Consider the following 50005-nt stretch of genomic DNA (forward strand, 5'->3'; position numbering starts at 1 on the left):
CGAGCCGCAGTCAGGGCAGGAATGTGCGCCAAGTCATGGAGAAAGTGAAGATATACATTCGGGGATGGATGGGCTACTACTATGTGGCGGACATGAAACGGATACTGCAAGGTTGGAGCGAATGGCTGCGAAGACGCCTGCGAATGTACATCTGGAAGCAATGGAAGAAGCCCAAAACAAAGGTGCAAAACCTACACAAGCTAGGGATACCGGAGTGGCAGGCCCACCAGTGGGGAAATTCCCGACTTGGCTATTGGCGTATCGCCGGAAGCCCTGTACTGTCTCGTTCCATAACAAACGAAAAGCTCGCACTGGCGGAATATTATGACTTCCCAGCACAGTACGAGCAATTACGTAAATTGCACTAATGCGATTGAACCGCCGTATACCGAACGGTACGTACGGTGGTGTGAGAGGTCGGCTACTCAGTCAATGGGTAGCCTCCTACTCGATAAGTAGCCGTGCTTCCGGACTGCAATCTAAATGGAGTAGTCAATAAGCCCCCTGCCATGACATAAAACCACGCCTTGTTGGCGTAGCCTCTTATCTTTTTCTTGCAAATATACAATTACCTCCTTTCCTGCATCCCACGAATAACTTTAACGGCATTGATTTCCCAATTCCATTTGTCACGATTGAGTAAAAATAATAATTCACCAGAATACACATGTGCAAGCTCATTATTGGAATTATAAATCATTATTTCAAAGCCCGTTAAAATTTCTACCTTATTTAGAGAACGGTTAATGACTTTTTGCTTAACTAAGGGAGCGGGTAAACCATTTTGCTCTTCAAAATTTAGAAACTCAGCTATGTTATCAGGATACATTTTCAAATTACTTTTCTTTGATTGAAATTCGGTTATGTAGCGATTGATTTCATTTTTTGGCAGGCTGTATACTGTTATTCCTCCGATTATAACTACCCCTATAACTAAAATAATTACTGCTTTAATGATATTTTTATTCATGTTACTGATCCTCCTGACTTTAACTCAACTATAACTGGAATAAGGGCTGCTAATGTAACTCAATCATGAACACTGCTTGAACGGCCAGTTGGATATGTTAGATAGAGCCATGGATTTCCGCCCAACCCCCTTATTTTATGTCTCCATTTAGCTTATACAGCAGCAGGATAATTTTAACTTCAGCCGCACATCCTTAGAGGAAGGGAATCCTTCCATAGGTCTGATATATCATTTTAAAAATAAATGATGACACAGTGAAGGTTATGCCTTATTATTTAAAGAGATTTTTAATAAAACAGTTTTAAAATAGTTGTAGTACACTTTACGGGGGAACAAGCTTTATTATCAGCAGGTCCGGAGAGGGGCGGAATACGATTTTAGCGCTGAGCGGAGTAAGTAAGAGCTTCGAACTGAAGGAAGGCAGTCACCACGCGGTCAGGGATGTATCGCTTACAGTAAAACCGGCTTCGATCCACGGCATTATCGGGGCCAGCGGAGCCGGCAAATCGACGCTGCTGCGCCTGATGAATCTGCTGGAGCGACCTGATAAGGGCACTGTAACAGCAGGCGGCAAGGAGCTGACAGCATTAACAGAGACAGAGCTGCGCCGGGAGCGGCAGAAGATCGGGATGATCTTTCAGCATTTTAACCTTGTCGCCAATGCTACTGTCAGCCGCAATGTGGAGATTCCGCTCGAGCTGGCCCGTGTGCCGAAGGGAGAACGCCGGAAGCGGGTCGCCGAGGTGCTCGATTTTGTCGGCCTGACTGACAAAGCAGAACAGTATCCGGCCCGGCTCAGCGGGGGGCAACGCCAGCGGGTGGCGATTGCCCGCGCCCTTGCGAACAGCCCGCAGCTGCTGCTGTGCGACGAGCCGACCTCTGCACTGGACCCGGTCACGACGGCGGATATCCTCGGGGTGCTGAAGCATATTAACGCCGTGCTCGGTGTAACGATCGTGATTGTCACCCATGAGCTGGATGTGGTGCGCAGCATCTGCACTGAGGTATCCGTCATGCAGGACGGAAGAATCGTGGATGCCTTCTCCCGCGAGGAGAACGGGTTCCTTCCGCCTTCGGGGCATTCCGGCTCCTACCGCGAGCAGATTACCGGCAAGGCAGGTGGGCGATAATGTGGGAAAGCATGCTGAAATACCAGGATCTGATGTGGCAGTCGATCGGCGAAACCTTTGTCATGGTCGGGATATCGATTCTGGCAGCCTTGCTGGTCGGGCTTCCGCTGGGTACGGTGCTGTATTTTTGCCGCAAGGGCCAGCTTTATGAGAACCGGAGCCTGTCGCTGACGCTGAACAGCATCGTTAACGTGGTCCGCTCCTTTCCGTTCCTGCTGCTGGTGGTGGCGCTCATTCCGGTGACACGCTTCCTGGTCGGAACCTCTATCGGAACATTGGCCTCGACGGTGCCTCTGTCCGTGGTCGCCATTGCCTACTATGCGCGTCTGGTGGAGCAGTCCCTGCTTGAGGTTCCCAGAGGAACGATTGAGGCTGCCTTGTCCATGGGGGCATCGAAGCTGGAGCTGATTTTCAAGTTCCTGTATGTAGAAGCGCGGTCGGGACTGGTGCTCGGCCTTACGGCCTCGACGATCAGCTTTATTTCGTTTTCAACGGTGATGGGTGTGGTTGGCGGCGGAGGCGTCGGCGATTTTGCCATCCGTTACGGGTACCAGCGGTTTGAGACAGAAGTGATGGTCTACGCCATCGTCGTTATGATTGTGCTCGTGCAGCTGATCCAGTTCACTGGAAGCACTGTGGCAAGACTGCTGGATAAGCGCTGATTTAAGGAAAGACTGAAGTCGGAATGTGCAGGCTGTACTATTTTGAAATCCAAAATATAAACACCGGGGGTTATTGAAAAACAATGAAAAAGTCCATGATTGCGATGCTGATGCTGTTCGTCCTGATTGCCGCAGGCTGCGGTAACAACACTAACAATGCTCAAAATGCCGCAAAAGCTACGGAAGCGCCTGCCGCAACAGCAGCAGCTACAGAACCCGTAAAAATCAAGGTAGCGACACTGATTCCCCCGATGACAGATATTCTTGACATTGTAAAACCGCTGCTGCTGGAGGACGGGGTGGACATGGAGATCGTTGTATTGTCCGACAATGTACAGCCGAACGAGGCGCTGGCGAACAAGGAAGTGGACGCAAACTTCTTCCAGCATGTGCCTTACATGACGCAGTTCAATGACAGCAAGGGCTCGAACCTCGTTCCGGTACAGCCTGTGTATGATGCAATCTACGGCGGCTATTCCAAAAAGTACAAATCCATTGAAGAGCTGCCGGAAGGCGCGAAGCTGGTAATGGCCAATGACCCGTCGAATATCGGACGTTCGCTGCAGATGTTTGCCGACGCCGGTCTGATCAAGCTGAAGGATGGAGTAGGCATCACAGCAACCCAGGCGGATATTACGGAGAATCCGAAGAACTTCAAGTTCGAGGAAGTCGATCTGCTGATGCTGGCCCGGATGATGGATGACGGCGACCTGGTGGCAATGACTCCGGCTTATGCCAGTCCGCTTGGCCTGACCCCGAAGAAGGATGCGCTGATTACCGAGCGTGAGGATTCCGAATTTACAATCACTCTCGTAGCCCGTGAAGACAATCAGGATTCCGATGCCATCCAGAAGCTGGCGAAACGGATCAGCGGTCCGGAAGTGAAGAAGTTCCTGGAAGATAATTATGCAGAGATCGCTCTGCCGGCTTTTAAATAACATGTAATGAAAGAGGTTGTCCCTGTGCACGATCACCGGGGCGCCTCTTTTTTTATATTCAGGGTCCCCGCAAAGGCACTTAATCAGCGGATTATTTAAGTGATACTATGCAGGTGAGAGACTCCCCCGATAATGAACGGGCTTACACGCTTGGCCAGCTCCGCGGGCGCTTCAGTCCGTCCATCCTGATTCCAGCGGTAGGTTACACCATAGATAGACCAGCTCAGCAGGGTTGCGGCGGAGGCTAATGCTTTTGGCTGGGCAGGTGTGCTTGTCGTTTTGCTGAGCAGACTGAGGATGAGCTGTTCGAGCTGGAGCTTAATATTTTCTTCAATCAGCAGTGCTACGGAATCATACTTCTTGACGCAATGCTGGCTTGATTCGTGGTAAGCACACAGGGCTCCGATAAGCTCCAGAAGAGTCTGGTCCGTTAACGTGGCTTCGGTATCAAGCTTTTGAACGACCAGAGTTGTGAAAGCACTGGACAGCATGGCTTCAAGCAGCGCGTATTTATCGGCAAAATGGGCATAAAACGTAGCCCTGTTAATAGTTGCGTTACCGGTAATATCACTGATCGTAATCTGGTTGAAGTCCTTGGTATTCAGCAGCCGGAGGAAGGCGTCCAGAATCAGCTGCCGTGTCCGGATCACACGCGGATCGTTCGGGTTAGGGGATAGCATATTAGCCATTGCTGATCACTCCTTTCTGGTGTAAAAAGATTCTTCTTATTATAGTCATGCGCCCGTGTGACAACAAATGTTTCTTTTTCTCCGACAATTGTCCGGGGGCTTCGCTTAAGCAACAATCCGGCGTGATTGTTGGTTGTAGGGGGAGCGTCTGCTTGATAAGCTAGCCTACATATCCCGCCGTGAACGGCTGGGACAACAGTCCGGGTGAATACCCGGAATATCAGGGAGGCGTTACAATTGAGTAATGAGCAGCAGACACAATCACTGGAAGCCTTGTTTGAGCCCTATAAGGTTCAGCAATTAACCATACCTAACCGGATTGTCATGTCACCGATGGCGCGGGCCTTTTCCCCGCAGGGTGTGCCGGGAGAGGATGTAGCTGCATACTATAGCCGCCGCGCCGAGAATGAAGTCGGACTTGTGATTACAGAGGGGGCGGTCATCGGCCATCCGGCAGCGGCGAGTGAATCCAGATTGCCGGATATGTCCGGTGAGGCGGCTTTGGCAGGCTGGAGCAGCGTGGTGCGGCAGGTGCACGAAGCGGGGGGCACTATCTTCCCGCAGCTGGTGCATATGGGCATGATCCGCCCCGAAGGCACCGGGCCTAATCCGCAGGCGAAATCACTGGGGCCCTCAGGACTGGATCTTGAAGGCAATCAGGCTGGCGAGCCGATGACTGAACAGGATATTGCCGAGGTCATTCAGGCTTATGCGGACGCAGCGGCGAATGCGCAGCGGATCGGCTTTGACGGAATCGAGCTTCACGGGGCACACGGTTTTCTGATTGATCAGTTCTTCTGGGCAAAAACAAACCGGCGCACGGACCGTTACGGCGGTGATTATCTGCAGCGTACCACATTTGCGGCGGAAGTTGTGCGGGCCGTACGCGCTGCGGTCGGGCCGGATTATCCGGTTTCGATGCGGCTGTCCCAGTGGAAAATGGCGGACTACACTGCGAAGCTGTGGGATACACCGGAACAGTTGGAGCAGTTCCTGAACGTATTGGTTGAAGCGGGAGTGGACATTTTCCACGTCTCAACCCGCCGCTTCAACGAGCCGGGGTTTGCCGGATCAGAGCTCAGCCTCGCCGGCTGGGTGAAGAAGCTCAGCGGCAAGACGACGATTGCTGTCGGCTCCGTCGGTATGGCAGATGACGGGGAGGCCGGCGTACCCGGTTATCAGGAGCTAATGAACCGGCTGGAGCAGCAGGAATTTGATCTGGTGGCCGTAGGCCGTGCGCTGCTCGGTGATCCGGCATGGGCGAGGAAGGTGCATGAAGGCAGGCTGAACGAGATTAAGCCGTTTACTCCGGAAGCTGCGGCTGTTCTATATTAAGCCGGGTGTTACAAGATAAAACGCTAAGCAGCGGTTCCTCCATCAAGGAGTGACCGCTGCTTTTTTGAAATTCTCTAGTCATGTCGTTGTAAGCGGCTGACATTAGCCCCTAGTTTTCAGCAGCACAGGAACCTCGAAGCATGCTGATTCAATCCACGTTCCAGTGGTAAAATCGCGCCCGCGCACCAGCACCTTATCGCTGTACACTTCAATATAATACCCCTGGCTGCCGTCCAGGTGGACATCCTCATTGTTCCACAGATACGCAACCGAGGCTGCATTAAACATCGCGGCCGTCTCCCCGTTACCCGGGAACATCGTATGCTCCGATTCCAGTTCCCAGTGGGTATGACCGGTAAACAGCAGAGTCTGCGGGAATCTGTCGAGAATAGCCCGCAGCTCTTTGTCTTGCGTAACGCCGTACCATTCCTGTTCTTCAAGAGAGCCGGCTACAGTATTCATCAGCGGCTGATGCAGGAATAGAAAGACGGGCTGATCCGCTGCAGCCGATCCGCCGTCAGGCCGCTCGCCAAGCTTCCGCTCCAGCCACTGGAGCTGTTCTTCCGACAGGCTGCAGAAGATCGGCAATCCTTTCTCGGTTCCCAGGAAAATAAAATGATACCCGCCGATCCAGTGATCGTGATAGGGCCCCGGGGAACCCATGCGGGAGGTGTACATTCCGAGACGTGACTCCCAGTCGCCCAGACAGGCCTCCGCCAATTGCGGCTGCCAGTGGCCGATGCCGACATCGTGATTGCCCAGCGTATAACGGATTTCCGGCAGGACCGTCCGGTACTGGCCGAGAATCCGCTGTACCTCGGTATATTCCTCCGGGAAGCCGTGGTCGGTAATATCGCCGATATGCATGATCCCGCTGCTGCCCCGGGCATGGACGGCCAGATCCTGCAGGGCACGCTCAAAGTTCCGGTTATACTCATGGGCAGGGTCAGCGGTGACATGGGTATCGGTAATAATCTGAAAGGTGAGCAGCGGCGTTTCTCCGCCCGTTAACTTGGTCTCCGTCTGCAAAAACTCGCCTCCTTGAGTATGATTTCTTACTTATTGAAAAGCCAGCTCCTCATAAGACTGCACAACGGCATCAGCATCTGGCAGCAAATGATCAAGCAGTGCTTTAGCTGAAGAATCCCCCGGCACAGCAGCTCCGGCGTCCGGTGCAATGGATACCGCAACAGCTGCGCCCGCCGCCTTGGCCATGCGCATATCGCCGTTCGTGTCCCCGATTACGGCGGCAGCGGAAGGCTGCACCCCAAGCTGCCTGCAGGCCAGCAGGGACATGTCCGGGAACGGCTTGCCGCGCTCCACCTGATCGGTGCCGATTACGGCCGAGAAATAATGGCGTATGCCGAGCCAGCGGAGATGCCTCTCCGCGGCTTCGGTATCATCTGCCGTCACTACGGCCAGTGCTATGCCCTGTGCATAGCACTCTTCCAGGAAGCGGAGCAGGCCGGGCAGCGGAAGGACGGGGCGGCTATGCTCCAGCATGGCGTCCGCTTCCCGGCGGCAGGCTTCCACCAGCTCCATCGACTCCGCCCAGGAGAGGCCGAGCAGATAGCCCTGCCAGCCAAGGATCGCGTACAGGTCATTCATCGTGCCCATGGCGAGCGGGCCATTGCGGTCGTAGCCTGTGATCCGGCCCTCGCTGTTGTGGACTGTGCCCAGCAGGTTGTTCAGGTACGTCTCAGGAAAGGTAAGGCCGCGCAGCTTCAGCTGCCGGATAAAATGCGTAAGCAGGCATTCACTCCAGCTTCCCCATAGGGAGACGAAGTCGAGCAGGGTGCCGTCCTTATCAAACAGGATTGCGGATATGTCGTAATTCCCCTGCGGGGTAACCAGCTCAGGCATGGCTGCGGCCTCCTTTATTGTAATTTCACGTCATTTATGATTCATATCGTAGTATATTTACGGGATTAATCACCGGATGAAGCTAGTCCGTTCTGCCCGGCAATTACTTCACCTTATCCAGCGCCGCTTGTGCAGTCGCCTGAGCTTCTTTGAGTGCTTCGGCAGCAGGGATGTTCTCGATCTGCACCTTGTCCGCAGCGATTTTCAGTGCATCATTGATTTTGCCGCCCGTAGGGTCCTGGAAAGGAGCGGAGGCATGGGAGGCCTGCTGCAGCGGGATTTTGATCTGCGGGTTGGTCTCGCTGAACGAGAGGAACGCCGGATCTTCCAGTGCAGACTGGCGGACCGCAATGTATCCGGTGTTGATCGACCAGAATGCGGTATTCTCGGAGTTGGTGAAATAAGCCAGCCATTTCAGTGCGGCCTGCTTCTCTTCATCGCTTGCCTTGGCGGGGATACCGGCTTGAATAGCTTCAGCTACCGGCTTGCCTTCGCCGACTCCGGCCCAGCCCGGCTGTTCCATTGCCGCTACAATGCTGAAGTCCAGATCGCCCTGGTCACCGCTGGAGCCGGTATAGCCGGCCGCCTGGCCTTTCATTACGTCATCAATCGTTTTGTACCAGTACTCCCAGCCCTGTCCGCCGGAATGAATGCGCATGATCTGGTCTTCATGAATCCATTTGCGGAACAGATCCCACGTTTCGATCCACTCTTGGGAGTCGATGGTAACGGTTTTGCCGTCTTCGCTCAAAATGCTGCCACCCTTGCTCAGCACCGCATCGATCATATTGCCTGAGCCCCACATCGGCTCCCAGCCGTAGACGCTTGTTTTACCGCCTTCTTTAACCGTCATTTTCTCGGCTGCTGCAGCGAGATCCTCCCAGGTTTTGATCTGGCTGGCATCAATGCCGCTCTTCTCAAAAGCATCCTGACGGTAGTACATCACCTGCGTTGTGCCGTACATCGGCAGGAAATATTGCTTGCCGTCCACCTTGCCCTGGTTCAGGAAGGTCTGGATGAAATCCTCCGGCTTGAAATCAGGCTGTGCCGCAATCAGCTCGTCCAGCTCAGCGAAATAGCCCTTGCGCGCCCAGTCCACATTGGAGGACAGCACGGCTGCCGGAACCGTTCCGGTAGCAATCGCAGCCTGGAGCTTCTGCTGGGTTTCGGTATAGTCTGCCTGCACGATGCCTTTAACGATAACCTCCTGCTGGGAGGCGTTGAATTTCTGAATGAGTGCTTCCATATTTTCGCCGAGCTTGCCGCCAAGGCCATACCAGAACTCAATTGTGACCGGTTCGCTTTGGGCAGCAGGAGCTGCTGCGGATGGAGCTGACGATGCGCCGCTTGCCTCTGTAACCTGATCGGCGGCGCCGTTTGCGCCACAAGCGGTAAGGACAGTCATTCCGGCAATCACGGACAGTGCCGACAATCTTTTCAACGATACGTTCATCATCATTCTCCTCTTTAATAAAAGTAGTATTTTAGCCTTTACTGGAGCCTGCCGTCATGTTGACACTTTGCATAATGGTTTTTTGTGCCAGCACAAAGACAAGCAGCAGGGGGGCGATGGTGAAGGCGCTGGCGGCCATGATTAGCGGCCATTTCAATCCGTAAGCACCTCCTTCCACGAAGAAGCTGCGCAGTCCGGCTGAGACCAGCTGCAGGGCAGGGTCCTTGGTGATCAGCATCGGCCAGAAATAATTGTTGTAATGATCAATGAAGGTGATCAGTGCCATTACGGCAAAAGAGGACCGGGTCACCGGCACCAGCACTGTCCACAGAATCCGCATATGCGATGCCCCGTCCACCTCGCCGGCCTCGACCAGCTCGTGGGATACCTGCAGGAAGGCCTGCCGGATCAGAAAGATCGCAAAGACGCTGACGCAGTTGGAGAGAATCAGGCCCCCATAGGTGTTGAGCAAATTCAGCTCGGACAGCACAAGATAGCTGGGCAGGTAGACTGCCGTAGCAGGCACCATGTAACCGAACAGGATGACTCCGGAAAAAACACCCTTCAGGCGGAATTTCATATGGGTCAGCGCATAAGCCATCATGCCGGAATTAAAAATCTGCAGGACGACGATGCTTCCGGCGACCAGAATGCTGTTGCCCATATATCTGGCGAACGGCGCTTCATTCCAGGCCGCGGCAAAGTTACCCCAGAGCGGAGCCGCAGGCCAGAGCGTCGGCGGGGAGGCCCAGATTTCATCATTGGTTTTCAGGGCGCTGGTGACCATCCAGTAAAAGGGGAAGGCCATCACCAGCGCCAGTACGGCGAAAAAAGCATGGCGGGCCGGTCCGCCCAGCCGTGAGAGCATACTCGTGCGCAAGTGGAAAGACCTCCTTATATAACGGTTTATTGATAGTGCGTCGTCCGTCTGCTGATGCTGAGCGACAGCACCGACAGCAGCATACAGATGAACACCAGTACTACAGCCACACTGGAAGCCTCGCCGATCTGGAAGGACTCAAAGGCAGACTGATAATACAGGTACAGCAGCGTACGGGTTGAACCGGACGGACCGCCTTGTGTCAGTACGTTAATCTGATCGTAGGCCTGCAGCGCCTGAACCATCTGCACCACGAACAGAAACAGCGTGGTCGGTGAGATCATCGGCAGCGTAATCCGGATGAACTTTTGCACAGCCCCGGCCCCGTCAAGCTCGCCTGCCTCCAGCAGATCAGAGGGAACATTCCGCAGGGCTACGAGGTAGAAGATCATCGCCCAGCCCGCTGATTTCCAGACCGTTACGAGCAGGACTCCGGCCAATGCCCACTTCGGGTCCTGAAGCCAGCCGAGCGGCTCAAGTCCGAGAAAATCCAGCACCGTATTGGCCAGCCCGACTTCAGGCTCGTAGATCCAGGACCAGACGATGGAGACAGCGACAGTCGGCGTAACCCATGGCGAGAAGAGCAGTGCCTGATAGAAGCCGGAGCCTTTCAGCTTACGGTTCATGAGAAGGGCCAGTCCCAGGCCGATCGCGATAACCGGCAGCACACTGCCGATGCAGAACAGTACGGTGACCCGCAGCGCTTTGTAAAAGGCCGGATTGGCAAAGAGGTCGGTATAATTCTGCAGCCCGACAAAGGTTTTGGTTGGACTCATGAAATCCCATTCTGTAAAGCTGAGATACAGCACATAGATCAGCGGTGCCAGCCAGAACAGCACAAAGGGTATCATCGCCGGCAGCGTAAAGAGTACGGGCTTTAAACCGCTTATTAACTTATTTCGTGTCATTTTCGTTCCGATACCCCATTCCGTCAGCTTTGTTTTGCGGTATAATGCAGGTGAATACTATCTCTGTTCAAAAAAAATTGTACACTGGACAAGTAAGCGCGTGGTCAACCGGAAGTAAAGCAGACTCGGAAATTGTGTAAAATTTGTTGCAATAATGCGGGCTTGTTCCTGCTTTATGTAATGCGGAGTTAACAAGACTACGAAGAGTGAGGGTGCAGCAAATGAAGCAGGCCGCATTTGGCGAAGACAACGGGCAGCTATCTCCACGGGAGCAGCTGTTGCGCAGAGTGATAGATGCGATTGCGCAGACGATGGATTTGTACGGGGCGAATTATTCCTTCGGGCAGCTGTACGGGATTATGTTCTTTGAGGACAAGCCGATGACGCTGGAGGAAATGAAGCAGGTAATGAATATGAGTAAAAGCAATATGAGCTACGGTGTGCGTTCCCTGATGTCCTCACAGATGGTAACCAAGCTTGAAGAGAAGCGGGAGCGGAAGGACTTGTATGTGGCGGAGACGGATTTTTTTCAGGCGTTCCGGAACTTCTTCACCCTGAAGCTGCAGCGGGAGATTGATGTGATGCAGGAGGCGATGGGGGCGGTGATTCCGCAGCTTGAGGATTTGATGCAGGCGGGAGATACGCCTGAAGAGGAGAAGCTGTCCTGCAGCCGGGACCTGGAGAAGCTGCGTCATGCAGCGGAGTATTACCGCTGGCTGCAGCAGTTTGTCGACGGCCTGAAGAACGGGGAGATGTTCGGCGGACCGGGTGCGGAGCGGTACTGAGTCACGGCATCCTGATACCGTCAATAAGAGCGCATTGCAGATGATGGCCGAATGACCAAACCGTCTAACCTTGGCGGCTGAATATGCCGGAAAATCACCAAATAACAGCAGGCAGACCCGTAATCATACGGATCTGCCTGTTCCATTGTTTCCGCTATTCCCCCTGCCGCAGCCGTTCAATCAGCGTATCTTTACTCAGCATCCTATAAGAGCTCAAGGTTACCGTGTAAGCAATGACAGCCAGCACCGGGATGACCAGCACAAAGGGCAGCCAGCTCATGCGGAATACGGTAAAAGCCGTGTTGCCCGCAATGCTCTTGGCAATGTTATAAGTGAGAAAGACACCAAGGGTTGAGGTAATAGCTGTGGTCAGAAGGACATTGTACATCCCCTCATAGATCAGCATTTTTTTGAGCTGGCGTTTGGTCATGCCGATGCTCTCCAGCAGGGCGAATTCATTCCTCCGCATAATAACGCCCGTAACGACTGTATTGATATAATTAAGGACACCAATCAGCGCAATAACGAAGCTCAGGCCGTAGCCGATAATCTGAAAAACCCGGATAAATCCGTCCAGCTCCTGCCGGTAATCCTCTCGCGATTTAACCACCAGCTCATCACTGGAAGCGGCCAGAGATTTGGCAGCCTCAGTTGCACTGTCCAGCTTGTCGGGGTCAATGTGAAGGGTTGCAGACAGCGCCCATGGCCGTTTGGTCTCCGGAGGCAGCTCTCTGGTCAATTCGGATGACGGGAAGAATGCATTAAACCCGTACGTTGAGAAAGACTGGGTCGTCGCAGCATAGAGCGCGTCGTAATTCATCACAGCCATAACCTCATAGCTTCTGCCCAGATTTTTGAACTCCATAATGTCACCAGGATGATAGTAAGAGGTATAAGTATCTTCCTCCCACATGAGCGATTGAGCCACCAGCACATAGTCCCCGGAAGCGAATTTCTGCGGGTCGAAATGACCATCAATCACATCCTTCTGCACCAGGTCATACCACCCGGGATCGATGCCGTACAATCCCAGATAAACGGAGTTTCTCTCCAGCAGGCTTGTAAGATAAGGCTCCGGCGGCTCTGTCTCTGACAAAGGCTGCAATACAGCACGTATTTTCTCATCCATATCATGAATGTCATAATAGTAGTAAACCTTCTCCACACTCTCCACGCCGTCAATCTGCGCCAATTCACTGCTGAATGCTTCCGACAGCTTATAAGGATCACCCGGGCGCTCACCTTCATAGGTTTCAATCTTCTCATTGCGGATCACCACATCCCCGGAAAGAAACGTGCTAAGATACTTATTCACATCAAGCGAACCTATCACCGTGAAAATAATACTGAATAGCACAATGCTCAAGGAAAGGGAGGTCAGCATGAGGGTGAGCTTCTTTTTGCTGCGGAACAGGTTCGTGAAGGCCATGACATGCAGCCGGCCTCCGCGCTTCGAGCGTTTGTTCATCCGCCGTTTTTCCTGTACTCCCGTATACCTGACCGCTTCGACAGGCGCAATCCGCGCAGCCATCCGGCCAGGCTTCCCGGCGGCAACCCATACCGTCAGATAGGCGAACAGGGCGGCTCCGATGAAAATCCACGGGCTGGCGGAATAAGCGGCTTCCATAGGCTCACTGGAAAAGGTGTTCAGCATCGGCGTAAGCAGCCGTCCGATTACATAGCCTGCAGCGAGGCCGAAGGGCAGCCCGATCAGATACAAAACCTGTGATTGTATTCTGATCATCCGTTTGAGCTGCCTTGGTGTCGACCCGATCGCTTTTAGCAGACCGTAAAACCTCACATCACGCACAACCGATATGTAAAAAATATTATAAATCAGCAGATACCCGCTCAGCATAATAATGAAGATGACAGCTACATAAGGCACAAATTCAATAAGGTTGTCGGATAGGGAAGAGGTCGTATAAGCCCAGTTGACTCCAGTGGGCCTATCTATACCTGTATCAGCGAGCACTTTATCCAGCTTTTTTTCAATATCGACTGCGTTTTTGAACATTACGCTCATCTCTGCGGTGTTTACGTAAGAGCCGCTGGCTTCGGACTCTGCCGGATCGATCCCTGATAGGTTTTGCTGCACCCATGCGTCGGAAACGAAGGCTAGCCCTGCGATCGCCAGATTCTTATCCGCTTCATAATAGCCTGACACGATAAAATCCTGCTTAAGAACACGCTCAGTAATATCAATGTCCAGCTGTACCCGCTCACCAACTGCATGTTTTATACCGAGCTTATCCAGCACCCAGGTGCTCAGCACAACCTCATTTTCAGCTTCCGGCAATCTGCCTTCAATAAAATGAATAAAACCATGTCTGGCGGAAGCCTCATCAACCCGTTTAACCTCTACCGGACTGTCCCGGAACACCTCGTTTCGCAAAAGCCCGGCGTGCAGCGTAACACCGTATTCCTTAACGCTTGGGTGCTGCTTTAATATCTCTATCTGCTCAGGGCTCACCCGTTTGAAGCTGCCGTGAAAATCTGTCCCGACCGTCTTCATCATCGTTAATTCCATCGACTTGTTAAGGTTCAGCGCCATCGTGAAAATCGACGTAATCAGCAGTGTCGTCAGCACGACAGCGCAGATGACAGCCAGGTTGCGCAGCGGACTTACCCGCAGGCTTTTGATGGAGAGACGGCTAACAATCTTGCGGTTATTGTTGGCAATCATAGTGTCTTAGCTCCGGCCGGTGCTGCGTTTCCGGATACAATGTGCCCGTCCTCGATGCGGATAATCCGGTCAGCCGTCTGGGCGATGGATTCGTTGTGCGTAATCATAACGATGGTCTGGTTGAACTTTTCGCTCATCTGCTTTAGCAGGATCAGTACTTCCTGGCTTGTTTTGCTGTCGAGATTGCCTGTCGGCTCGTCCGCCAGAATAATCGACGGCTTGGTAGCGAGTGCTCTGGCTATAGCGACCCGTTGCTGCTGTCCGCCAGAGAGATTAGAAGGGAGGGAATGAATTTTGGACTGCAGGCCCAGCGCCTGAATGACCTCATCCAGATACGTCCGGTCGATTCTGCCGCCGTCGAGCTCGATGGGAAGCGTAATATTTTCGAGTACATTCAGGATCGGCACCAGGTTATAGCTCTGGAAGACAAATCCGACCGAACGGCGCCGGAAGATCGTCAGCTTCTCATCGCTCATCGCAAAAAGCTCGTTCCCGTCCACAGTCACCTTGCCTTCCGTAGGCCGGTCCAGACCGCCCAGCATATGCAGCAGAGTGCTTTTTCCGCTGCCGCTGGTGCCGACAATGGCGACAAATTCACCTTTTTCTACCGTCAGTGATATATCATCCAGTGCTTTTACCGTAGTCTGCGGATCTTTGCCGTAATATTTCTTCAGATTTAAGGTGCTTAAAATAGGCATTTGCGTATCTCCTCCATCTTTCGTGGTTGTCCTCTAAGATAGCAGACCTTTCTAACCGGACAGTGTCTGAAATCTGACGGAATTGACACATTCAGAGCTGGGGGAGGTACATGGTAAGCCTGCTTCCTTGACCTGGCTGCGATGCTGCTGTGATGTAGCCGCCCTGGATACTGATGATTTTTTGCGCCAAAAAAAGTCCGATCCCGATCCCCTCATACTCCCCGGCATTATGCCCTCTATAGAAGCGTTTGAAAATATGCTCCAGCTCACCCTCAGGAATTCCGATTCCTGTATCAGCAACCTCAATCCTGGTGAACATTTCATTGCCCTCCGCTGTAATCCGGATACTGCCGCCTAGCTCCGTATATTTCACTGCATTCTCCACCAGGTTGAAGAGCGCTTCACTGGTCCATTTGTAATCGTGGCGGGCTGAGGCAAGCGGGTCGCAGTCTATGGTAATACGGATGTTCTTATTGCCGGCGCGTGTATACAGGTGCGAGAGGGCGCTGGTAATGGTTGCGGTAACCGGCCTTACTTCACTTTGCAGATGGATCATGCCCGTCTCCAGCCTGGATAATTTGATCAGCGAGGTAATCAGCCATTCCAGCTTTTCCGACTGGGCTTCGATCTGCTGCAGCAGCTGCCGGGTGTCCGGGCTCAGGTCTGGTGTTTCGGCAACCAGCTGGCTGTAGAGTAGGATGCTTGCAAGAGGTGTCTTGGTCTGATGGGAGATGTCGGAGATCAGCTCCTTGATCATGTTTTTTTCGGCTGCGAGGTGTTGCTCGTTTGCCTTGCCCATTTCAATATAGCGCAGTAGCTTATGTTCAAGGGAGGACAGCCGGGTCTCGTCAAAAAGGGTCAGCCGCTCATGTCCGTGAATCGCCCGGTCTACCATCTCATCCAACGTATCCATGAAGCCTGTAATCTGCCGCTGCAGCATACGGTTATATAGAGCTCCCGTACCGAGCACAGCAATCAGGAAAACCAGGCTGAGCTGCAGAAGCACCAGACTGAACCCTGTGAGATAGAGAACGGTTGCAGTGTAGCCTATTAGTAGAAGCAGAAATAACGCTGAGAAAATAGAAAAGAGCCGTCTGTTACCCCGGATATTACTGCTAGTGATCATAGATGCGGCCTTTCTGTCCACATGTACCCCAGACCGTAGACGGTTTTGATGTATTGCGGCGAGGCTGGGTCATCCTCAATTTTGGAGCGCAGCCGCTTTACGGCCACAGTCAGGGCATTCTCATCAACAAACTCTGCATCCTGTGACCAGATTTTATCGATTAACTGCTCTCTGCTCAAAACGTTGCCGGGGTTCGAGACCAGGATGTTCAGCAGCTTGAGCTCCGTTTTGCTGAAGGCCAGCGGTTCCTTATGTTTGTAGAATTCCAGTTTCCCGAAATCAAGGCTCAGCGGACCGAACGTAAGCACCTCGTCAGGCTGCGGGGCAGTCCGTTTGAGCACAGCCAACACTCTGGCCCGCAGCACCATCAGGCTGAACGGTTTCGTTATATAATCGTCTCCCCCGAGGGCAAAACCGGTGACGATATCCGGCTCCATGTCGTTGGCGGTCAGAAAAATAACCGGGACCTGTGAGGTTCTCCGCAGCCGCTCGCAATAGTCCAGCCCGCTTCCGTCAGGCAGATTAATATCCAGCAGGATCAGATCGATCCGGGTTTCGGCAACAATCTGCTCAGCCATAGCCAGTGTATAGGCCTGCTCAATCCGGAGGCCGTTCTGGGTTAGGGAGAGGGCGATGCCTTTGTTCAGGCTGCGGTCGTCTTCGACGATCAGTAAGGTTTTCAAGGGCATTGCTCCTTTAGATGGGTCGTATTTGCTTTATGTACGAAAAGGAAAGGGCAGGCTTTACTTCAATATTATGTACAGCGGCATAGGATCACGCAAGCGGGATTAATCACATAAGAGTGGACCGGCAGTCTCCAGTCCGGTGCCCTCCCCGACTAAGGTCCAGTTCATAAAACCGTCCGCGGTCTGTTTTGAAAGTCTGCAGATTACCCTAGAATAAAGCTATAAGAACGAGGTCAACGAAAGGCGGTGAGAAAAAATGCAGAATAGAAAAGGTAACGGACTTGCTATTGCCCTGATTGTGATCGGAGCGGTTATGCTGCTAGGGGTACTGCCCCAACTGATTCACGGAGTTTTCGGAATCCTGTTCCCGGTACTGCTGGTAGCTCTCGGATACTATGGAATTAAAAGCGGACGCAAAATTATCGGCTGGATCGTATTGTTCATCGGTGTTATGGCTTTGATCTCGAAGCTTTCCTGGATCATTGGACCACTGCTCGGGGTTGCGCTGGTTGTCTGGGGCATCTCGGTGCTGAAGGGCAGAAGCGGTAGAACATACTAAGAATACAGGCTACACAAGATTACTTAATAAGAAGCAGGGAGGGAACAGGAAATCATGAGTGTTTTTCGGCGCATGAGGGATATTACCGTAGCTAATCTAAATGAACGACTGGAACAAAGCCAGGACCCGGTGAAGCTGATTGATCAGTTCTTGCACTCAACCCGTGAGGAGATCGCTGAAGCAGAACGGCTGTACCAGCAGTATGCTGCACATACGAAACAGCTGCAGGTGCAGGTGAATCAGGCAACGGCCATGAGAAACAAACGTGAGGAGCAGGCGCTGCTTGCACTCAAGGCCGGTGAAGACAATCTGGCAAAGATGGCTTTGCAGGAGAAAATTATCCACGAGGAAAAGCTGGAGCAGTACAGCGGGCTGCTGGAACAGAGCCAGGGATCGCTGTATGAGCTGGAAAGCCAGCTGAATGAACTGAAGGTCGAATACCAGACGGTGTATAACAAGCGCCAGTACTATGCGGCACGCATGGAGTCGCTGAGACTGCAGCAGCGCATGAACCAGCGGGCGGCTGCATACGGTAACGGCAGCGATGTTCCCAAGATGTTCGGACGGCTTGAAGACCGGATGAACGACTGGGAGCTGGAAGCGAAGAGTCTGCGGGATCTGCGCCGCATGGGCCAGGAATACGCAGTGCAGGCCGGCGAGACCGTAGCAACTGTATTGGAAAGAGAAATGGCTAAGCTCAAGGAGAAGCTTAACAATGGCGGAAAGGAGTAGTGCTATGACCCGGTTGTATCGTTCAACCCGCGACAAGGTAATGACAGGGCTGGCTGGAGGCTTGTCCGAGACACTCGGCATTGATTCTACCCTGTTCCGGATTCTGCTGCTCGTCAGCATTCCCTTTACCGGAGGCGCGACCATACTTGTCTATTTCATCGCAGCACTGATCATTCCGAAGGAGCCGACGCAGTATAATCCGTTCGGTCCCGGACCGGGAGCACCCGGCGGACCTTATGGCGGCCATTACGGCGGTCCCGGATATGGTAGCGGACCGCAGGGCCCGCATGCACAGGGCGGCTACGGCGGACCTGGCGGACAGCCCGGCTACAACCCGAATCCGAGTTATAACAAAGCGAGTAGTTATCCCGGCCAGGATTCCGGCCTGGATGCGATGATGAAGGATATCGAGAAGAAGGCACTGCAGAAAGAAGTCGAAGAGCTGAAACAAAAACTTGCTAAATACGAGAAGGGAGAAGTGTAAAACATGGGAGTATTTCAACGGATTAAGGATATGACAAAAGCGTCGGTAAACGACCTGCTGGATAAAGTAGAGGACCCGATCGTAATGCTGAACCAGTACCTGCGCGATATGGAGGCTGAAATCCACGAAGCAGAGGTTACTGTTGCCAAGCAGATGGCCAACGAGCGCCGCATGAAGCAGCGTGTTGAGGAAGCCGCCAAAATGTCCGGACAGCGCGGTGCCCAGGCTGAGCTGGCTCTGAAGAACGGGCAGGAAGAGGTTGCCCGCAAGCTGCTGGAAGAGAAAATCTATTTCGACCAGAAGCAGACTGAATACGGTGATCTTCACGCCCAGGCAGAAGTGCAGGCCAAAGAACTGGTACAGCAGCTGCATGACATGAAGGATGAGTTCTACAAGCTGCGCAACAAGCGCAACGAGCTGGTATCCCGCGCTCAAATGGCCAAGGCCAAGAAGCAGATGTCGCAGATCAGCAGCGTGCACTCCATTGAAAGCGGCAGCGCGTCCCTCGGCTTCCACCGCATGGAAGAAAAGATCATGCAGCTTGAAGCTGAAGCCGATGTTATGCGTGCCCCTTACAGCCCTTCCTCCGGCTTGTACAACAAACCGGTTGACGCTGAGAAACAGCTCAAAGTGGAAGAGCAGCTTGCCGCTTTGAAGAGCAAATTGAATCCTCCAGCTTCACCGTCCCTGGATAAAAAAGAAGACTAATCCCTGTTCCTAAAAGGCAGGCGGATATGATATGCTGAACAAGGTAAAAGCCATACGGTATGGGTCACCATACCGGTATGGCTTTTGTAGCGGGATACGATATAACGAATCATTATTTGCGGATTATAGGTATTTTAACGTTGAAAATAAAGCAGAGGGATCTGATTCCTCTATTATTTATATAGTTTAGGTTTACGAAGTAAGTTTTGCTCCGCAAAACTTGGCAAATGCTTACGAAGACAGTTTTGCTCCGCAAAACTTTTAGGAGGTGCGCTATGGATAAACGGAACCGTTTGATTGCCATCGGACTGATTGGCGTGGGCTGCTTGATGATATTTGGCAAATGGATCGGATTTTTCTCCGTTGTCGCGCTCCTGTTCCTGCTGCTGGGGATTTACCGCACAACCTCAGGCAAAGTCAAGCAGGGCTACAAGCTGCTGGGAATCGGCGCAGTACTGCTGCTGCTGGATCATCTGCTGCTGGTGCTGGGCATCTGCCTGATTTCGCTTGGCGTGTTCTATGTCAAATCGAAACGGCTGCAGCAGGGCAAAGCGTTCATGCAGAAGCAGAGCTTCTCCTCCCGTTTTGACTGGGATCTGTCGCCCTGGGTGATGCGCAGCCTGAGTGCATGGCATGTCCTTGGCGAGGCTGATGTTGATCTTTCACTGGCGATCGCTGAGGATAAGGAAACCATCATGCTGTTTCAGGGAATATTCGGGGATATGGATATCCATCTGTCCGATGACTATGGCGTAGAGATTGAAGCCTTTGTGCTGTTCGGCTCGATCGAGTTCGGCAGCCACCGCGATACGGGGATGATGAACCGGCTGAACTGGAAGTCTGCCAACTATGATACCAGCTCTAATAAGGTAAAGTTCAGCATTTCCTATCTGATGGGTGATCTGGATCTAACCAAATCCTGACCGCTGCGTGGTATGTATTAAGAGAGGGAGGCTCCTGCACGTGGATAAAAAGAACAGCAGCATGGTGACGCGCAGCATGGGTGAAGGGGCTTTATTCTCCTTTGTCATGCTGCTGGTTTTCTTGTACATTATGTATACATATGGTTATTTGAAGCCTTTCGAGAATTGGGAGATTGGAATCCGCACCACTGTGACGCTCATCCTGCTGCCGGTGGTCTTCGGAGTCGGCTTTGGCTTCTTTCAGAGCTTCCGCTTCAAGCGCAGGCTGGAACGGCTGCGGGGAACGCTGGTTGCCTGGGAGAAGGGCAACCTCACCCCGGCGATGCCGGTGCTCGGCAGCGATGAGCTGGGCAGGCTCGGCGAGCAGCTTGGCCGGATCAGCGGCAAGTGGGAGAACCAGGTGAACACCCTTCAGCGGCTGTCGACCAACAATGCGAAGCTGGCCGAGCAGGCGCGGGTGTCGGCGATTATCGAAGAGCGGCAGCGCCTGGCCCGCGAGCTGCATGATGCCGTGTCCCAGCAGCTGTTCGCCATTTCGATGACGGCGACGGCTGTGGGCCGGACGCTGGAGAAGGATTTTGACAAGGCCCAGCGGCAGATTGCCCTGATAGAGGAGATGGCTGCGGTAGCCCAGTCGGAGATGCGCGCGCTGCTGCTGCATCTGAGGCCGGTATATCTGGACGGTAAGGGACTTGAGCAGGGGCTGCAGGAGCTGATCAAAGAGCTGCAGATCAAGGTGCCGATGGAGATTATTTTTGAGATGGACCCGGATGTACAGCTGCTGAAGGGGGTTGAGAACCACCTCTTCCGCATTGTCCAGGAAGCCATCTCGAACACCCTGCGCCACGCCAAGGCAGAGAAGATGGAGATCCGGCTGCACCGGCGCGGTGACGCTGTAAGACTGACGCTGAGGGATGATGGTATAGGCTTTGAGATTGATGACAGCAAGCTGACCTCTTACGGTCTGTCGAATATGCAGGAGCGGATTGCAGAAACCGGCGGCTCCATACAGTTTATTACAGCGCCCGGCAAAGGGATGCGGATTGAAATTACTGTACCGCTGGTCAATGAATAAGGAGGCAAGGGCAACCATGGAAACAGAAGAAATCAAGGTTCTGCTGGTGGATGATCATGAAATGGTGCGGATCGGACTTGCCGCAGTGCTTGGTACGGAAGACGGTATTGAGGTGGTCGGTGAAGCCGGCAGCGGTGAGGAAGGCATCCGGCTGGCCCAGGAATACAATCCGGATGTAGTGCTGATGGATCTGGTAATGGAGGGTATGGACGGCATTGAGACAACCAAGAGGCTGCTCAAGCTGTATCCGGACTGCAAGGTTATCGTGCTGACCAGCTATCTGGACGATGAGAAGATGTATCCTGTCATTGAAGCCGGAGCGTTCAGCTATCTGCTGAAGACCTCGCGGGCCAGCGAAGTAGCGGATGCCATCCGTGCTGCAGCCAGAGGACAATCCGTACTGGAGTCCCAGGTCGCATCCAAAATGATGAACCGTTTCCGCAACAATGCCAAAGCGGAGGCTCCGGCTTACAAGGAGCTTACCGAACGCGAGATGGAGGTATTGAAGCTGCTGGCCCAGGGCAAATCCAACCAGGATATTGCCGACCAGCTGATCATCGGGATCAAGACGGTAAAGTTCCACGTTACCAACATTTTTGCCAAGCTGGGCGTCGAGGACCGGACCCAGGCGGCTATTTACGCCTATAAGAACGGGCTGGCGGAGTAACTTTGGCTCTCAACTACAGGCTAACCTCACCCTTTCAGGCTTGGTGGCTAAAGGGGTGAAATGAAGGGCAAAAATGCCTTTGATTTCAGCCTAACCAGGCTGCTTTTCGTAGTATAAAGGGATTTATCCCACTAAATTAGCCTATCTAAGCTTGAAATAGCCGAATTAAGGGGATTATTCCCTCTAATAAGTTCATCGAAGGTTAGTAGAGCCAACATAAAGGGATTATTCCCTCTATGTTGGCTTTTGTGCATTGAGGCGTATTCGCTCTTGCGACGGATAATAGGCACATTGCAATACTCACGGTTCAAGTTCAGGTCCGGAGCCTGTTGTGTGCACACTAAATCCTAATACCCTGTAAGTTTTGGACTTTAGCGGAGTTTCTAGCATGCATGTATATCTTCTCCTGAATCAGGCTATCCTTTCTAGTAGATTAATAGATCGGATGAGAGAGGGAGATGCGGAATGCGGCTGGGGAAACATGAACAAGGGATGGGGAAGCTAACGCTGGTCATGATTGGTCTCAGCCTGCTGGTGCTGCCGCTGGCAGGATTCGCAAGCGGGGCCGGCCGCACTGCTGCAGATGAATCTGCAGCAGACACTGCGCTCTCTGCATCCAGCCCGGAGCAGCTGACCCGCTCCCTGAATCTCCTGGCCACAGCCGGCCGGGAAATAACAGCAGATGGTTCTCCGCTCAGGCTGGTTGTTAAATGGCAGGGGGAGTACCGCGGTAAAGCTGCGGATGCCACTGACGCCGCAGATCATGCAGCAGCCACTGCTGCAGCGCAAGCCATGACGAATGCGGATGCCGCTAACGCTGAAGATCATGCAGATGCCGTTACTGCGGCCCAAGCTATGTCCCCTATTGAAGCCGCAGATTCTGCCGCACCGGCAGCCCAGCTGGCCGGGCTGCTCGGACTAGGCAAGCTGGAGGCAGCCGAAGAAGATGGCCATGTAACCTACAGAGCCTCACGTGCGCTTGATTCAACCAGTACGGTTTCATTGTTCTGGAGTGAGCTGGGCCAGGATGTAAGCTATGTAATCGTGACAGTGGAGACGAAGGATCTGCTGCAGGCAGAAGCGGTTCAGACTGCGGCAGCAGACGCAGGAGCACAGATGCTGGCCGCTGGCATTACTCCAGAATGGAATGCTTCACTGCAGGGCACATCATTGGTGCATGAATCTCCCCGCGAGGCGCTTGAGCGGGCGGAGGGGGCAATTACTAAGCGGCTGGGCGGATTAGAAGCAGCAGAAAGCTACGAAGACGTTGCGACGTATAGCCGTTCCTACAGCATTCAAGGCGCCCAGAGATACGTGAACAGCGGAGATAATAGAATAGCTCTCCAGGCGGCCGTACACCAGAACAGTAATAACAACAGTAACCGCGTGACAATCGGGCTGCCGCTCATTACAATTGAATATTAATGGATGGAGCTTTGCACAAGCCTCGTCATAATCCGCCGTAATTCAGCATATCCTACAGAATGCTCCGCAAAACCGGGCTCCGCGTTTGCGGAGCTTTTTGCCGGAAGGTATAATATGTAAGTGTAGCAGCAGCTGTTGCTCCGGCAGCAGACTATAAGCTTCGGTATGAAAAAGGATAAGAAAGTTTAATGGAAAATTGCGAAATCCCGAGAAAAACTGTCAGGAATGTGATAGCATCCTTACGGTGAATATGATAAAATGACATCACGCCGTGCTACGGCACGATGAGAATGATTGTCAACTAACTATATTACATACAGAGAGATGAGGAGCCATGGCTGAAAATCAAACCCTTGATGAACTGCATACACCCGGTGCTGTATTCTTTATTTTTGGGGCAACCGGAGATCTGGCCCGGCGGAAGCTGTTCCCTGCGATATACAGCTTGTACCGCGAAGGCAAGCTGACTCATGATTTTGCGGTAATTGGCGTGGCTCGGCGTCCCCGTACCCAGGAGGAATTCCGGGAGGATGTGAAGGAATCCATCCGTGAATTCTGCCGTTATCAGGTAGCCGATGCTGCGGAATGGAATGATTTTGTACAGCATTTCGAATATAAATCACTGGATATTAACAATGTCGACGGCTTCCGTGAGCTGAGTGCGCAGACAGAGCTGCTGGAGCAGAAGTTCCAGATCCCGGGCAACCGGATGTTCTATCTGGCTCTGGCTCCCGAGCTGTTCGGCAGCGTCTCGTTCAACCTCAAGGCAGGCGGAATGCTGCAGGGTGCCGGCTGGAACCGTCTGGTTATCGAGAAACCGTTCGGCTACAATCTGGAATCCGCAGAGCAGCTGAATGAGCAGATCCGCCAGGTCTTCAAGGAAGAAGAGATCTACCGGATTGACCACTATCTGGGCAAGGAAATGGTGCAGAACATTGAGGTTATCCGTTTTGCTAATGCATTCTTTGAACCGCTGTGGAACAACAAGCATATTGCCAACATTCAGATTACCCTTGGCGAAACGGTCGGGGTTGAAGAACGCGGCGGGTACTATGATCATGCCGGAGCACTGCGCGATATGGGGCAGAACCATATTTTGCAGCTGCTGACGATGATTGCGATGGAGCCGCCAAGCCGTCTGCTGGCTGAGGATATCCGAGACGAGAAGGTAAAGGTGCTCCGTTCGCTGCGTCCGTACTCTTCCTCGGAGGAAGTGCGCGAGAATGTGGTGCGCGGGCAGTACACTCAGGGCCTCTACAAAGGCAAGAGCCTGCCGGCTTACCGCCAGGAGGATAAGGTAGATCCTGAGTCCAATACGGAGACGTATTTTGCAGCGCGTGTTTTTGTAGACAACTTCCGCTGGGCGGGCGTTCCATTCTACATCCGTACAGGCAAACGTCTGCCCGTGAAGACAACGGAAGTGGTGGTGGAGTTCAAGGGTATGCCGACCAATGTATACCTGGGTCAAAAGCATAAGCTTGAGCCGAACCTGCTCGTTATCCGCGTCAATCCGATGGAAGGCATCTACGTGAAGATTAACGCCAAGAAGCCGGGCTCGGAGTCGGAAATTCAGCCGCTCGCCATGGACTTCTGCCAGAGCTGCATGGTCGGCATCAACTCGCCGGAGGCTTACGAGCGTCTGCTGCATGATGCGGCACGCGGCGATTCGACCTATTTTACCCGTTGGGATGAAGTATCGTCGGCCTGGTCCTTCGTTGACCGGATTGCACAGGCCTGGAAGGAAGAAAGCAATGATCTGGCATCCTACCCTGCAGGCTCATGGGGCCCGGTAGAAGCAGACCAGCTGCTGGCTCAGGAAGGCTTCCACTGGTGGCCGGTGAACGGACAGGATGAAGATAATGTGGTATGGCGTGTGAACAGCTAGTACCAGCTTTATTAATTACATAACAGCGGTTCCCCGGTGACGGGGGAGCGCTGTTTTTGTATTTTGCGTGAAAGTTACAAAAAAAGGATTTCGATTCTGCGCATTTGCTATATAATCCCATTACATGTAGAGAGAAGCAACACGGGGAAAGTGCATCAGCCACCAGAAGGCCTACAACATCCTTGGCAGGAATGGGGCGTTCGATAATGAATAGGACACGGCAAGCTCATAAGCAGTACAGCTTTTTTCTGGGGACCCTGCTATGCGGCTATAATCTGGCTGATAAGCTGTACGGGGCGGTATATATTGTGCTGATGAGTATGAGGGGAATTGATCCGCTGCAGATCAGTATTGTATTCGCGGTGTCCTCGCTGTCCCTCGCGGTATTTGATTATCCCAGCGGCAATCTGTCTGACCTGTACGGGCGGAAAAAGCTGACGGCCACCGGTTTTATAATATGGGGGGCGGGATTGACTGTATTTGCTTTTGCCGGTAATCTGGCGGCGTTCATCGTTTCTGCGGTTGTAATGTCGCTGGGAGTTGCACTGATTTCCGGCTCGCCGCAGGCCTGGTATCTGGATAAGCTTGAGGATCTGGGCATGCCGGACTATAAAAATATCGCACTGCCGCGCCTGAACGGATATGTGTCTGCTTTTGCGGTTGTGGGGGCACTTTTGGCGTCATTCACCAGCAATATTCATCTCTACCTTCCGGTTGCTGTAGCGGGTGCGGCGGCAGCGGGAATTGGTGTTTACGCGTGGCTGAGGTTCAGCGACAATTACGGCGTTCGGACGCAGGACAGTGTGTTTAAAGAGGTCTATGTGACCACGGCTGAATTTGCCGGAAACAAGCTGATGCGCTTTATTCTGTTCAAAAGCATCCTCAGCCATGCCGCATTGCTTGCCTTCCTGCTGAGCTGGCAGGTGTATGGTGTGAATGAGCTCGGGCTGCCCGCGGGCTATTTAGGGGGATTGCTGGTTTTGTTCATGGCTGTGATCAGCCTGTCTTCGTTCTGCAGCTCTTTTCTGGCGAAACGGAAGGTGCGGGCGGTGCGGATCATTTCCGGCGGTCTGCTGCTGTCGGCTGCGGGGCTGCTGCTTGCGGGGCTGTTTGCCCATCCGGCTGTGTTTTTCGCGGGGCTGGTTTTATATGAATTCGGGCTTGGTCTGGAGTCCTCCTTATTCAGTGCATGGGTCCAGGATTTCATTCCCCGTGGCAAAAGAGCAACGTTCACCTCAGGGTTATCCGCCCTCAAATCGCTTGCCGGCTTCGCCATTACCCTGCTGCTTGGTCTGGCTGCCGAACGGCTGGGCTATACTGTTATCTGGATAATGGGTGCGCTGAGCCTGATCTTGTCCGTGGCGGTTTTGCTCATTTTTAACAGAAAGATTGTCATGGCAGACACGGCCCGCGCAGAAGCGAAAACGGCAGCCGGTTAAGGGATGCGCGGGAAACGGCAAATTTGTACAACTTGTTTCACTTCCGCCGCTTTTTTGTAGATAAAGTCTGCCCAATTTTGATATACTTTAAAGGATGCTTTCTGGAAACGGAAAAAGAATGGCGATCAAGCATGAATTTATATATGAAGGGATATGTGCAATGGATAAGGCACCGGATCAGAAACTGCAACAGGAAGTGGACAAACGGAGAACGTTTGCGATCATTTCCCACCCGGATGCGGGTAAAACAACATTGACGGAAAAGCTGCTGCTGTTCGGCGGCGCGATCCGGCTGGCGGGAACGGTTAAAGCCCGCAAAGCAAGCAAGCATGCGACAAGTGACTGGATGGAAATAGAGAAGCAGCGCGGAATCTCGGTAACGTCTTCCGTCATGCAGTTTGACTACTCGGGCCACCGGGTGAACATTCTGGACACTCCGGGTCACCAGGATTTCAGTGAAGATACCTATCGTACCCTGACAGCGGCGGACAGTGCAGTCATGCTGATTGACGTGGCAAAAGGGGTCGAGGCACAGACGATCAAGCTGTTCCAGGTCTGCGCCAAGCGAGGTATTCCGATCTTTACCTTTATCAACAAGCTTGACCGTGAAGGCCAGAGCCCGTTCGATCTGATGGAGGAGCTGGAGAACGTACTGGGCATCCGCTCCGTACCGATGAACTGGCCGATCGGCAGCGGCCGCGAGCTGTGCGGCGTGTACGACCGGATGAAGAATCAGGTGGAGCTGTTCCAGGGCGACGATCATTCGGTGATCAAGGTCCAGAAGGTGGAGGACTACCACGATCCGATCATCCGTGAGATGGCCGGAGAATATCTGCATGACCAGCTGTGCCAGGACCTGGAGCTGCTGGATGTCGCGGGTGACGCCTTTGATTATGAAAAAGTACTGCGCGGGGAGCTGACTCCGGTCTTCTTCGGCAGTGCGATCAATAACTTCGGGGTGCAGACGTTCCTTGACAATTTCCTGGAGCTGGCGCCGAAGCCGGAGCCGCGCCGCAGTACTGTTGGCTCAATTGAACCGACGAATGAGAAATTCACCGGCTATGTCTTCAAAATCCAGGCCAACATGAACCCGGCGCACCGTGACCGTATCGCGTTCCTGCGGATTGTATCCGGCAAGTTCGAGCGCGGCATGAGCGTGAAGCATGTCCGGGCGGGCAAAGACATCAAGCTGTCCCAGCCCCAGCAGTTCCTGGCCCAGGACCGTGATATTGTCGAAGAGGCGTATCCGGGCGACATTATCGGTCTGTTTGACCCGGGGATTTTCCGGATCGGCGATACGCTGAGCCAGGCGGGAGAGATGGAGTTCGATGAGTTGCCGACGTTCTCACCGGAGATTTTCTCCAAAGTGAGCATCAAAAATGCACTCAAATCGAAGCAATTTCAAAAAGGGATTGACCAGCTGACGGAAGAAGGGATGATCCAGGTATTCCGCACGGTCAATTTTGACGATATTATTCTTGGCGTAGTCGGACAGCTGCAGTTCGAAGTGTTCGAATACCGGATGAAGGGCGAATATGGCGTGGATGTGCAGCTGCAGCGGATGAGCTACCAGTTCGCACGCTGGATTGTTGATGACAACAAGCCGGACCCGGGCAAATTCCGCATTAATTCTACGCTGGTAACCGATAAGAAGGGCAATTATGTCGTGTTATTCGAAAATGAATACGCGATGCGTACGGCGATGGAGAAGAATCCGACTGCCAAGTTCCTGGAGACGGCTCCCTAAAGCACAGCGGGAATGGCCGGATGAGCCTGACCGGACTGTACGGATAGCTTATTAAATAAAAACCTCCGCCTCTAACTGTGCGATGCACGGCCGGGATGCGGAGGTTTTTGGCTGTCTAGCTCTGCTCGGTGGTAACCGATCCGGGGGTGATCTCCTCCAGATGCCGGTGCAAAAGACCGATGACATGATCCTGCTTGGCCTTGCCGATGTCTTTCCAGACCATTTCAAATACAACACCAAGTCCGGGAAGCGCCGCTTCCGGCCCGTCTACAGAGCCTTCGATCATGTGGCGCAGGTCTTCCTCAGACTGGCCGTGCACTTTATGAAGAATCGCCTGGCGTAAATCAATGGTTACCGGCATGGTGCACCTCCTTTTTCATTGTTTGGGGGAAAAGTGGAACAGGCATCCGGAACAGAATCTGCCTCCTCCAAAATGCCCTGTACTAATGTGCCCTGCGGCGGCAGTGAAAATTCAAGTTTGGCCGCCCATATGCTATACTGTGTGAGATGAAAAATGCTGCAGGAGGTACACGGACATGGCCAAAAAACAATACGCGATTATCGGGATGGGGCGCTTCGGCTCAAGTGTAGCCAAGGCGCTAAGCGGCATGGGGTACGATGTGCTTGCAATCGATACCGACGAACAGCGGACCCAGGAGATATCCGGTATTGTAACCCATGCCGTATCCGCAGATTCCACAGATGAGGAAGCGCTGCGTGCGCTGGGTATCCGCAACTTCGACGTTGTAGTTGTAGCGATCGGCGAAGATATTCAGGCCAGCATCCTGACCACGCTGATCCTGAAGGATCTGGGTGTGCCGGCCATTCTGGTCAAAGCCAGAAATGAGCTGCACGGCAAGGTGCTTAGCAAGATTGGCGCAGACAAAATCATCTATCCGGAACGGGACATGGGCCTAAGGGTTGCGCATCATCTGGCCTCGCCGAACATTCTTGACTATATCGAGCTGTCCCCGGATTACAGTATCCTGGATATGAAGGTGCCGAAGCAGATGCTCGGCAAAAACCTGCTGGAGCTGGACATCCGCGCCAAATACGGCTGCAATGTCATGGCGATCCGCCGGGGCGATGAAATGAACATCACTCCCAGAGCCGAGGACCGGCTCGCAGACGGCGATGTGCTGGTTATCGTCGGGCATAAGGATAACCTGACCAGGCTGGAGATGGCGTATCATTAACGAAGTACGAAAGGACATGACCTCATGGAAATATTATCTCCGCAAAATACGCGGGTTAAGGAATGGGCCGGACTGCAGGAGAAGAAGCACCGCGACAAGACCGGTAAATATATTGTAGAGGGCATCCATCTGGTGCAGGAGGCGCTGCTGGCGGAAGCCGAGGTAGAGATTCTCGCCTACGATTTGGACAAGGGAATGCCGTCGGAGCTGCGGGAGCATCTGCAGGCCGTACAGGGCATGGAGGTCATCGGCGTTTCGGCGGCCGTCATTGCCAAGTGCAGCAGCACGAACACCCCGCAGCCTGTGTTTGCGGTTGTCCGCAAAGAGCAGCAGGGAGTGGAGACGATCCTGGCGAAGCCGGACAGTCTGGTTGTTGTGCTGGACGGCGTCCAGGACCCGGGCAACGTGGGCACGATCATCCGCAGCGCGGACGCCGCCGGCGCGGACGGGGTTATCCTCGGCCAGGGCTGCGCCGACCTGTATAACCCCAAGACCATCCGCTCCACGATGGGCTCGATGTTCCATCTCCCGGTAGTGGAGGGAGATCTGGGCGCTGTTCTGCCGCAGGCGCGTGAGCGCGGAGCCCTTCTGGTCAGCACCTCGCTGACCGGCGAAGACTCCTGCTACACGCACGACTTCCGCGGCAGCCAGTGGCTGCTGATCGGCAGCGAAGGCAAGGGGATCTCACCGCAGACGGCAGCGCTCGTAGACAAGAGCATCATCATTCCGATGGCCGGCCGGGCCGAGTCACTGAATGCGGCGATGGCAGCGACGATTTTGTTGTTTGAGGGGATGCGGCAGCGGGGTTTTAACAAATAAATAATGCCCGTGTTGTGAGTTGTAATTCATCTTGTCACCGTTTGGAATGTAGATTACGGGAGCGATGATCCGGCTAATCCGGGTCGTTATGCAAAAGAAGATAATAATTGGTTGAATCTATCGCGCTCCTCCAAAAAAGCGCAATGACCGCTGTAATGGAACGGAACCAGCTGCGAATTTTTGATCAGCTTATTTGTTTCCTCAGCTTTGGTATACGGAACGACCTTATCATGAATTCCGTGAATAATTAATGTGGGTACATTGATCTGACCGAGATCGTTGTAGACATTTTCATCTCTAAGCGTGGCCATAATGGCGGAAGTTGCCCAATTCGCGGCTTGTAATCCCATTGAAACGAACCAATCAGATTTCGGTACGGAAATATACTGAAAGAAAAAATTTCCCGTTTGGTCCTGCAGCATTTGCGGCCGGTCATGATTTGTATCTTCGATAATTTTATTTGTAAATTCTTTCGGAACGCTAGATGGAGAGGCAGCGTCGATCAGGACGAGTTTAGATACCCCATACTCTTTGTGACGGGCCATATAACGAATCGATATCGCGCCTCCGGTAGAGTGTCCTGCAAGTGTTATGTTTCTTAACTGTAACGCCTCGATGACCATGCGGACATCATCCGCTAATCTGTCGAAATTGTACCCGGCAAATGGTTTATCCGAATTCCCGTATCCTCTCCAGTCCATTCCGATACAACGATATCCGAGCTTAGGAAGGAAATTGAATTGATATTCGAACTGGTTATGGTTTAGCGGCCATCCATGAATAAAAAGTATCGTTTTATTTCCCGTCGGATTGATGTCCTCTATAAATACTCTTACGCCCGGTTCCACAGTAACAAAGTATCCCAAGTGAATCGCCTCATTTTTTAAAAAATGTACTTTCCCTTTAAGATATTCGCCCTAGGCAAGGTGAATGCGTAATTTCGGCGTCAAATTGAGTTTAGAGAGGGCAACATTTCCCATGAAAAGGGTTGCAAGAAAGTCTTGTTGAACCAAAAAATCCATGATATAATCGGTTCATAATTAAATTAAATAGATATCGTGGATTGTTACTACGTATGTAGGCAATACCATTAACAGAGCCATATTTATATGGTGAAGTTTGTGGTCTTGCCTTTTTTTATTTTCTGATAAAGGTGGTTATTATGAGAATTGCAAAGGTGTTGAATAATAATGCCATCATAACTGTGAATGACCAGAATAAAGAAGTGGTGGTAATAGGCAGGGGGATTGCGTTTAAGAAGAAAGCAGGAGATCTGATCGAAGAAGCTAAAATTGAGAAAATCTTCATGGATAATGAGAGTATATCGGAACAAATGAAGACGCTTCTGTCTGAAATCCCTCTTGAGCACATGGAAATATCGGAGAACATTATCACGATAGCTAAAATGAATCTGGGGAAGCGATTGCATGAAAGCATCTATGTTAGTCTGACAGACCATATTCATTCTGCGATCGAACGATTCAGGCAGGGACATCATATCAAGAATGTGTTGCTGTGGGAGGTCAAGAAATTCTACAAGGATGAGTTCGCAATTGGAGAGAAAGCGCTGCTGCTCATCCATGAGAAGCTGGGAATTATGTTCCCGGAGGACGAGGCCGCTCATATTGCGCTTCATCTGGTGAATGCGCATATGAATGAAGAGATTCCAAATGTAGTCAAAATCACGAAGATTGTGCATGAAATTCTCAATATCGTGAAATATCACTTCAAAATCGACTATGCAGAAGAGTCGCTAACCTATTACAGGTTCATCACCCATCTCAAATTCTTCGCCCGAAGAATATTAAATGGAACGCATATCGAGAATACCGACAGTGAGTTATATGAGATGGTCAGACAGCAGTATAAGGACTCCTTCTTGTGTGGACAGAAGATTCAAGACTATATCCGAAAAACGTACAATTGCACGCTAACCAATGAAGAAGTCATGTATTTAACGATTCATATTGAAAGAGTCGTACATCTAAAATAACCCTTGTTTGGGGTTGCTACTGCGAGGCAGGCAAAACCTAAACTGGTAATGGACTACCCCAATGATGTCAGGGGGTATTCTTTCACCGGTTTAGGTTTTTCTTATAAATGAAGAGGAGTGAGCAGTACCATGGATCAACAAAAGCTGGCAAAAGAAATACTGAGGTTAGTAGGCGGGGAAGACAACATACAGGATTATACCCATTGTATGACCAGACTTCGTTTCAATCTGCGGGATAATGGGGCGGCAGACCGGGCGAAGCTAAAGGAGCTGCCTGGAGTTATGGATGTTAACATTAACGGCGGGCAATTTCAGGTGATTATCGGAAACGATGTGTCCAAGGTGTATGGGGAGTTAAGCAAGATTGCCAAAAACAATGCTGGCTCTACCAGGGAGAACGCTGAACATCAAGGTAACAATAGAGGGCAGAAGCTCGGCATCAAGGGCTCGATTGGCAAGTTTTTTGCAGATATATTACCCGGGATATTTAATCCTCTTGTTCCGGCTATAGCGGGTGCAGGGATGATCAAGGCGCTGCTGGCTGTAATCGTCATGTTTAATGCCACAGCGGCGAATACGGATCTCTACAAAATTCTGAATATTATTTCAGATGCCGTATTCTATTTCCTGCCGATGCTGCTCGCCTTCAGCTCTGCCAAGAAATTCAATGTCAATCCGTATCTGGCTGTTGTTATAGGGGGCGTGCTGCTACATCCTAACTTTGCCAAATTTATGGCCGACGGTATAACGTCGATGAGCTTCCTGGGGCTCCCGGTCAAGCTGGTATCCTATTCTTCGTCTGTCATTCCTATTATTGCTACCGTATGGATCATGTCTTATGTAGAACGTTTTGTCCGTAAAATTGTACCGAATGTACTGAAGACCATCCTGGAACCGATGCTGATCCTGTTAATTGTGGCACCTATCGCATTAATCGTGATTGGCCCATTAGGAATTTATGCGGGTAATGCCATTGCCGATGGCTACATGTATTTCTATGAGCATTTCGGTGTAATCGCGGGCACTCTGCTTGGAGCCACATTCTCGCTGATGGTCATCACCGGACTGCATTACGGCCTTATTCCGCTTGTCTTTCAGGCGATTGCCCAGAACGGCTTCGACTATATTATGCCGATTATGACCGTTGCTAATATCGCGCAGGCAGGTGCTGTATTCGCAGTATTCCTGAGAACCAAGAATAACAGTATGAAGTCCTTGTCTGGAGCCTCAACTATTAGTGCGCTGATGGGTATTTCTGAGCCGGCTATTTATGGTGTGAACCTCAAATTGAAAAAGCCGTTTATTGCCGGGGTGATCGGTAGTGCGGCAGGTGCATTCATCTTAAGTATCTTCCAAGTGGCAGCCTATGCGCTGGGTAAAGTCGGCTTGCCGTCCTTGCCGCTGTATATCGGACATAAATTTTCGCTGATGGTTCTGGCGGTGTGTGTCAGCTTTGTCGTTGCTGCTGTTGTCGCTTATGTTCTGGGCTTCAAGGATGTTAAAGAAGAGGCAGCGGAAGAGAACAATGCAGATCTTTCCAGTCCGCCCGCTAATGAACCTCAATCTGCCAAAAAGCTGCAAAACGAAGAAATCTATGCTCCCATTGAAGGCGAAGTTAAAAGCTTGAGCGAAGTCAGCGATCCCGCCTTTTCGCAGGAGACGATGGGGAAAGGGATTGCAATCCTGCCTAGCGAGGGTCGTGTTGTCTCTCCAATTAATGGTGTGTTGTCGGTGGCTTTCAAAAAGAAACATGCGGTCCTCCTTACCAGCGACGATGGGGCAGAGGTTCTGATTCACGTCGGGATTGACACGGTCAAGCTGGGCGGTAAACACTTCACTCTTCATGTTAATCAAGGTGAGCGGGTAAGTGTCGGCGATCTGATTCTTGAATTCGATATGGACAGCATTACTCAGGAGGGCTTCGATATTATTACTCCGGTAATTATTTCTAATACCAGCGACTACGCAGGTATTACCGCTGTCAGCCAGACCACCGTCAAGGAAAAGGATACTCTATTGAAACTTAATGTATAAAACATCAGAAGGGAAGATTATAGAATGAAACAGACAGACATCCAATTCCCGGAAGGCTTCTTATGGGGTGGCGCGATTTCGGCTAATCAGGCGGAAGGGGCCTATCAGGAGAATGGTAAAGGGTTATCGATTGCTGACATTCTGGCCAACGGGATCTTTAACCCGCCATATGAGCATCCCGATAAGAAGAATCCTTACCATGAGGCGATTGATTTCTATCACAGATATGAGGAGGATATCGCTTTATTCGCTGAGATGGGCTTCAAAGCGCTTCGTACCTCCATTGCCTGGACAAGAATATTCCCTAATGGGGACGAAGAGACTCCTAATGAAGCTGGTTTACAGTACTACGATCAAGTATTCGATTGTATGCGGAAGTATAATATTGAGCCGGTTGTGACGCTTTCCCATTATGAGATGCCGCTTGGACTGGTTAAGGATTACGGCGGATGGAGAAACCGCAAACTGATAGCGTTCTTTGAAAGATATGCGATTGCCGTATTCAAGCGCTACAAGGAAAAAGTGAAATATTGGATTGCCTTCAACGAGATCAATGTCCTGCTCCACATTCCCTTCGTCGGCGGAGGAGCGGTCATTCAGGAAGGCGAAAATAAGAAGCAGATCATCTATCAGATGGCGCATTACCAGCATGTAGCCAGCGCCCTGGCGGCGAAGGCCTGCCATGAGATTATACCGGGCTCGCAGATGGGCTGTATGATCGCCGCAGGGCCGTATTACCCGCATACCTGCCATCCGGATGATATTCTCACAGCCATGGAAATGGACAGACAAGTCTACTTCTTCACGGATGTTATGGCAAGAGGATACTACCCTTCTTACGTGAAACGATGGTTCAAGGAGTATGACATCGAGCTGGATCTGACGGCAGAGGATGAACAACTGCTGAAGCAGCATACCGTCGATTACATCAGCTTCAGCTATTATAAGAGCCGCTGTGCCAGTGCCAATCCTAGTGAACTGGAGATGGTATCGGGCAACCTGGCTATGGGTGTCAAGAATCCTTATCTGGAGGCGTCGGACTGGGGCTGGCAGATTGATCCCGCGGGCCTGAGATTCACGCTGAACCAGCTCTACGACCGCTATCAGAAGCCACTTTTCATTGTCGAAAACGGATTCGGAGCTGTAGATATTGTTGGAGAAGATCAGAGCATCCTGGATGATTACCGGATCTCCTATTTACGGGACCATATGATTGAGGCGGGAAAAGCCATTGAAGACGGCGTTGAACTGCTGGGCTTCCTGAGCTGGGGACCGATTGATATTGTAAGTGCCTCTACAGGTGAGATGAAGAAGCGGTACGGTTACATCTATGTAGATAAAGATAATGAGGGGAACGGCACCCTGCGCAGAATCAAGAAGAAGAGCTTCCATTGGTACAAGGAGGTTATCGCCTCCAACGGAGGAAGTTTATAAAATGGCAAAGGCACTCAGCTGGGGAATATCGCCCTGAGAATAGGCTAAAGCTACAGATAGAAACGCTACTGATATAACGTTGTCAGTAGCGTTTGTTTATGATTGGACATGTAGCTATTGAAGAAAGGATGAATACTTGTAAACATCGCTTCGATACGTATGATTACTGACAACATTGATCATCTGGTTGACCGCAATGAGCCAGTGACAGGGCTTAAGGCTAACCCCCATCGATTCTGCGGGAAGTTGTGGAATCGTTCGATTTCTGCATCAGAATATCGAGCACTCTATTATTGATCCCCGGCGGCCGATGCTTATGCAAGTGCCCTCATAAAGCTCCTGCGTCTCTTGCCGTATAGAAAGACGGATAGATCGGCCGGTAATGCAGCTCGTCTCTGATCCGCGAAGTATCGACAATCATATCCCATGGATCATACTGCTGCTGCAGGGCTTCCGGCGAGGGCTCGACCTGATGAAGCTGAAGCATCTCGGCCACGGAGATCGGCGCATCATCAGCCACATTATAGATTCGTCCATCGATTCCCGGTGTGAAGGCGGCGAGCATCAGCGCCTGGCTGATATCCGCATGATGGGCCATATGAATGCGTCTGGCCGGATTCCATTGGCTGAAGTAGGGCAGAACCTCCGCGATATGGGGGTCACACTCACCATAGATGAAGGGAAACCGTACAATACGCAGATCTAAGCCCTGTTCACGATGGAGAGCAAGCAGTGCTGCTTCAGCTTCCGCCTTGCTCTGCGGATAGGCAAAAGCGGGCCGGAGCTCATCCTCCTCCCGGCTGGGCCGCGGATGTTCTCCCGGTCCGTAGACATGGTTGGTGCTTGCGAATACGAACCTTGGCACATCCGCATCCAGCGCCGCACGGGCCAAGGCTACAGCGCCGTCAATATTGGCTGTTCTGGTGGTCTGCTCATCCACGCCCCGGAATTGGGCGGCCAAGTGCACCACAACGTCGTTACCCCGTAGCGCCTCAAGGTAACTTTCCGGCTGCAGAAGGTCACCGTCGACACATTCAGCCCCTTGCCGGCGAAGCTCCTCCACCCTGGCAGCATCCCTGACCAGCAGCGTAACCTGATGGCCGCGCTGGAGCAGGCGCGGAACCAGACGGCTTCCTACCTTACCTGTTGCTCCGGTAACAAAAAGATTCATTCTAAGATCCTCCCAGCATGTTGATATTTGATGTAATAGGATCAGTATAATGGGCTGCGCGAATAGCATCCTTCCTGCCGTTATCGTATCATTGGGAGTGTCAGGATAAGGAGGAGATTCCATGGAAAATGTTTTGCCCAAAACATCATTGGGTGAATTTTTGCGTTCGCGCCGGGAGCGCCTTACCCCAGAAGATGTGGGGTTGGTATCCTATGGGCGGCGGCGGATTCAAGGGCTGCGGAGGGAAGAAGTGGCCCAGCTTGCCTATATCGGAACCTCATGGTACACCTCCCTGGAGCAAGGCCGTGGCGTCAATCCGTCGGAGGATGTACTTAATAACATAGCCAGAGCCCTGCGGCTGACAGAGGATGAACGCCAGCATCTGCATCTTCTTGCCAGACCGGTACTACAGGATCGGGAAGCGGATCAGCATATTCCTGTGGGCATTGAACGGATGATACAGGCACTTGGTCCGAATCCGGTATTTATACTGGGAAGATATTGGGATTTACTGATGTGGAACCAGGCGGCTGAGCTTGTGTTCCGTTTACCTTCATATGCGGATACGGGGCCGGAGTGCATTAACTGGATCAGGTATCTTTTTACAGAGCTGGGGTCAAGCATAGAGGATTGGGAGTACGGTGCCAAAGTCCTGATTGCCCAGTTTCGTGCGGATTACGCACGCTTCCCTGATGATGCGAGGTTTAAGGAGCTCCTCCAAGAGTTCATGCAGAACAGCCGGCTCTTTCGGGAGACCTGGGCGCTTCATGAGGTTCAGGCCGTTGCAGACCGCCACAAACGGAGATACGATCCCCAGATCGGCGAGATGGAGTTCGAGCATGTGACCCTGCAGCCTCCAGGCAACCCGGATCTTAAGGTGATGATTTACACAGCTTCAACAGAGACAAGTGTGCGGCTGCAGCATATGCTGGAGGCCCTTGAGGCAAGAGCGAAATAATATTAAAAAAGCTGGAGGACTGGTATTATCCCCTCAAGTAGACATGTGAGAAAAGCTGCGCAGCCAGCGCGTGCCGATACTTAATCGGTGCGCTCTGATTCAATTTCGCCTGAAAACGTTGGTAGTTATAAAAGTAGATATATCCCTCGACCGCTTGATAAATTGCTTCTAATTCTTAAGCCAGACTTCAGTGATTCGTTCATAATCTCATAATCGGTCTGCGTATCAAGTTCAATTCCTCTGGTCGATTCCGGATAAATGAGGAGGAATCCTCATGAGCGATACAAAGAACCGTTACGTTGTAATCGGCTAAAGTCAAAAACGCGCCTGAACCATGGTGGTTTGCGCGTTTTTTGGGCGAGTTTGGCGTCAGGACGGAATGTTCGTAGCGGTCTGAATATTTTTCAGATCAAGCTGAATTTGCTCCGGAATATGGTAGGGGTGGTAAAGGCCCCGCTGCATCATATAGTCTGTTATCTTTTCATGTGAATTAATAGCCTCGCCGAGTTGTTTCATCAATATATCCCTGATTTCGGGGGTGGCACATTCAGTCACAGCCATGGCGTAGTTTCTGACTCCGCTCTTGGCGTTCATCAAAAGATCCATTGCGATCACGTCATCGGTCAGCGTATGAAGACCGGTCATGTGTTCTAATATTGGGTTCATTTTTTTATCTCCTATACAGTCACTTTAGATAAAACTCCACCGAGTTCCTGAAGCTGCTGCTGTGATAATGTCGCATCTTGCTGCAAAATTTGCATGAGCTCCGGGTCGGTTACCAGAGCTTGCATGGTCGTAGATTTCGTTAAGCAAACCGCCTTGAACGCAGCCATTTCATGAACCTCCAGTATCTCATGCAAAGCGTAATTGGAATTCTTCATTGGAATTGCCTCCCGGGTATTTGCCATATTCAAGGCTTTAAGATTACTTTGATGCAATCATCGGTTTTGGTATCGAACACTTCATAGCCGCGCTTGGCTTCGCTGAGCGGAATGACGTGCGTAACAATGTCTCCAGGGTCTACTTTGCCCGAAGTAACCAACTCATACATATACGGCATATAGTGAATGACCGGGGCTTGTCCGGAGCGGATATTCACGTTGCGCTGCATGATATCGCCGAGGGGAAACCCGTTATAGCGTCCGCCATATACCCCGGTGACCTGGATGGTGCCGCCTTTGCGGACAGCCTGGGATGCAATGATAAATGCGCTCATGGTGCCGCCCTGCAGCTTCAAACCGCTGGCCAGAAATTCGAGATCACTCATCTTACCGTCCATACCTACCGCATCAATCACGACATCGGCGCCGCCTTTGGTCATTTCCTTGAGAGTGTTACCGATATTCTTATCCTGTTCGAAGTTTACAATTTCGACGTTGTTCGTTCGCTTCGCATGCTGTAAGCGGTAATCGACATAGTCGACGGCTATAACACGCTTAGCCCCTTTAAGCCAGCAGAATTTCTGGGCCAGAAGTCCGACCGGACCGCAGCCGAGCACGATGACCGTATCTCCATTCTTGACGCCGGCGTTATCGACGCTCCAGAATGCCGTAGTCATGGCATCGGCGATCAAGCTTAGCTTTTCGTCCGGTTGTTCGCAGTTTTCAGGGATCTTGAAGTGGGTAAAGTTGGCGAACGGGACCCGTAAATACTCGGCTTGCCCGCCAGGGTATCCGCCTGTTGTTCCGGAGTAGCCGAAATATGCGCCCATATCCCCGTGTTCGTTAGAGTTGTCACATTGGCTTTCAAGCTGATTTTTACAAAAAAAGCATTCTCCGCATGCAATGTTGAACGGAATGATCACACGATCGCCTTTCTTTACCTTTGTCACGCCAGGGCCTACTTCTTCTACAATCCCCATCGGTTCATGCCCGATGACGTAATTCTCCTGAAGGTTAGGGATCATCCCGTGAATCAGGTGGAGGTCTGAACCGCAAATGGCGGTACTGGTGATCTTTACAATCATATCGTCCGGTTTCTCAATCTTAGCATCGGGTACTTCTTTGACAACGACATTTTTAATTCCTTGATATGTTACAGCCTTCATGCTTCATGTCCCCCAATATGTTCATCTGGAGTTCGATCAAACATCCCTTTACGCGACGTATCACCCGGGAACAAATTCATCTGCCCGATCATCACCGTATTTTTCGCTGAAAGCTGGTCGAGCTGGTACTGTTCGTTCAGCTCATAAGGATGGAACCATTTTTTGCGGATCATAAGCTCCGAGATTTCCTGATGCAGTGCGATCCCCTGCATAAGATGATTGCGCAGCAGCGCTCTTACTTCGGGAGAAGCCGTTTCCGTCAGGGCGATGGACAAGTTACGTACACCTTCCTTGGCACGAAGAAGGAAGTCCATGGCAAAAGTCGTATCTGCCATTTCCGGCATGTTTAATGAATTAATCGGGTCTAAATAATCGGTATTCATTGGCGCTCCCCTTTAATGAGTGATAGGTGTCGGGCTATTCGGAACAGGCGCTTGGAAAGGAGCTCTTGCATAGATTGTTTGAAGCTCAGCGATCTGTTGGATGGATTGAATTACGTCTTTCTGCATTAACGCTTTTAGCTCCTGGTCAAAGACCAAGCCTTGCATAAGTTTTGACTTTGCGAGACAGAGCGTTTTAAAGTTTAATGCTTCATGTAGTTCCATTGATTCGTGCGGCGCTAGCGTTGGCGTATTCATTGAGAACGATTCCCTCCTTTTAACTTCACCGTTAAATTCTCCGACTTCATCGGATCTTATACTAATAAAAGTAGCCGGGGGCCGGATTTTCCCATGCCGGTTGTAAGAATATAAACATAATCCAAACCGCATACTGATTTGTGTTTAAGTTATTCATCTTTGCTCACGGAAGGGGGACTCATCTTGCCCAATGGAAAGAAAGTTGATCTAGCCACTGAAAATGCAAAAAAACCGGCAGAAGGTGCACTTAACTCGGGCGGCAATACGCTGGAGCAGCATGCATCTAACGCGGTCTCTGAGGTGCAAACGGCATTAAATCAGGCGATAAGCTCGATAAGTGAATCTAATGCGGCAACAAATTCACAAGCTCTGGAGACGGCCCGGCAGCAATTGACCCAGGCAGAGGAATTTTTAGACCAAGCGCAGACTTCAGCAAACGCATTACGTCTGCCGGACCAACAATAAAACGCTGGCAGCTTTTACAGAGAGCCTTCAATTCCACTTTAGCAGTGGTTTTGAAGGCTTTTTCAGGCTGTAAAATTATTTTTTTATCCGGGCAATTGAACCCTGTTCGGTCATATAAATAAGGGATAGCAGTTCGAACAGTTGAGGAGGACTTTAACCAAGTGATGTTACCGGGTGAAAAATATTTTGGTGAATTTGAGTCGGTTTTTTTATTTAACGGGGCCATGCCTACAGGTGTTACTGTTTCTGAGACCGGGCGTATTTTCATTTGCTTTCCAAAGTGGGGAGATGACGTTAAATTTACGGTGGCTGAAATCGTTCAAGGTACATTACAGCCTTACCCTAGCTTAGAAGCCAATGCGGTAAGCCCATCGAACATCACAACGTCATTCATTAGTGTCCAAAGTGTCGTTGCCGATGGAAAGGGTACGCTTTGGGTACTGGATACAGGAGCTCCTAATTTCTCAGAGCCTATCAAAGGAGGGGCGAAGTTAGTCGCTGTAGATTTAAATTCAAACACCATAAGAAGTATATATACATTTACAGAAGATGTTGTATTGCCGACCACCTATCTGAATGATGTCCGATTTGATTTTCGTGTTGGTAAAGCAGGTTATGCATATATCACGGATTCGTCTTCCCGAGGACCTGGAGCCATTATTGTCGTTGATTTAGAAACTGGTTATGCCTGGAGACGGTTAAACGGGGCAAATTCCACTTCGCCCGATCTCTTTTTCATACCAAAAGTTGAAGGTAAAATCCTGATGAATCGAAACAAAGACGGGTCTACTTCACCCTTTAGATTGGCATCCGATGGTATAGCCATTTCTCCGGATGGCAAGATATTGTATTTCTGCCCGCTCTCCAGCCGTCATCTGTACTCGATTTCAACGGAAGCTTTAAGAGACCGGACCATACCGGATATGACTCTACAGGATTACGTGAAGTATTGGGGAGAAAAAGGCGCTTCAGATGGCATGATCACCGATGCAAAAGGGAACGTGTACGCTGGAGACTATGAAAACAATAGTATTCGAAAGATATTGCCGACTGGAGTAATGGAAACCATCGCACATGATCCGAGAATTTTATGGCCGGATACTTTTTCTATTGGTCCAGATCAATGCTTGTATTTCATCGTGAACCAATTACACCGGCAGTCAAGATTTCATTATGGAAATGACTTGCGGCAGAAGCCTTACAGCTTATTACGTATGAAAATAGCCGAGTCTCCTGCCCCTACCTTCTAGCAATGCTGAATGGTATAAAGGATTCTTAGCTGAAAATATTCACAAAAGCCCGTACCCGGCCTAATGGCTCGTGTACGGGCTTTTGTCTTAGATTAAGTCTTGTGCGTTCTCATTCTCGGTATAGATGGAGATCAGCACGATGGCTGTGTCTTCTCCAATATTTTTTACCAGATGGGGGGTGCAGGCATTCCAGCTAAAGGAATCACCTTCCGTAAACTCGGCTCCATCCTCTCCTTGCTCTGCATATATCCTCCCTTTAATGACTACATGCACTTCCTGCCCTTCGTGTGCATGCGGCGCCTCGCCGGTCATGGCACCGGGAGGGATCTCTACAATGCTCATACGTACGTTCTTCGTAGAGCTCAAGTGTTCCACTTTCAGGTTTTCCGGTCCGCTGGTGGTAATGGTCCGTTCGTCCTTACGAACAATGTGCATTCGTTCTTCTTTCTTAAGAAGCAAATAGGCCAGCGGGACTTTTAGCGCCTGGGCTATATTTTCCAATGTTGAAATAGATGGCGAGGTTTTATTCGTTTCAACCTGGCTCATAAAGCCTTGGGATAGGCCGGTCAATTCGCATATTTGGGCAATCGTTATATTTTTACGCTTCCGGATTGCCCGGATCGTCGAGCCAATATCCATCTGATCACACCCTTGGGATATTTGTAATACAAAACTTAAATTTATATTATCAATTTTCGTGTTGACAAGTCAATGTGAAGCACGTTAAATTACTCATATAGAAAATATATTTTTATTACTAATATTTATTGGACGAAGCAGCAGATAGCGAACAGCAAGGAGGAGTCGAGAATGTTTTCTGCATATCAGTATGATGTTCACTTACCGGCTAATCTGGAGCAGGACAAGAAGTATCCGGTAATTTTTACTCTTCACGGCAAAGGGTCGAATGAACGCAATATGTATGGTCTGGTTGCTCCGCTGGCTGAGGATTTCATCATCATTGGCATTCGCGGTAATCTGCCGCTCGGTACCGGATATCAGTATTACGATTTGAAAAGCCTGGGGAATCCGATCCGGGAGATGTTTGACCAATCGGTAAAAGATCTTGAATCTTTCGTTCATTATGCTACAGAGAAGTATCCGGTTGATCCGGACAGACGTTATTTGCTCGGGTTCAGCCAGGGGGCCATCCTGTCCATGACACTTGCTCTTACAATGGGATCACAATTAAAGGGGATAGTAGCGCTCAACGGATATATTCCTGATTTTGTGAAAACAGAGTACCCGCTTCGCGGGATTAAGGGTGTCTCTATATTTGCCTCGCACGGGGAATATGATTCTGTGTTTCCGGTCCGGATCGGGCACGAGACAGCCGCCTATCTACAAGAACAAACGGAGCGCGTAACTTTCAAATTGTATCCGACCGATCATGGTGTGTCTGAAGAGAATCAGCATGATTTGCTAGAGTGGATTAAGAAAGATGCCAATTTAATTTAAATAAGGAGTGGAACAGATGATACCGTCCTATTTCTTTGCACACGGTGCACCCTCAATCGTACTTGAGGATAATGACTATACGAAGCTGCTGAAGCAGTTTAAAGACAACACGCCACAGCCGAAAGCGATTGTTCTCTTCTCCGCGCATTGGGAAGAAGCAGTCCAGACGGTTGGCGCTGCTAAGGCGTATGAAACGATTTATGATTTTGGCGGATTTCAGGATGAGCTGTACCAGATGACTTATCCGGCACAGAGTGACCGGGCGCTGGCGGATCAAATCCAACATTTGTTCACCAGGTATGGCATTGAGAGTGTCCGGAACGAGGTGAGAGGTCTGGATCACGGGGCATGGGCAGTTCTAAAGCTGCTCTATCCGGATGCAGATATCCCGGTCGTAGCGCTATCCGTAAACCGTCATTTGTCTAATGAACAGCAGTATGAGATCGGCAAGGCACTGTCTGAGCTTCGTGAGCAGGATGTGCTCATTATCGGAAGCGGAGGAACCGTGCATAATTTAAGAGGATTGAACTGGGCCTCCGAGGGAATTGACGGGTGGGCTGAACAGTTTGACAGCTGGATTCAGGATAAGTTGGAGACATGGGATACCGAAGCCTTGTTTCAATACCGCGAGTTGGCCCCCTATGCCAGGGAGGCCGTTCCCACCAACGAGCATTTCATCCCGCTGCTGCTGGCTATGGGTACTGGCGATGCCGGCCGTAATGCCAAGCTTCTTCACCGGAGCTATCAATACGGAAATCTGAGCTTGAGCTGCTGGCAATTTAATTAAAAGACCAAAGGGCAGTGGAGATGGGTAAATCTTCGCTGCCCTTTGGTTTGTTTCGAAGCTCCTGCTATCTCGGCGTTTGGGCCGGACAAATACATACGGGAATCAGTAGGCAAGGCCTGCACGTGAGTTAATAAAATTAGTGGCTTGTATTTGACTATAAGTAAATTCCGCTGTATCCTGCACAGATATTTCCCTACCGCCTTCAGGCAGAATATTTTGCCTCACACGATAGTTCCTTAACCCTTCCCCATTCTGCAAAGCAGTAGGGCATACGATAGTCCAGCTAAGTGCCGATTGTTTTAGCAAATCATATACCTGATGATGTTCTTCAGCTGCGCGGGTTGACCTGCGTTTGGATTCGCTTGACTGATAGCGCAGAAGATGGGGGGAATGTTCACTTTGCAGAATACCGGCAGTTCCTACGGTGATGATACGTTGTATACCCTCGTTATACATCGCCTCGATGATTAAAGGCATACTGTCTGAAAGAGTTGTTGTACCATCTGTATTTAGTGCACTAATCACTACATTGTTTCCGTGCACTGCACGGGTGATATCTTCTTTATTAAGAACGTTACCTTGTATGATCTTTAAGTTTTGGTTAGACTGTTGAATCTTCTTCGGAGTGCGGACTAATACGGTCACATGATGTCCATCCTGAAGAGCATGGGTAACGATGTGGCTCCCAACCCGTCCGGTGGCACCAAGGATCAATATATTCATATTGGGGAACCTCCTTTTATATATCCAGCTGGCTCTGTCTGTATTTGTGAGGCGTTACTCCTGTCAAAGCTTTGAACATCCGGTAGAAATGAGTTGGCGTTTCGTATCCGCATTGTTCTGAAATATCGGCGATCTTGTGATCTGAGCGGATCAGGAGCTCCTTGGCACGGATAATCCGTTTGGCGTTTACATATTGGGTAACATTCATAGTGGTCAATTGGCGGAACACGCGTGAGAAATGAGGCGCCGATACATTTGCCTTTTCTGCGAGCCGGGCAAGGGAAGCTTCCCGTTCGGGATGCTCGTCGATGTCACGCAGCACCTCCTTCATCCAGGAAGGGCCTACGCCGGTTTCGATTGAGGCATTGCGTTTGCGGATAGACTGGACATACCGGTTAATTTGCAGTAAAAGCTGGCATGAGAGAAGCTTAACGGCTTCATGGTAGCCCAACCTTTGTTCTTTCAGCTCCTGATGGATTTGGCCGAGCGCCATTTCTGTAACAGATCTCAGAGGTTCCTGCAGCTCAATCTGGTATATCCCTTTATGTCTGGCAAAATCAAAGCATAATAAGCTGTTGTACGAATCGTCCATCGGCTCCATCGCAAGCAGAGTAGGCGCAAAATAGAGGGCTGAGGATACAATGGGATGTTCGTTATGGGGCAGAGAGTGATGGATCGTGTTCCCCGGTATGATGAACAGGTCACCCTGCTTTTTTTCAAACCAGGCATTATCAATAAAGAATACCCCTTTACCCTGATGGATATAGACTAGCTCATACCGGTCATGCAGATGATCCGGGAGCTCGTTCATTTGTCTTTTTACCGTTTTGTATGCAAGCTCAAAGGGAAACAGAGGGTCGCCAAAAAAGGGTTTACGGATAGGCTTCACTCAGAACACTCCTTTTAAAGGATGTTGTAATGCAATGACGGATATCAAAATAGGTTATAAAAATGCATGTTTAGAGCATTAAATACTTGATTCTCTTAGTATACAATGTTCATTGAAGAGGAGCATTACATTATGAATGCAGAAGAGGTGTGCAGCAGGATGCGTATTGACGCTCATCAGCACTACTGGGAAATCGCACGGGGAGATTACGGCTGGATTACACCGGAGCTGCCGGTCCTGTACCGGGATTTCATGCCGGTCGATCTGGCACCGCTGCTTCAAACACACGGCTTTGAGGGGAGTATTATTGTTCAGGCAGCTCCGACGGTTGAGGAGACGGAGTTTATTTTATCCATCGCTGAGCAATCGCCGTCTGTGCTTGGGGTAGTAGGCTGGCTGGATCTTTTCGACCCGGACCACCGCCGGATCTATGAAAAGTTCAGGCAGCATCCGAAATTCAAGGGTTTCCGGATTATGATTCAAGATATGCCGGATGCTTACCGGATATTAGAGCCCGGATTTGTGGAAGCGCTTCGCAGATATGCAGAAGATAGCGTGCCCGTAGATCTACTTCTGGTTTCCGGCCAGATGGACGCTGTATTAAAGCTGCTTCAACAAGTTCCTGATCTGCGTGGCGTTATTGATCATATTGGCAAGCCGCCGATCAGGGATAAGGAGATGGAACCATGGAAGCAGTTCATGGCTGAATTTGCCCGATATCCTCAAATGTACTGCAAATTATCCGGAATGGTAACAGAAGGCGATCATAACCAGTGGCGCAAAGAAGACTTTCTTCCCTATATCCGCACAGTAGCAGACCTCTTCGGTCCGCAGCGGGTGATGTTCGGCAGTGATTGGCCGGTATGTCTTTTGGCGGCAGACTATTCTGAGGTTATGGACATTCTGGCCGGCTCTCTGCCTGAAGCCTGGGGAGAATATGAGCGCGGGCGTTTATTTGGTGAAAATGCGAAAGCGTTTTATAAACTATGAATCTGCTGAACGGGGGTACTTGTAATGAAATATCGTACATTAGGGAATACCGGGCTGGATGTGTCAGTGCTAAGCTTTGGCGCTTCTTCGCTGGGATCGGTGTTTCGTGAAACGGATGACCGGCAGAGTATCAAGACTGTACATGCTGCCATTGATGCCGGCATTAATTATATTGATGTTTCACCCTATTACGGTCTGACCAAAGCAGAAACGGTACTTGGAAAGGCGGTTCAGGAGCTGCAGCGTGACAAGTTCCTGCTATCCTCCAAAGCCGGGCGCTACGGTGAAGCGGCCTTTGATTTTTCCGCAAAACGTATCTTCAGCAGTGTGGAAGAGAGCCTAAAGCGGCTGCATACGGACTATCTGGATATTCTTTTCCTGCATGATATTGAATTCGTACCGGCTGCTATTCTTATAGAAGAAGCCTTACCGGCGATGGTTAAGCTGAAGGAGCAGGGCAAAATCCGTTTCAGCGGGATCAGCGGCCTGCCTTTACAGCTGTTTGAAAAGCTGCTTCCGCAAATAGAAGTGGATGCGATTCTGTCCTACTGCCATTATTCGCTCAACGATACATCACTCTTGGAATTGCTGCCGCTGCTTCAGGCAAAAGGGACCGGATTGGTCAATGCCTCACCGCTATCTATGGGGCTTCTGAGCACACGTGAGACAGCAGATTGGCATCCTGCGGGAAGCAGGCTAAAAGCAGTATGTAAACAAGCAGCCGAACATTGTGCCTCAAGAGGTACGGATATCGCCAAGCTCGCTGTTCAGTACTCTACCAGTCATGAAGAGATTCCGACTACACTGGTCAGTACAGCTACTCCGGCCAATATTATCAATAATGCCGCCTGGACTGATGAAAAGATGGACACAGAGCTGCTGCAGGAAGTACTGGATATACTGAAGCCCGTTCACAATGAATCATGGGTTAGCGGCCGTCCCGAATACAATGAACATCTGGAACCGGCCAAAGGAGGCGGAACAGTATAATGAAAGGCATTGTCTGTGAGGAAATCGGGAAATTTGTCTGGCATGAAGATTTAAAGGAGCCTTTACTGGAAAAGGGAACGGCCATCGTCCGAATTCGTCGGATTGGAATCTGCGGAACAGACCTGCATGCCTATCAGGGCAATCAGCCTTTTTTTAGCTACCCGCGGGTACTCGGTCATGAGCTTGCCGGCGTTATCGAAGCGGTAGGAGAGAATGAGGCAGGGCTGCATGCAGGCGATCAGGTCAGTATTGTGCCCTACATGCACTGCGGTGAGTGTTCGGCTTGTCTAGGCGGAAAAACAAACTGCTGCAAAAATATGAAGGTGTTCGGTGTCCATATAGATGGAGGAATGCGTGAGCGGGTCTCTGTTCCGCTTGGTCATTTAATCAAGACAGAAGGTCTTACGCTAGATCAAGCTGCAATGCTGGAGCCGCTGGCGATTGGAGCCCATGCTATCCGGCGCTCCGGTTTGACAGCGGGGGACACTGTTCTTGTTATTGGAGCAGGCCCGATTGGCCTGGGCGTTATGGCACTTGCCCGGTACGCAGGCGCCAAGGTCATCGCCATGGATGTTAATGAAGAAAGGCTGGAATTCTGCCGCAAATGGGCGCATGTAGAACATATAGTGAATGCACTGCAGCCGCCGCAGGAGCAGCTTGCTGCTATTACCGGGGAATCAGGAGCCGCCTTTGTTATTGATGCAACAGGTAATGCCAAATCCATGACGAATGCATTCAATCTGGTTGCGCACGGCGGAGCGCTTGTATATGTCGGTCTGGTCAAAAGCGACATCACCTTTAATGACCCCGACTTCCATAGTCACGAGATGAGCCTGATGGGCAGCCGCAATGCCACCATGGAGGACTTCGATTTTGTACGGAGGGCAATCTCGGCCGGATACGTTGATATAGAACGTTATATAACACACCGTTCAAATTTCGAAGATATGATCAACCAATTTGACAGCTGGCTCAAGCCGGAGTCTAAGGTGATTAAAGCGTTGGTTGAAATGAATGATTAATATGAAATACATCTTATTGGGTTAACATAGGTTAATCCATTTTTTTATTAAGTTTAGTTACTCTTGTAACTCTATTAGCTCCGATAGTGCCTACATTATTAATAGAGCGCATTTTTTGAAAAAAAGCTTGCATTCTAATTCTGTACATGGTATATTCTTATTCCGGCCAAGAAATGCTGAAAAGCATCGATGCCAAGCTCGAAAAAAGAAATTAAAAAAAGAGCTTGCAACGAACAACCGGATGTGATATAGTATAAGAGTTGCTGATGACGAGAATATCGACAGCGACAACGAGCTTGATCTTTGAAAACTGAACAACGAGTGAGTATCGGAGTTCACTTCGGTGATTCCAAAACTGATGATTTTCACAGCGTCTTGTACGCTTTAGAAATTCATCTTGAGAATGTAAATTCTCGTCAGATGTTTCAAAATGAGCGAATCGCTCTTTTCGATAGTTTTCGGATGGTTATTTCCATGAAGTGATTCAAGTGGAGTGACCGCCCGGAAAAACCTTATTGGAGAGTTTGATCCTGGCTCAGGACGAACGCTGGCGGCGTGCCTAATACATGCAAGTCGAGCGGAGTTTATCCTTCGGGATAAGCTTAGCGGCGGACGGGTGAGTAACACGTAGGCAACCTGCCCCTTAGCCTGGGATAACTATCGGAAACGGTAGCTAATACCGGATAAT

The 50005-nt window shown here is 50.9% G+C and carries 53 protein-coding genes and 1 rRNA gene; 31 read left to right on the top strand and 23 right to left on the bottom strand.

What is annotated here, in order from left to right; translation table 11 throughout:
- Window positions 1–368: group II intron maturase-specific domain-containing protein (locus BLR64_RS24525; RefSeq protein ID WP_279615489.1), on the top strand; the 368-nt coding region annotated here is incomplete at its 5' end.
- A 200-nt stretch (window positions 369–568) separates the two neighbouring features.
- Here the strand turns inward: BLR64_RS24525 and BLR64_RS24530 are convergent.
- Window positions 569–970 (bottom strand): hypothetical protein, encoded by a 402-nt coding sequence (locus tag BLR64_RS24530; RefSeq protein WP_090718650.1) that lies wholly within the window; start codon window positions 968–970, stop codon window positions 569–571.
- Between the two features lie 374 nt (window positions 971–1344).
- Here BLR64_RS24530 and BLR64_RS24535 point away from each other — a divergent pair, with 374 nt between their 5' ends.
- From BLR64_RS24535 to BLR64_RS24545, 3 genes are all read left to right on the top strand, one after another.
- Complete coding sequence (locus BLR64_RS24535) at window positions 1345–2100, top strand: methionine ABC transporter ATP-binding protein (RefSeq protein WP_090718652.1); 756 nt, start codon at window positions 1345–1347, stop codon at window positions 2098–2100.
- Window positions 2100–2762, top strand: coding sequence for a methionine ABC transporter permease (locus BLR64_RS24540; RefSeq protein ID WP_090718654.1), 663 nt, complete (start codon window positions 2100–2102; stop codon window positions 2760–2762). The genes BLR64_RS24535 and BLR64_RS24540 overlap by 1 nt, the downstream gene beginning before the upstream one ends.
- An 83-nt stretch (window positions 2763–2845) precedes the next feature.
- Entirely contained in the window at window positions 2846–3700 is an 855-nt protein-coding gene (locus tag BLR64_RS24545) for a MetQ/NlpA family ABC transporter substrate-binding protein (RefSeq protein ID WP_090718655.1), read from the top strand.
- Window positions 3701–3795: 95 nt separating this feature from the next.
- Here BLR64_RS24545 and BLR64_RS24550 read toward each other — a convergent pair whose 3' ends face one another.
- Complete coding sequence (locus BLR64_RS24550; RefSeq protein WP_090718657.1) at window positions 3796–4389, bottom strand: TetR/AcrR family transcriptional regulator; 594 nt, start codon at window positions 4387–4389, stop codon at window positions 3796–3798.
- Window positions 4390–4626: 237 nt separating this feature from the next.
- On the opposite strand from BLR64_RS24550, the gene BLR64_RS24555 reads away from it, so the two are divergent.
- Window positions 4627–5724 (top strand): NADH:flavin oxidoreductase, encoded by a 1098-nt coding sequence (locus BLR64_RS24555; RefSeq protein WP_090718659.1) that lies wholly within the window; start codon window positions 4627–4629, stop codon window positions 5722–5724.
- A 102-nt stretch (window positions 5725–5826) separates the two neighbouring features.
- On the opposite strand, the gene BLR64_RS24560 is transcribed toward BLR64_RS24555, so the two are convergent.
- The 5 genes from BLR64_RS24560 to BLR64_RS24580 form a co-directional block, all read right to left on the bottom strand.
- Window positions 5827–6753 carry a metallophosphoesterase family protein gene (locus BLR64_RS24560; RefSeq protein WP_090718661.1) on the bottom strand — a complete coding sequence of 309 codons (927 nt, stop codon included), beginning with the start codon at window positions 6751–6753 and terminating at the stop codon, window positions 5827–5829.
- A gap of 30 nt (window positions 6754–6783) precedes the next feature.
- Window positions 6784–7587 carry an HAD family hydrolase gene (locus tag BLR64_RS24565; RefSeq protein WP_090718663.1) on the bottom strand — a complete coding sequence of 268 codons (804 nt, stop codon included), beginning with the start codon at window positions 7585–7587 and terminating at the stop codon, window positions 6784–6786.
- 103 nt (window positions 7588–7690) lie between these two features.
- A complete protein-coding gene (locus BLR64_RS24570; protein WP_090718665.1) occupies window positions 7691–9040 on the bottom strand; it encodes an ABC transporter substrate-binding protein in 1350 nt (449 codons plus the stop codon).
- 31 nt (window positions 9041–9071) lie between these two features.
- Window positions 9072–9908 carry a carbohydrate ABC transporter permease gene (locus BLR64_RS24575; RefSeq protein WP_090718732.1) on the bottom strand — a complete coding sequence of 279 codons (837 nt, stop codon included), beginning with the start codon at window positions 9906–9908 and terminating at the stop codon, window positions 9072–9074.
- A 38-nt stretch (window positions 9909–9946) separates the two neighbouring features.
- A complete protein-coding gene (locus BLR64_RS24580) occupies window positions 9947–10828 on the bottom strand; it encodes a carbohydrate ABC transporter permease (protein ID WP_090718666.1) in 882 nt (293 codons plus the stop codon).
- Window positions 10829–11049: 221 nt separating this feature from the next.
- Here BLR64_RS24580 and BLR64_RS24585 point away from each other — a divergent pair, with 221 nt between their 5' ends.
- Window positions 11050–11613 (top strand): GbsR/MarR family transcriptional regulator, encoded by a 564-nt coding sequence (locus tag BLR64_RS24585; RefSeq protein WP_090718668.1) that lies wholly within the window; start codon window positions 11050–11052, stop codon window positions 11611–11613.
- A 154-nt stretch (window positions 11614–11767) separates the two neighbouring features.
- Here the strand turns inward: BLR64_RS24585 and BLR64_RS24590 are convergent, their stop codons facing one another.
- From BLR64_RS24590 to BLR64_RS24605, 4 genes are all read right to left on the bottom strand, one after another.
- Window positions 11768–14299, bottom strand: a complete 2532-nt coding sequence (locus BLR64_RS24590; protein ID WP_167360778.1) for an ABC transporter permease — start codon at window positions 14297–14299, stop codon at window positions 11768–11770.
- Entirely contained in the window at window positions 14296–14997 is a 702-nt protein-coding gene (locus tag BLR64_RS24595) for an ABC transporter ATP-binding protein (protein ID WP_090718669.1), read from the bottom strand. Before BLR64_RS24595 ends, BLR64_RS24590 begins: the two co-directional genes overlap by 4 nt.
- A 91-nt stretch (window positions 14998–15088) precedes the next feature.
- Window positions 15089–16123: a sensor histidine kinase gene (locus BLR64_RS24600; protein WP_090718671.1), complete on the bottom strand. Its 1035-nt coding sequence runs from the start codon at window positions 16121–16123 to the stop codon at window positions 15089–15091.
- Window positions 16120–16806 (bottom strand): response regulator transcription factor, encoded by a 687-nt coding sequence (locus tag BLR64_RS24605; protein WP_208607226.1) that lies wholly within the window; start codon window positions 16804–16806, stop codon window positions 16120–16122. The genes BLR64_RS24600 and BLR64_RS24605 overlap by 4 nt, the downstream gene beginning before the upstream one ends.
- Window positions 16807–17065: 259 nt before the next feature.
- On the opposite strand from BLR64_RS24605, the gene BLR64_RS24610 reads away from it, so the two are divergent.
- The 11 genes from BLR64_RS24610 (at window position 17066) to BLR64_RS24660 (ending at window position 28453) form a co-directional block, all read left to right on the top strand.
- Complete coding sequence (locus BLR64_RS24610; protein WP_090718675.1) at window positions 17066–17368, top strand: LiaF transmembrane domain-containing protein; 303 nt, start codon at window positions 17066–17068, stop codon at window positions 17366–17368.
- 54 nt (window positions 17369–17422) lie between these two features.
- Window positions 17423–18100, top strand: a complete 678-nt coding sequence (locus BLR64_RS24615; protein WP_068725703.1) for a PspA/IM30 family protein — start codon at window positions 17423–17425, stop codon at window positions 18098–18100.
- A 4-nt stretch (window positions 18101–18104) separates the two neighbouring features.
- Window positions 18105–18584 (top strand): PspC domain-containing protein, encoded by a 480-nt coding sequence (locus BLR64_RS24620; RefSeq protein WP_090718677.1) that lies wholly within the window; start codon window positions 18105–18107, stop codon window positions 18582–18584.
- A 3-nt stretch (window positions 18585–18587) separates the two neighbouring features.
- Window positions 18588–19292, top strand: coding sequence for a PspA/IM30 family protein (locus tag BLR64_RS24625; protein ID WP_090718679.1), 705 nt, complete (start codon window positions 18588–18590; stop codon window positions 19290–19292).
- A 275-nt stretch (window positions 19293–19567) separates the two neighbouring features.
- On the top strand, window positions 19568–20215 hold the full coding sequence (liaF, locus tag BLR64_RS24630; RefSeq protein ID WP_090718681.1) for a cell wall-active antibiotics response protein LiaF: 648 nt from the start codon (window positions 19568–19570) through the stop codon (window positions 20213–20215).
- Between the two features lie 61 nt (window positions 20216–20276).
- Window positions 20277–21290 (top strand): sensor histidine kinase, encoded by a 1014-nt coding sequence (locus BLR64_RS24635; RefSeq protein WP_208607227.1) that lies wholly within the window; start codon window positions 20277–20279, stop codon window positions 21288–21290.
- A 16-nt stretch (window positions 21291–21306) separates the two neighbouring features.
- Window positions 21307–21957, top strand: coding sequence for a response regulator (locus BLR64_RS24640; protein WP_090718683.1), 651 nt, complete (start codon window positions 21307–21309; stop codon window positions 21955–21957).
- A 465-nt stretch (window positions 21958–22422) separates the two neighbouring features.
- Window positions 22423–23382, top strand: a complete 960-nt coding sequence (locus BLR64_RS24645) for a YwmB family TATA-box binding protein (RefSeq protein ID WP_090718685.1) — start codon at window positions 22423–22425, stop codon at window positions 23380–23382.
- A 334-nt stretch (window positions 23383–23716) separates the two neighbouring features.
- A complete protein-coding gene (gene zwf, locus BLR64_RS24650) occupies window positions 23717–25267 on the top strand; it encodes a glucose-6-phosphate dehydrogenase (protein ID WP_090718687.1) in 1551 nt (516 codons plus the stop codon).
- A 206-nt stretch (window positions 25268–25473) separates the two neighbouring features.
- Window positions 25474–26706 (top strand): MFS transporter, encoded by a 1233-nt coding sequence (locus tag BLR64_RS24655; protein ID WP_167360779.1) that lies wholly within the window; start codon window positions 25474–25476, stop codon window positions 26704–26706.
- A gap of 160 nt (window positions 26707–26866) precedes the next feature.
- Window positions 26867–28453 carry a peptide chain release factor 3 gene (locus BLR64_RS24660; protein WP_090718738.1) on the top strand — a complete coding sequence of 529 codons (1587 nt, stop codon included), beginning with the start codon at window positions 26867–26869 and terminating at the stop codon, window positions 28451–28453.
- Between the two features lie 115 nt (window positions 28454–28568).
- On the opposite strand, the gene BLR64_RS24665 is transcribed toward BLR64_RS24660, so the two are convergent.
- A complete protein-coding gene (locus BLR64_RS24665) occupies window positions 28569–28814 on the bottom strand; it encodes a small acid-soluble spore protein SspI (RefSeq protein WP_068725717.1) in 246 nt (81 codons plus the stop codon).
- Between the two features lie 175 nt (window positions 28815–28989).
- On the opposite strand from BLR64_RS24665, the gene BLR64_RS24670 reads away from it, so the two are divergent.
- Window positions 28990–29649: a potassium channel family protein gene (locus BLR64_RS24670; RefSeq protein ID WP_090718691.1), complete on the top strand. Its 660-nt coding sequence runs from the start codon at window positions 28990–28992 to the stop codon at window positions 29647–29649.
- 24 nt (window positions 29650–29673) lie between these two features.
- Complete coding sequence (locus tag BLR64_RS24675) at window positions 29674–30468, top strand: TrmH family RNA methyltransferase (RefSeq protein WP_090718693.1); 795 nt, start codon at window positions 29674–29676, stop codon at window positions 30466–30468.
- 86 nt (window positions 30469–30554) lie between these two features.
- Here BLR64_RS24675 and BLR64_RS24680 read toward each other — a convergent pair whose 3' ends face one another.
- Window positions 30555–31334 (bottom strand): alpha/beta fold hydrolase, encoded by a 780-nt coding sequence (locus tag BLR64_RS24680; protein WP_090718695.1) that lies wholly within the window; start codon window positions 31332–31334, stop codon window positions 30555–30557.
- Window positions 31335–31630: 296 nt separating this feature from the next.
- On the opposite strand from BLR64_RS24680, the gene licT reads away from it, so the two are divergent.
- From licT to BLR64_RS24695, 3 genes are all read left to right on the top strand, one after another.
- The gene (licT, locus tag BLR64_RS24685; protein ID WP_090718698.1) at window positions 31631–32461 is read left to right on the top strand and encodes a BglG family transcription antiterminator LicT; all 831 of its coding nucleotides are present in this window, start codon (window positions 31631–31633) and stop codon (window positions 32459–32461) included.
- A gap of 129 nt (window positions 32462–32590) precedes the next feature.
- On the top strand, window positions 32591–34495 hold the full coding sequence (locus BLR64_RS24690) for a beta-glucoside-specific PTS transporter subunit IIABC (protein ID WP_090718700.1): 1905 nt from the start codon (window positions 32591–32593) through the stop codon (window positions 34493–34495).
- 24 nt (window positions 34496–34519) lie between these two features.
- Entirely contained in the window at window positions 34520–35929 is a 1410-nt protein-coding gene (locus tag BLR64_RS24695; RefSeq protein WP_090718702.1) for a 6-phospho-beta-glucosidase, read from the top strand.
- Between the two features lie 328 nt (window positions 35930–36257).
- On the opposite strand, the gene BLR64_RS24700 is transcribed toward BLR64_RS24695, so the two are convergent.
- Window positions 36258–37100, bottom strand: coding sequence for an NAD-dependent epimerase/dehydratase family protein (locus BLR64_RS24700; protein ID WP_090718704.1), 843 nt, complete (start codon window positions 37098–37100; stop codon window positions 36258–36260).
- Between the two features lie 121 nt (window positions 37101–37221).
- On the opposite strand from BLR64_RS24700, the gene BLR64_RS24705 reads away from it, so the two are divergent.
- A complete protein-coding gene (locus BLR64_RS24705; protein WP_090718706.1) occupies window positions 37222–38058 on the top strand; it encodes a helix-turn-helix transcriptional regulator in 837 nt (278 codons plus the stop codon).
- 25 nt (window positions 38059–38083) lie between these two features.
- Here BLR64_RS24705 and BLR64_RS31285 read toward each other — a convergent pair whose 3' ends face one another.
- From BLR64_RS31285 to BLR64_RS24730, 6 genes are all read right to left on the bottom strand, one after another.
- Complete coding sequence (locus BLR64_RS31285; protein WP_139172088.1) at window positions 38084–38221, bottom strand: IS3 family transposase; 138 nt, start codon at window positions 38219–38221, stop codon at window positions 38084–38086.
- Window positions 38222–38427: 206 nt separating this feature from the next.
- Entirely contained in the window at window positions 38428–38724 is a 297-nt protein-coding gene (locus BLR64_RS24710; RefSeq protein WP_090718708.1) for a spore coat protein, read from the bottom strand.
- 11 nt (window positions 38725–38735) lie between these two features.
- Complete coding sequence (locus BLR64_RS24715; protein WP_090718710.1) at window positions 38736–38939, bottom strand: hypothetical protein; 204 nt, start codon at window positions 38937–38939, stop codon at window positions 38736–38738.
- 29 nt (window positions 38940–38968) lie between these two features.
- A complete protein-coding gene (locus BLR64_RS24720) occupies window positions 38969–40105 on the bottom strand; it encodes a zinc-dependent alcohol dehydrogenase (protein ID WP_090718712.1) in 1137 nt (378 codons plus the stop codon).
- Window positions 40102–40488 (bottom strand): spore coat protein, encoded by a 387-nt coding sequence (locus BLR64_RS24725; RefSeq protein WP_090718714.1) that lies wholly within the window; start codon window positions 40486–40488, stop codon window positions 40102–40104. The genes BLR64_RS24720 and BLR64_RS24725 overlap by 4 nt, the downstream gene beginning before the upstream one ends.
- Window positions 40489–40500: 12 nt before the next feature.
- A complete protein-coding gene (locus BLR64_RS24730) occupies window positions 40501–40743 on the bottom strand; it encodes a spore gernimation protein GerQ (protein ID WP_074083998.1) in 243 nt (80 codons plus the stop codon).
- Window positions 40744–40926: 183 nt separating this feature from the next.
- Between BLR64_RS24730 and BLR64_RS24735 the strand changes: the two genes are divergently transcribed.
- Both BLR64_RS24735 and BLR64_RS24740 read left to right on the top strand, forming a co-directional pair.
- Window positions 40927–41208, top strand: coding sequence for a hypothetical protein (locus tag BLR64_RS24735; RefSeq protein ID WP_090718716.1), 282 nt, complete (start codon window positions 40927–40929; stop codon window positions 41206–41208).
- A gap of 164 nt (window positions 41209–41372) precedes the next feature.
- Complete coding sequence (locus BLR64_RS24740) at window positions 41373–42458, top strand: L-dopachrome tautomerase-related protein (RefSeq protein WP_090718740.1); 1086 nt, start codon at window positions 41373–41375, stop codon at window positions 42456–42458.
- An 87-nt stretch (window positions 42459–42545) separates the two neighbouring features.
- Here BLR64_RS24740 and BLR64_RS24745 read toward each other — a convergent pair whose 3' ends face one another.
- Entirely contained in the window at window positions 42546–43097 is a 552-nt protein-coding gene (locus BLR64_RS24745; protein ID WP_090718718.1) for a helix-turn-helix domain-containing protein, read from the bottom strand.
- A gap of 171 nt (window positions 43098–43268) precedes the next feature.
- Between BLR64_RS24745 and BLR64_RS24750 the strand changes: the two genes are divergently transcribed.
- Window positions 43269–43916: an alpha/beta hydrolase gene (locus tag BLR64_RS24750; RefSeq protein ID WP_090718720.1), complete on the top strand. Its 648-nt coding sequence runs from the start codon at window positions 43269–43271 to the stop codon at window positions 43914–43916.
- A 16-nt stretch (window positions 43917–43932) separates the two neighbouring features.
- Window positions 43933–44703, top strand: coding sequence for a DODA-type extradiol aromatic ring-opening family dioxygenase (locus tag BLR64_RS24755; RefSeq protein WP_090718721.1), 771 nt, complete (start codon window positions 43933–43935; stop codon window positions 44701–44703).
- Window positions 44704–44805: 102 nt separating this feature from the next.
- Here the strand turns inward: BLR64_RS24755 and BLR64_RS24760 are convergent, their stop codons facing one another.
- Window positions 44806–45426, bottom strand: coding sequence for an NAD(P)-dependent oxidoreductase (locus tag BLR64_RS24760; protein ID WP_090718723.1), 621 nt, complete (start codon window positions 45424–45426; stop codon window positions 44806–44808).
- Window positions 45427–45442: 16 nt separating this feature from the next.
- Complete coding sequence (locus tag BLR64_RS24765) at window positions 45443–46315, bottom strand: AraC family transcriptional regulator (RefSeq protein ID WP_090718725.1); 873 nt, start codon at window positions 46313–46315, stop codon at window positions 45443–45445.
- A gap of 159 nt (window positions 46316–46474) precedes the next feature.
- Between BLR64_RS24765 and BLR64_RS24770 the strand changes: the two genes are divergently transcribed.
- From BLR64_RS24770 to BLR64_RS24785, 4 genes are all read left to right on the top strand, one after another.
- Window positions 46475–47305 carry an amidohydrolase family protein gene (locus tag BLR64_RS24770; RefSeq protein WP_090718742.1) on the top strand — a complete coding sequence of 277 codons (831 nt, stop codon included), beginning with the start codon at window positions 46475–46477 and terminating at the stop codon, window positions 47303–47305.
- A 24-nt stretch (window positions 47306–47329) separates the two neighbouring features.
- Complete coding sequence (locus BLR64_RS24775) at window positions 47330–48295, top strand: aldo/keto reductase (RefSeq protein WP_090718726.1); 966 nt, start codon at window positions 47330–47332, stop codon at window positions 48293–48295.
- Entirely contained in the window at window positions 48295–49317 is a 1023-nt protein-coding gene (locus BLR64_RS24780) for a zinc-binding alcohol dehydrogenase family protein (RefSeq protein WP_090718728.1), read from the top strand. Before BLR64_RS24775 ends, BLR64_RS24780 begins: the two co-directional genes overlap by 1 nt.
- 512 nt (window positions 49318–49829) lie before the next feature.
- Window positions 49830–50005, top strand: a 16S ribosomal RNA gene (locus tag BLR64_RS24785); the annotation flags it as partial.

The sequence above is a fragment of the Paenibacillus typhae genome, from assembly GCF_900099765.1.
Lineage (GTDB): Bacteria > Bacillota > Bacilli > Paenibacillales > Paenibacillaceae > Paenibacillus_AQ > Paenibacillus_AQ typhae.

Bases quoted from the DNA above. Each gene is read 5' to 3' on its own strand.
- BLR64_RS24780 (WP_090718728.1), top strand. From the start codon at position 48,295: ATGAAAGGCATTGTCTGTGAGGAAATCGGGAAATTTGTCTGGCATGAA.
- BLR64_RS24760 (WP_090718723.1), bottom strand. From the start codon at position 45,426: ATGAATATATTGATCCTTGGTGCCACCGGACGGGTTGGGAGCCACATC.
- BLR64_RS24730 (WP_074083998.1), bottom strand. From the start codon at position 40,743: ATGAATACGCCAACGCTAGCGCCGCACGAATCAATGGAACTACATGAA.
- BLR64_RS24705 (WP_090718706.1), top strand. From the start codon at position 37,222: ATGGAAAATGTTTTGCCCAAAACATCATTGGGTGAATTTTTGCGTTCG.
- BLR64_RS24710 (WP_090718708.1), bottom strand. From the start codon at position 38,724: ATGAACCCAATATTAGAACACATGACCGGTCTTCATACGCTGACCGAT.
- BLR64_RS24570 (WP_090718665.1), bottom strand. From the start codon at position 9,040: ATGAACGTATCGTTGAAAAGATTGTCGGCACTGTCCGTGATTGCCGGA.
- BLR64_RS24715 (WP_090718710.1), bottom strand. From the start codon at position 38,939: ATGAAGAATTCCAATTACGCTTTGCATGAGATACTGGAGGTTCATGAA.
- BLR64_RS24655 (WP_167360779.1), top strand. From the start codon at position 25,474: ATGAATAGGACACGGCAAGCTCATAAGCAGTACAGCTTTTTTCTGGGG.
- BLR64_RS24660 (WP_090718738.1), top strand. From the start codon at position 26,867: ATGGATAAGGCACCGGATCAGAAACTGCAACAGGAAGTGGACAAACGG.
- BLR64_RS24695 (WP_090718702.1), top strand. From the start codon at position 34,520: ATGAAACAGACAGACATCCAATTCCCGGAAGGCTTCTTATGGGGTGGC.
- BLR64_RS24665 (WP_068725717.1), bottom strand. From the start codon at position 28,814: ATGCCGGTAACCATTGATTTACGCCAGGCGATTCTTCATAAAGTGCAC.
- BLR64_RS24625 (WP_090718679.1), top strand. From the start codon at position 18,588: ATGGGAGTATTTCAACGGATTAAGGATATGACAAAAGCGTCGGTAAAC.
- BLR64_RS24775 (WP_090718726.1), top strand. From the start codon at position 47,330: ATGAAATATCGTACATTAGGGAATACCGGGCTGGATGTGTCAGTGCTA.
- BLR64_RS24690 (WP_090718700.1), top strand. From the start codon at position 32,591: ATGGATCAACAAAAGCTGGCAAAAGAAATACTGAGGTTAGTAGGCGGG.
- BLR64_RS24585 (WP_090718668.1), top strand. From the start codon at position 11,050: ATGAAGCAGGCCGCATTTGGCGAAGACAACGGGCAGCTATCTCCACGG.
- BLR64_RS24610 (WP_090718675.1), top strand. From the start codon at position 17,066: ATGCAGAATAGAAAAGGTAACGGACTTGCTATTGCCCTGATTGTGATC.
- BLR64_RS24615 (WP_068725703.1), top strand. From the start codon at position 17,423: ATGAGTGTTTTTCGGCGCATGAGGGATATTACCGTAGCTAATCTAAAT.
- BLR64_RS24640 (WP_090718683.1), top strand. From the start codon at position 21,307: ATGGAAACAGAAGAAATCAAGGTTCTGCTGGTGGATGATCATGAAATG.
- BLR64_RS24645 (WP_090718685.1), top strand. From the start codon at position 22,423: ATGCGGCTGGGGAAACATGAACAAGGGATGGGGAAGCTAACGCTGGTC.
- BLR64_RS24575 (WP_090718732.1), bottom strand. From the start codon at position 9,908: ATGCTCTCACGGCTGGGCGGACCGGCCCGCCATGCTTTTTTCGCCGTA.
- BLR64_RS24720 (WP_090718712.1), bottom strand. From the start codon at position 40,105: ATGAAGGCTGTAACATATCAAGGAATTAAAAATGTCGTTGTCAAAGAA.
- BLR64_RS24770 (WP_090718742.1), top strand. From the start codon at position 46,475: ATGCGTATTGACGCTCATCAGCACTACTGGGAAATCGCACGGGGAGAT.
- liaF (WP_090718681.1), top strand. From the start codon at position 19,568: ATGGATAAACGGAACCGTTTGATTGCCATCGGACTGATTGGCGTGGGC.
- BLR64_RS24700 (WP_090718704.1), bottom strand. From the start codon at position 37,100: ATGAATCTTTTTGTTACCGGAGCAACAGGTAAGGTAGGAAGCCGTCTG.
- BLR64_RS24550 (WP_090718657.1), bottom strand. From the start codon at position 4,389: ATGGCTAATATGCTATCCCCTAACCCGAACGATCCGCGTGTGATCCGG.
- BLR64_RS24590 (WP_167360778.1), bottom strand. From the start codon at position 14,299: ATGATTGCCAACAATAACCGCAAGATTGTTAGCCGTCTCTCCATCAAA.
- BLR64_RS24620 (WP_090718677.1), top strand. From the start codon at position 18,105: ATGACCCGGTTGTATCGTTCAACCCGCGACAAGGTAATGACAGGGCTG.
- BLR64_RS24600 (WP_090718671.1), bottom strand. From the start codon at position 16,123: ATGATCACTAGCAGTAATATCCGGGGTAACAGACGGCTCTTTTCTATT.
- BLR64_RS24675 (WP_090718693.1), top strand. From the start codon at position 29,674: ATGGAAATATTATCTCCGCAAAATACGCGGGTTAAGGAATGGGCCGGA.
- BLR64_RS24670 (WP_090718691.1), top strand. From the start codon at position 28,990: ATGGCCAAAAAACAATACGCGATTATCGGGATGGGGCGCTTCGGCTCA.
- BLR64_RS24755 (WP_090718721.1), top strand. From the start codon at position 43,933: ATGATACCGTCCTATTTCTTTGCACACGGTGCACCCTCAATCGTACTT.
- BLR64_RS24635 (WP_208607227.1), top strand. From the start codon at position 20,277: ATGGTGACGCGCAGCATGGGTGAAGGGGCTTTATTCTCCTTTGTCATG.
- BLR64_RS24745 (WP_090718718.1), bottom strand. From the start codon at position 43,097: ATGGATATTGGCTCGACGATCCGGGCAATCCGGAAGCGTAAAAATATA.
- BLR64_RS24740 (WP_090718740.1), top strand. From the start codon at position 41,373: ATGTTACCGGGTGAAAAATATTTTGGTGAATTTGAGTCGGTTTTTTTA.
- BLR64_RS24750 (WP_090718720.1), top strand. From the start codon at position 43,269: ATGTTTTCTGCATATCAGTATGATGTTCACTTACCGGCTAATCTGGAG.
- BLR64_RS24540 (WP_090718654.1), top strand. From the start codon at position 2,100: ATGTGGGAAAGCATGCTGAAATACCAGGATCTGATGTGGCAGTCGATC.
- BLR64_RS24580 (WP_090718666.1), bottom strand. From the start codon at position 10,828: ATGACACGAAATAAGTTAATAAGCGGTTTAAAGCCCGTACTCTTTACG.
- zwf (WP_090718687.1), top strand. From the start codon at position 23,717: ATGGCTGAAAATCAAACCCTTGATGAACTGCATACACCCGGTGCTGTA.
- BLR64_RS24545 (WP_090718655.1), top strand. From the start codon at position 2,846: ATGAAAAAGTCCATGATTGCGATGCTGATGCTGTTCGTCCTGATTGCC.
- BLR64_RS24595 (WP_090718669.1), bottom strand. From the start codon at position 14,997: ATGCCTATTTTAAGCACCTTAAATCTGAAGAAATATTACGGCAAAGAT.
- BLR64_RS24725 (WP_090718714.1), bottom strand. From the start codon at position 40,488: ATGAATACCGATTATTTAGACCCGATTAATTCATTAAACATGCCGGAA.
- BLR64_RS24530 (WP_090718650.1), bottom strand. From the start codon at position 970: ATGAATAAAAATATCATTAAAGCAGTAATTATTTTAGTTATAGGGGTA.
- BLR64_RS24565 (WP_090718663.1), bottom strand. From the start codon at position 7,587: ATGCCTGAGCTGGTTACCCCGCAGGGGAATTACGACATATCCGCAATC.
- licT (WP_090718698.1), top strand. From the start codon at position 31,631: ATGAGAATTGCAAAGGTGTTGAATAATAATGCCATCATAACTGTGAAT.